This window comes from Brevundimonas sp. Root1279, assembly GCF_001425945.1.
GTDB lineage: Bacteria > Pseudomonadota > Alphaproteobacteria > Caulobacterales > Caulobacteraceae > Brevundimonas.
Map to the genome: position 1 here is coordinate 56,126 of NZ_LMEB01000008.1, position 57,671 is coordinate 113,796.

At 66.8% G+C, this 57,671-nt stretch carries 43 protein-coding genes (1 of these 43 cut by a window edge); 20 read left to right on the forward strand and 23 right to left on the reverse strand.

The annotated features are described in order from the left end of the window. Positions 1-743, reverse strand: the beginning of a protein-coding gene (locus tag ASC65_RS12415) for a TRCF domain-containing protein (protein ID WP_162245678.1). It extends 2,233 nt beyond the left edge of the window; only the first 743 of its 2,976 coding nucleotides appear in the window; the start codon lies at positions 741-743; its stop codon lies off the left edge, out of view. Between the two features lie 486 nt (positions 744-1,229). Here ASC65_RS12415 and ASC65_RS12420 point away from each other — a divergent pair, with 486 nt between their 5' ends. Further along, complete coding sequence (locus tag ASC65_RS12420; RefSeq protein ID WP_056453709.1) at positions 1,230-1,799, forward strand: DUF4142 domain-containing protein; 570 nt, start codon at positions 1,230-1,232, stop codon at positions 1,797-1,799. A 450-nt stretch (positions 1,800-2,249) separates the two neighbouring features. On the opposite strand, the gene ASC65_RS12425 is transcribed toward ASC65_RS12420, so the two are convergent. From ASC65_RS12425 to ASC65_RS12435, 3 genes are all read right to left on the reverse strand, one after another. Further along, a complete protein-coding gene (locus tag ASC65_RS12425) occupies positions 2,250-2,492 on the reverse strand; it encodes a hypothetical protein (protein ID WP_056453712.1) in 243 nt (80 codons plus the stop codon). Between the two features lie 132 nt (positions 2,493-2,624). Continuing rightward, positions 2,625-2,807, reverse strand: coding sequence for a DUF3606 domain-containing protein (locus ASC65_RS12430; protein ID WP_056453715.1), 183 nt, complete (start codon positions 2,805-2,807; stop codon positions 2,625-2,627). A 377-nt stretch (positions 2,808-3,184) separates the two neighbouring features. Then, positions 3,185-4,078: a LysR family transcriptional regulator gene (locus tag ASC65_RS12435; RefSeq protein ID WP_056453718.1), complete on the reverse strand. Its 894-nt coding sequence runs from the start codon at positions 4,076-4,078 to the stop codon at positions 3,185-3,187. Positions 4,079-4,179: 101 nt separating this feature from the next. Between ASC65_RS12435 and ASC65_RS12440 the strand changes: the two genes are divergently transcribed. The 5 genes from ASC65_RS12440 (at position 4,180) to ASC65_RS12460 (ending at position 8,260) form a co-directional block, all read left to right on the forward strand. Beyond that, positions 4,180-5,412: an MFS transporter gene (locus ASC65_RS12440; protein ID WP_056453720.1), complete on the forward strand. Its 1,233-nt coding sequence runs from the start codon at positions 4,180-4,182 to the stop codon at positions 5,410-5,412. Next, positions 5,399-6,493: an alpha/beta hydrolase gene (locus tag ASC65_RS12445; protein WP_056453723.1), complete on the forward strand. Its 1,095-nt coding sequence runs from the start codon at positions 5,399-5,401 to the stop codon at positions 6,491-6,493. Before ASC65_RS12440 ends, ASC65_RS12445 begins: the two co-directional genes overlap by 14 nt. Then, complete coding sequence (locus tag ASC65_RS12450; RefSeq protein WP_200939838.1) at positions 6,490-6,993, forward strand: (R)-mandelonitrile lyase; 504 nt, start codon at positions 6,490-6,492, stop codon at positions 6,991-6,993. Before ASC65_RS12445 ends, ASC65_RS12450 begins: the two co-directional genes overlap by 4 nt. Before the next feature lie 124 nt (positions 6,994-7,117). Then, positions 7,118-7,474: a cyclophilin-like fold protein gene (locus ASC65_RS12455; protein WP_056453726.1), complete on the forward strand. Its 357-nt coding sequence runs from the start codon at positions 7,118-7,120 to the stop codon at positions 7,472-7,474. Between the two features lie 39 nt (positions 7,475-7,513). After that, positions 7,514-8,260, forward strand: coding sequence for an SDR family oxidoreductase (locus ASC65_RS12460; protein ID WP_056453729.1), 747 nt, complete (start codon positions 7,514-7,516; stop codon positions 8,258-8,260). Positions 8,261-8,515: 255 nt separating this feature from the next. Here the strand turns inward: ASC65_RS12460 and ASC65_RS12465 are convergent, their stop codons facing one another. From ASC65_RS12465 to ASC65_RS17730, 6 genes are all read right to left on the reverse strand, one after another. Continuing rightward, positions 8,516-9,214 carry a TMEM175 family protein gene (locus ASC65_RS12465; RefSeq protein WP_056453731.1) on the reverse strand — a complete coding sequence of 233 codons (699 nt, stop codon included), beginning with the start codon at positions 9,212-9,214 and terminating at the stop codon, positions 8,516-8,518. Further along, positions 9,211-11,781 (reverse strand): excinuclease ABC subunit UvrA, encoded by a 2,571-nt coding sequence (locus ASC65_RS12470; protein ID WP_056453734.1) that lies wholly within the window; start codon positions 11,779-11,781, stop codon positions 9,211-9,213. The genes ASC65_RS12465 and ASC65_RS12470 overlap by 4 nt, the downstream gene beginning before the upstream one ends. A gap of 223 nt (positions 11,782-12,004) precedes the next feature. Continuing rightward, complete coding sequence (locus ASC65_RS17195) at positions 12,005-12,529, reverse strand: hypothetical protein (protein WP_156459656.1); 525 nt, start codon at positions 12,527-12,529, stop codon at positions 12,005-12,007. Between the two features lie 498 nt (positions 12,530-13,027). Further along, positions 13,028-13,408: a hypothetical protein gene (locus ASC65_RS17200; RefSeq protein WP_156459657.1), complete on the reverse strand. Its 381-nt coding sequence runs from the start codon at positions 13,406-13,408 to the stop codon at positions 13,028-13,030. A 126-nt stretch (positions 13,409-13,534) separates the two neighbouring features. Beyond that, on the reverse strand, positions 13,535-14,161 hold the full coding sequence (locus ASC65_RS12475) for a tyrosine-type recombinase/integrase (RefSeq protein ID WP_056453737.1): 627 nt from the start codon (positions 14,159-14,161) through the stop codon (positions 13,535-13,537). Positions 14,162-14,312: 151 nt separating this feature from the next. Continuing rightward, on the reverse strand, positions 14,313-26,516 hold the full coding sequence (locus ASC65_RS17730; RefSeq protein ID WP_056453740.1) for a calcium-binding protein: 12,204 nt from the start codon (positions 26,514-26,516) through the stop codon (positions 14,313-14,315). A gap of 574 nt (positions 26,517-27,090) precedes the next feature. Between ASC65_RS17730 and ASC65_RS12485 the strand changes: the two genes are divergently transcribed. Further along, a complete protein-coding gene (locus tag ASC65_RS12485) occupies positions 27,091-30,066 on the forward strand; it encodes a TrlF family AAA-like ATPase (protein ID WP_056453743.1) in 2,976 nt (991 codons plus the stop codon). Between the two features lie 185 nt (positions 30,067-30,251). Here ASC65_RS12485 and ASC65_RS12490 read toward each other — a convergent pair whose 3' ends face one another. Continuing rightward, positions 30,252-30,980 (reverse strand): Crp/Fnr family transcriptional regulator, encoded by a 729-nt coding sequence (locus tag ASC65_RS12490; RefSeq protein WP_056453746.1) that lies wholly within the window; start codon positions 30,978-30,980, stop codon positions 30,252-30,254. A gap of 872 nt (positions 30,981-31,852) precedes the next feature. Here ASC65_RS12490 and ASC65_RS17835 point away from each other — a divergent pair. Continuing rightward, positions 31,853-32,149, forward strand: coding sequence for a DUF6980 family protein (locus tag ASC65_RS17835; RefSeq protein WP_442854127.1), 297 nt, complete (start codon positions 31,853-31,855; stop codon positions 32,147-32,149). Here the strand turns inward: ASC65_RS17835 and ASC65_RS17205 are convergent. Beyond that, entirely contained in the window at positions 32,118-32,624 is a 507-nt protein-coding gene (locus ASC65_RS17205) for a hypothetical protein (protein WP_156459658.1), read from the reverse strand. The two genes, ASC65_RS17835 and ASC65_RS17205, sit on opposite strands and share 32 nt — an antisense overlap. Before the next feature lie 341 nt (positions 32,625-32,965). Here ASC65_RS17205 and ASC65_RS12495 point away from each other — a divergent pair, with 341 nt between their 5' ends. Continuing rightward, positions 32,966-33,721, forward strand: coding sequence for a hypothetical protein (locus ASC65_RS12495; protein ID WP_056453749.1), 756 nt, complete (start codon positions 32,966-32,968; stop codon positions 33,719-33,721). A 312-nt stretch (positions 33,722-34,033) separates the two neighbouring features. Here ASC65_RS12495 and ASC65_RS12500 read toward each other — a convergent pair whose 3' ends face one another. The 5 genes from ASC65_RS12500 to ASC65_RS12520 form a co-directional block, all read right to left on the reverse strand. Then, positions 34,034-35,140: a tyrosine-type recombinase/integrase gene (locus ASC65_RS12500; protein ID WP_056453752.1), complete on the reverse strand. Its 1,107-nt coding sequence runs from the start codon at positions 35,138-35,140 to the stop codon at positions 34,034-34,036. Further along, positions 35,137-37,167: a tyrosine-type recombinase/integrase gene (locus ASC65_RS12505; protein ID WP_162245679.1), complete on the reverse strand. Its 2,031-nt coding sequence runs from the start codon at positions 37,165-37,167 to the stop codon at positions 35,137-35,139. Before ASC65_RS12505 ends, ASC65_RS12500 begins: the two co-directional genes overlap by 4 nt. 269 nt (positions 37,168-37,436) lie before the next feature. Continuing rightward, positions 37,437-37,631 carry a helix-turn-helix domain-containing protein gene (locus ASC65_RS12510; RefSeq protein WP_056453757.1) on the reverse strand — a complete coding sequence of 65 codons (195 nt, stop codon included), beginning with the start codon at positions 37,629-37,631 and terminating at the stop codon, positions 37,437-37,439. Further along, on the reverse strand, positions 37,628-37,870 hold the full coding sequence (locus tag ASC65_RS12515) for a helix-turn-helix transcriptional regulator (protein ID WP_056453760.1): 243 nt from the start codon (positions 37,868-37,870) through the stop codon (positions 37,628-37,630). Before ASC65_RS12515 ends, ASC65_RS12510 begins: the two co-directional genes overlap by 4 nt. A 246-nt stretch (positions 37,871-38,116) precedes the next feature. Further along, positions 38,117-39,364 (reverse strand): tyrosine-type recombinase/integrase, encoded by a 1,248-nt coding sequence (locus ASC65_RS12520; RefSeq protein WP_056453762.1) that lies wholly within the window; start codon positions 39,362-39,364, stop codon positions 38,117-38,119. A gap of 538 nt (positions 39,365-39,902) precedes the next feature. On the opposite strand from ASC65_RS12520, the gene ASC65_RS12525 reads away from it, so the two are divergent. Continuing rightward, positions 39,903-40,712, forward strand: a complete 810-nt coding sequence (locus ASC65_RS12525; protein ID WP_056453765.1) for a hypothetical protein — start codon at positions 39,903-39,905, stop codon at positions 40,710-40,712. 39 nt (positions 40,713-40,751) lie between these two features. Continuing rightward, entirely contained in the window at positions 40,752-42,617 is a 1,866-nt protein-coding gene (locus tag ASC65_RS12530; RefSeq protein WP_056453768.1) for a caspase family protein, read from the forward strand. A gap of 68 nt (positions 42,618-42,685) precedes the next feature. On the opposite strand, the gene ASC65_RS12535 is transcribed toward ASC65_RS12530, so the two are convergent. From ASC65_RS12535 to ASC65_RS12550, 4 genes are all read right to left on the reverse strand, one after another. Continuing rightward, positions 42,686-43,951 carry a hypothetical protein gene (locus ASC65_RS12535; RefSeq protein WP_056453771.1) on the reverse strand — a complete coding sequence of 422 codons (1,266 nt, stop codon included), beginning with the start codon at positions 43,949-43,951 and terminating at the stop codon, positions 42,686-42,688. 72 nt (positions 43,952-44,023) lie between these two features. Beyond that, positions 44,024-44,764, reverse strand: a complete 741-nt coding sequence (locus ASC65_RS12540) for a Crp/Fnr family transcriptional regulator (RefSeq protein WP_056453774.1) — start codon at positions 44,762-44,764, stop codon at positions 44,024-44,026. After that, positions 44,764-45,372, reverse strand: coding sequence for an HWE histidine kinase domain-containing protein (locus ASC65_RS12545; RefSeq protein ID WP_056453777.1), 609 nt, complete (start codon positions 45,370-45,372; stop codon positions 44,764-44,766). Before ASC65_RS12545 ends, ASC65_RS12540 begins: the two co-directional genes overlap by 1 nt. Positions 45,373-45,384: 12 nt before the next feature. After that, entirely contained in the window at positions 45,385-46,128 is a 744-nt protein-coding gene (locus tag ASC65_RS12550; RefSeq protein ID WP_056453780.1) for a Crp/Fnr family transcriptional regulator, read from the reverse strand. Positions 46,129-46,341: 213 nt separating this feature from the next. Between ASC65_RS12550 and ASC65_RS12555 the strand changes: the two genes are divergently transcribed. Next, the gene (locus tag ASC65_RS12555; RefSeq protein WP_082526043.1) at positions 46,342-48,378 is read left to right on the forward strand and encodes a PAS domain S-box protein; all 2,037 of its coding nucleotides are present in this window, start codon (positions 46,342-46,344) and stop codon (positions 48,376-48,378) included. A 313-nt stretch (positions 48,379-48,691) separates the two neighbouring features. Here ASC65_RS12555 and ASC65_RS12560 read toward each other — a convergent pair whose 3' ends face one another. After that, positions 48,692-49,036 (reverse strand): L-rhamnose mutarotase, encoded by a 345-nt coding sequence (locus ASC65_RS12560; protein ID WP_056453787.1) that lies wholly within the window; start codon positions 49,034-49,036, stop codon positions 48,692-48,694. A gap of 1 nt (position 49,037) precedes the next feature. Further along, positions 49,038-50,189 (reverse strand): L-lactate dehydrogenase, encoded by a 1,152-nt coding sequence (locus tag ASC65_RS12565; RefSeq protein WP_056453790.1) that lies wholly within the window; start codon positions 50,187-50,189, stop codon positions 49,038-49,040. 99 nt (positions 50,190-50,288) lie between these two features. Between ASC65_RS12565 and fucP the strand changes: the two genes are divergently transcribed. Genes fucP through ASC65_RS12605 form a run of 8 tightly spaced genes read left to right on the forward strand, consistent with a single transcriptional unit; the run spans position 50,289 to position 57,473 of the window. Beyond that, positions 50,289-51,557 carry an L-fucose:H+ symporter permease gene (gene fucP / locus ASC65_RS12570; RefSeq protein WP_056453793.1) on the forward strand — a complete coding sequence of 423 codons (1,269 nt, stop codon included), beginning with the start codon at positions 50,289-50,291 and terminating at the stop codon, positions 51,555-51,557. A 2-nt stretch (positions 51,558-51,559) separates the two neighbouring features. Then, complete coding sequence (locus tag ASC65_RS12575; RefSeq protein WP_056453796.1) at positions 51,560-52,375, forward strand: amidohydrolase family protein; 816 nt, start codon at positions 51,560-51,562, stop codon at positions 52,373-52,375. A gap of 46 nt (positions 52,376-52,421) precedes the next feature. After that, the gene (locus ASC65_RS12580; RefSeq protein ID WP_056453800.1) at positions 52,422-53,471 is read left to right on the forward strand and encodes an aldo/keto reductase; all 1,050 of its coding nucleotides are present in this window, start codon (positions 52,422-52,424) and stop codon (positions 53,469-53,471) included. After that, complete coding sequence (locus tag ASC65_RS12585; RefSeq protein WP_056453803.1) at positions 53,468-53,773, forward strand: UxaA family hydrolase; 306 nt, start codon at positions 53,468-53,470, stop codon at positions 53,771-53,773. Before ASC65_RS12580 ends, ASC65_RS12585 begins: the two co-directional genes overlap by 4 nt. After that, positions 53,770-54,966, forward strand: a complete 1,197-nt coding sequence (locus tag ASC65_RS12590; RefSeq protein ID WP_056453806.1) for a UxaA family hydrolase — start codon at positions 53,770-53,772, stop codon at positions 54,964-54,966. The genes ASC65_RS12585 and ASC65_RS12590 overlap by 4 nt, the downstream gene beginning before the upstream one ends. Further along, positions 54,966-55,697, forward strand: coding sequence for an SDR family oxidoreductase (locus tag ASC65_RS12595; protein WP_056453808.1), 732 nt, complete (start codon positions 54,966-54,968; stop codon positions 55,695-55,697). The genes ASC65_RS12590 and ASC65_RS12595 overlap by 1 nt, the downstream gene beginning before the upstream one ends. Before the next feature lie 3 nt (positions 55,698-55,700). Further along, complete coding sequence (locus tag ASC65_RS12600) at positions 55,701-56,549, forward strand: fumarylacetoacetate hydrolase family protein (protein ID WP_056453810.1); 849 nt, start codon at positions 55,701-55,703, stop codon at positions 56,547-56,549. 24 nt (positions 56,550-56,573) lie between these two features. Beyond that, positions 56,574-57,473: a hypothetical protein gene (locus tag ASC65_RS12605; RefSeq protein WP_056453813.1), complete on the forward strand. Its 900-nt coding sequence runs from the start codon at positions 56,574-56,576 to the stop codon at positions 57,471-57,473. The last annotated feature ends 198 nt before the right edge of the window (positions 57,474-57,671 follow it).

Here is a 57,671-nt window from a genome sequence, read left to right on the forward strand (position 1 = left end):
CCCGATGTCCGCTTCGTCTCGATGAAGTCGGCGACGGCCGCTCCGCGACGCGGGGTCAAGTTGAAGGATGGAACGGCGCCCGCGGTCTCCGTCGCCAGGGTCCCGGCTTCATCCGAGAGGGCGGCCGGGATAGCTTCAACGTCGAGGTAGACCTCTTTGGGGGGTCGCGGGCGCGGGCCATCGCCGAACTCGCAGGCCGCCGACCAGGCGTCGCGCGCCTGTTCGGCGAAGCGCTCGCACGCCTCAAGGGCGCCGGCTTCGTGCACCCACCGACCGGGCCCCGTCAGGGTCTCGATCGACACCCCGGCCGGCGCGGGCTGCTGATCGCCTTCGTCAGCCTCCTCTCCCGGAATACATCCCGGCTCCGCGACTCCGTACAGGCGAATGTCCTGCAACTCGCCCTCGGACCTTTGCGTCGTGGGATCGAAGGGCCGCAGCCCGGCCACGAGATCGTCCGCACCGACGTCGATGCGGACCGGAGCGCAAGCTGTGGCGGGGTAGACGTCGATCACCTCGCCCCGAAAGGCGATCTCCCCCGGCTCATCAATACGGTCGTCCTCCACATATCCGGCGCGTCGGGCGAAGGCCGCCAAGGCCTCCCGATCCAGAGGCTCGCCGGCGCGGATTTCGAACTGGTCGCCAAGTTCGGATGGCGCGGGGGCTTTCTGAAGTAGGGCCGCGGGCGACAGGATAAGCACACGCTCCGCCACCGCCGGCGCCCGGAGCGTGGCCAGGACGGCCATGCGGCGCCCCATGCAATCGCGGGACGGTCCTGCCCGATCATAGGGGAGGCTGTCCCACGGCGGGAGGACCAGGATCTCGACAGGCCGAGATCCCAACAGACCGCGGAGGGCCCGCGCCGTCTCGTCCGCTCGCCGCTCGCTCGCCGCCAGAAAGAGGGTCAGCCCGCCGCCCTGAAGCTGCTCCGCCAGGCGAACCGCGGCGGCCGCGACAGGAGGACGGCGGGGTGCCTCGTCCGTTGGAGGGGGCGCGGGACCGCTGACCAGAGACTGTTCGCCGAGGACTTGGGGAGGATTCGCCATGTGCACCGTTTCACGCCAGAAGCGCTCAACCCCGCGAACGCAGGATGGCTCCGCTCAATCCGGTTCTGGACACGAGATAGCGGGACCGGCCGCCGAACGAAGGAGGAAGCGAGGGGCACCAACTCACGGACATTCGGAACATCTTGAAAGGGCGTGTGTTCAACCGGCCCCATCAGGAGAACCGCGATGTTCAAACCTCTTCTGGCCGGCGCCGCCTGCGCTGTCCTCCTCGCAGCCTGCAGCCAGGAACGCAGTCCCGAGCCCGTCGACGCGGCCCAGGACGCGGCCGCGGGTCCCGTCGGCCAGATGTCCGCCTCCACCGTCGGCGCCAACACGGTCGCGGGCTATGTGACAGGCGCCGCGACTGGAGACATGTACGAAATTCAGGCCGCCGATATCGCACTTGAGCGCTCGCAGAACAGCCGCCTGAAGACGCTGGCCGGCATGATCAAGACCGACCACACCGCCTCCACCGCGGCGCTCAAGGCCCTCCTGCCCACGGCCGCACCGGAAGCGCCCGTTCCGACCGCCCTGGACGAGCGGCGTCAGGGTCTCATCGACAACCTGCGCTCCGCATCGGCCGCTGACTTCGACCGGGTCTGGACCGATCAGCAGATCGCCTCGCACAACGAGGCCCTGACCCTCAAACGCGGCTTCTCCGATCAGGACTCGCCGCTGGCGGCTCACGCCCGCGACACCCTGCCCAAGGTAGAGGCTCACCTGCGCGAAGCCGAAGCCATCAAGGCCGCCATGTAAGACGATAGACGGCCGGGACCGCAGGTCCTGGCCGTTTCGTCCTTCGTGAAGCACGTCCGCTGTCCAGCTTCGCGATCCTCTGCAGCGTCGCTCGTGCCCGATGCAAAACATATTTTGCCTTCGGCCATCGAGCGCGGCCGCGGTCCCTGAAGCGATGTCGGCCATGCCCCCTCTCATGCGGTAACGACGCTGAGGCTGCGCGCTAGCTGCTTTCCGCCTAGCCGGACTCGGGAGGGGCTTGCGTCGTTTATGTCCGCCATGCGCCAGCAGCGGACATTGGCTCGTTGGCGGACAGCGGACATTCGGAGCGCGCTTCACCGACCCTCCGCATTCGCCCGTTAGCGACTTAGGCAACGTCCACTCCTGGGGCGTGGGTTCAACTACCGTCGGCCGTCCGCGGCTTACTGCAGCAGGCTACACAGCTGGCCCGACACGGCGCGTATATCCGAGCTACATTCGCTCGCCCGGCCCGCCGGACAATGTTGGCGACAAATCTGAGTTGCGCGCCGATCGACAGATGTCGCGCAGTTGGCGAGACAATGTCGTGCCGAACAGCTGGCGGCGCTCGTCGACCGTGTAGCCCTCTTTCGCCAGGGCATTGGCGATCTCCCCCATCGTTCCATAGCGCCCTGTGCACGCGAGTTCGAAGGCCCGCTCGAGGGGTGTCAGCCGCGTCTGAAGTTGATCAGTCATTCGGCAGATCTCGCGACCGATGTGACCCGGGCCGTACGCGTGGCGGCCGGCTTATCCGGCAGACCACCCAAGCACCGCCGCCGGCGAGCCCGAGCAAAACGGCAGCCAATAACCAGGTCGGATCGAGCGCCATCAGCGACGGCCTCCCAGCTCCCTTTGCACATCGGCGGCCATGTTGCCGACGCGAGCGACAGCGTCGCGAAGCGCCTGCTCGCTGACGCCGAATTTTTGACTCCAGTCGCGGACCTCGTAGTCTTCTTCGAGGCTGATCCGCTGGCGGTCGGCGCCGCCGGCGTTCGTCTTGTCATCCGTCATTGGAACTGCTCCGTACACATAGATGCCCGCGAGCGCGTAAACAGCTGTGTCAGAAGGTGTAGTCGGGACGCTCACGGCCTTTCTCCGCCGCAAAAAATGCTGTTCGGGGCGTCAGGTTCCTGTGTCGGAAAACGGACCTTTTCCCGCTATCCCGCAATCGTCTGGAGGCCACTGGGCAGCTCAGACCGCGCGCGTATTGGCTTGGCCGGTTAGGTCGCCCCGAAGCCGCTCCACGTGCCTTTCGCGGCGGCGCTTCCGAAGGTCGCATGCTAGCGGCGGTGCCAAGGTCCGCTTTCCGACCCTTCGCTGCGGCGTCGGGACAGCGCCGGAAGCGGACCTTCGGCTGATCGCCGGAACGAGACGTTGGAGCCAGTTCTTCAGCGAACTCGATGGCGCAAGGCGTCGACGATGATCTGGAAGGCCAAGAGGTTCTGGCGGCGGCTCGGGTAGTAGAGGAAATAGCCGTCGAAGGTGGGGGACCAGTCGTCGAGCACCTTTTCCAAAGCGCCGGACGCCAGGTGGTCCACGACCATGCTGTCGGGGATGTAGGCTATGCCGAAGCCGCCGAGGGCCGCATCGACTTGAGCGTATGAGTTGTTGAACGCCACCTGGCCGTCGACCCGTACCCGAAGTTCCTGCCCGTCCTTTTCAAACTCCCAGGCGTAGAGTCCGCCGGAGCTTTGGTGACGGGTGTTGATGCAAAGGTGTCGGACCAGATCGCGGGGGTGTTCGGGCCGACCGCGTTCCGCAAGGTAGGAGGGCGACGCCACCGCCACGAGGCGCCAGTCGGGACCGATCCGCACCGCGATCATGTCCTTTTCCACGCTCTCGCCCAGCCGGACTCCGGCGTCGTAGCCGTCCTCCACGATGTTGCGGAACGTGCTGTCCAGAACCAGCTCCACCTTGATGTCGGGATAGGTTTCGAGCACCGGCTTGAGCTTCGGCCAGACCACAGTCTCCAGAGCATGATCCGATAAGGTCAGTCTGATTGAACCGGACGGCGTGTCGCGAAACGCCCTCAGGGCGGCGATCTCATCCTCGATCTCACCGAGTCTCGGCGTGATCGTCTGCAGCAGCTTCTGGCCAGCTGCCGTCAGGGCGACATTGCGTGTCGTCCGCGTCAGGAGACGAATGTCCAGACGCGCTTCCAGCTGCTTGATGGTGTGGCTCAGGGTCGACTGGGCGACCCCCAACCGTGCGGCGGCCTTGGTGAAGCTTCGCTCTTCCGCTACCGCCTGAAACCAGGTGAGCTGGTTGAAATCGGTCGACAACGCCTTGGCCTCCGGTCGGGATTAATCGATCCAGTCGATTAGAGCATGCCGATCAAGCTGGCTAATCGGAAAGGTGCTGCGGGACTAGCTTCTGTCGCACCATGACCGACACCCCCGCATACCCGATTGAAGATCCCGCCACCCAGACGGCCTCCAGCGACTGGGGGGCCGTACTGTCGATGTCGCTCTGCGTCGCCCTGCTGATCGCATCGGAATTCATGCCGGTCAGCCTGCTGACGCCGATGGCCGCGGGACTCGACGCGACCGTGGGTCAGACCGGGCAAGCGATCTCGATCAGCGGCCTGTTCGCGATCGTGGCCAGCCTGCTTGTGACTACGGTCGCCGGGCGCCTGAACCGAAAGGGTGTGCTGGTCGGCATGACGGCGCTGATGCTGGTCTCGCTGGCGATGGTCGCCGCGGCCCCGAACTTCTCGGTGCTGATGATCGGGCGCGCCCTGCTCGGCGTCTGCATCGGCGGCTTCTGGGCCCTCGCGACGCCCGTGATCATGCGCCTCGTCCCGGCTTCGGACGTGCCCAAGGCTCTGGCCATCATGTATGGCGGCCAGGCCATCGCCGCCGCCTTCGCAGCGCCGATCGGCAGCTACGTCGGGGGACTGCTCGGCTGGCGGGAGGTTTTCTGGGCGCTGACGCCGCTGGTCGCGATCAATCTGGTCTGGCACCTCGTTGCCCTGCCGTCGTTGCCGGCGCGCGGTCGTCAGGACGTCCGGTCGATGCTCGCCCTGCTGCGTCGCCCTTACTTCGCCCTAGGCCTGGCCGCCTCGATGCTCTCCTGGGGCTCGGCCTTCACCATGTTCACCTATCTGCGGCCGTTCCTGGAGCGCGTGACCGGCGCGGACGTGACCCTCCTTTCCCTGCTTCTTCTGGCGCTTGGAGTGGCCGGCTTCGTCGGCACCTGGGCGGCGGGCCGCTTCATCAAGGACGACATCGCCTCTCTTCTGAAGCTGCCGGCCTTGATCATGGGCGCGGCGACCCTCGGACTGCTGCTGTTCGGCGGTTCGTGGATCGTGGTGGGCGCACTGCTCATCGTATGGGGCGTCATGAACACCGCCATGTCGGTGATCTGGATGACCTGGATGTCGCGCAATGCCGCCGATGCGCCGGAGGCTGCCGGCGCTCTGATGGTCGCGGCGGTGCAGGCCTCCATCCTGCTCGGCGCCGTCGTCGGTGGATGGTTGCTCGACGGCATATCCATCCACGCGACCTTCATCGGCAGCGTCGCACTGGCGCTCCTCGCTCTCGTCCTGATCCGTGACGGGACCCGCCTGCTGAACCCTGCTCATTCAAACCAGAGGGAAACCCATGATGATCTCTGAAACCCTTCCGCATGAGACGACCATGCGCCGCTTCGGCCGTCGCGATCTCCTGAAATTCAGCGGCGCGGGCGCCACCGCGCTCGGCGTCGGCATCCTCGCCCGCCCCAACCCCGTGAAGGCACAGACCATGACCAGCAAATGGGACAAGGTGTTCCCCAAGAGCGCCGCCGTCGACCACGAGAAGGTGACCTTCGAGAATCGGTACGGCATCCGCCTCACCGCCGACCTCTATCTTCCGAAGAACCGCTCGGGCGGGCGTCTGGCCGGGCTTGTGGTCGGCGGCCCCTTCGGCGCCGTGAAGGAACAGTCCTCGGGCCTCTACGCCCAGACGATGGCCGAGCGGGGCTTTGCGGCCTTGGCCTTCGACCCCTCGTTCACGGGTGAGAGCGGAGGTGAGCCTCGCAACGTGGCCTCGCCCGACATCAACACCGAAGACTTCATGGCGGCGGTCGACTTCCTCGGCCTGAATCCCTCAGTCGATCAGGAACGGATCGGCGTCATCGGCATCTGCGGCTGGGGCGGCATGGCGCTGAACGCGGTCGCGACGGACAAGCGGGTCAAAGCCGTTGCGACCAGCACCATGTATGACATGAGCCGCGTCATGTCGCGCGGCTACAACGACAGCGTCACGCCCGAGCAACGCGCGCAATCGCTGGAGCAGGTGAGCCGCCAGCGCTGGGTCGATGCCCGCAACGGCGGCCCCACCTACGGCCCCGCCTCCAACGAACTGAAGGGCGGCGAACCCCAGTTCCTGGTCGACTACCACGCCTACTACATGACGCCGCGCGGCTATCACGCACGGGCCGTGAACTCTGGCAACGCCTGGTCGGTCACGACCCCGCTGTCGTTTATGACCTTCCCGCTCATGACCTACATCGCGGAAATCTCGCCCCGACCGATCCTGCTGATCCACGGCGAGAACGCCCACTCGCGCTACTTCAGCGAGACCGCCTTCGCGGCGGCGGCCGAGCCGAAGGAACTGGTGATTGTCCCCGGCGCAAGCCACGTCGATCTCTACGACCGCGTCGATCTGATCCCGTTCGATCGACTGACCCGCTTCTTTGAGGAGCACCTGTCGTGATCGCCTCGATCCTCTCAGCCACGCCCGCCCTGTTCGGCGGCGAAACCCCCATGCAAACACGAGACGGCGCTCCCGTCATGGAAATCGGCCGCAAGGCCGACCAGACCACCATCGAGGGGCCAGCCGAAACGTTCACGGGCCGCGTCACCATCAGCGGCCAGTTCCAGCGCGAGGCCCCATCGCGCGTCGGCGGCGCCATCGTCCGCTTCGAGCCCGGCGCTCGCACCGCCTGGCACGTCCACCCGCTGGGCCAGACCCTGATCGTCACCGAAGGCGTCGGCTGGACTCAGATCGAGGGCGGTCCCAGGCTGGAGTTCCATGCCGGCGACATCCTGTGGTGCCCGCCCGGTCACAAGCACTGGCACGGCGCCACGCCGCACGAGGCCATGACCCACATCGCCATCCAGGAAAGCCAGAACGGTTCGCCGGTCACCTGGATGGAGCACGTCACTGACGAGCAATATCTCGGTGGCACTCCCGCGGCTGAAGCCGAGCGTTAGGCCGATGCGCCGGATGTTGGCGGTGCTAGCCGCAGTCGCCATCAGCGGCGCCTGCAGCAGTCCCGCGACGACAGCCGACGCCGCGAACGGACGGGATCAGGCACGCGCTGTAGCGTAGCAAACCATGCGGATCAGGATAACCACGACCGATCAAGTCTTCACCGCTGTTCTGGAAGACAGCGAGACGGCGCGCGACTTCGCTTCCCTGCTGCCGATCGAGGTCACGCTCGACGACTACAATAGCACTGAGAAAGTCGCCGACCTGCCCCGGCGGCTATCGACAGCCGGCGCGCCGGACGGCGCCGATCCCGTCGTCGGCGACATCGCCTACTTCGCCCCATGGGGCAATCTCGCGATCTACTACCGGGACTTCGCCTGGTCTCGCGGCCTCGTCCGCCTCGGCCGCCTCGAGGGCGACGCCTCATCGCTGGCGGCTGTGGAGGCCGGCAGGGCGCGGATCGAGATCATCCCGGAAGACTGACCACCCACTCCCTCCATTTTGAGATCAAGGCAAATCGCAATGACCGACAACATCACAGGCAAGACCGTCGTCATCACCGGCGCATCCAGCGGCATGGGCGCCGCCGCCGCCCGTCACTTGGCCGGAAAGGGCGCCGCGGTTGTCCTAGGCGCCCGGCGAACCGACCGCATCGACGCCCTGGTGAGCGAGATCACTGAGGCCGGCGGCAAGGCCATCGCCGTGCAGACCGACGTGACGAAGCGGGAAGACCTTCAGCGACTGATCGACGCCGCCATCGAGACCTACGGCCGCATCGACGTGCTGATCAACAACGCCGGGGTCATGCCCCTGTCCCCGCTGGAGCGGGTGAAGGTCGACGAGTGGGACCAGATGATCGACGTCAATCTGAAGGGTGTGCTCTACGGCGTGGCCGCTGCGCTTCCCCACATGGTCGCTCAGAAGTCAGGCCACATCATCAACGTCTCATCAGTGGCGGGTCACAAATTGTTCGGCGGCTCGGCCGTCTATTCCGCGACCAAGTTCGCGGTCCGCGCGCTCTCGGAAGGGCTGCGGCAGGAGATGGCGTCCCACCATATTCGCAGCACGATCATCTCGCCTGGGGCGGTGAAGACCGAGCTCCTCGACCACATCAGCGAAAAGGACGTGCAGCAGGCAAACCAGGACTATGTCGGCCAGGTCGGCGTGCCCGCCGAGACCCTCGCCCGGCTGGTCGCCTTCGCGATCAATGAACCGGAGGATGTCGGCATCAATGAAATCCTGTTCCGGCCGACCGCTCAGGAACTCTGACGTCCACCGACGTACATTCGCCGGGCGGTCCCACCGCCGCCCGGCCCTGCCGAAGAACTGCGGCGATCCGGAAGCAATGACCGAGATGCGCCAGAAGCAGACTCTGATCACTGGCCCCAGAGCGGACCTTCATCCCTTTGCCCCGTCCGCCTGTTACGCTCAGAAGGCTAGCGCGCCTGGAAAGAAACCGACCTTTGCTGGCGAGACCGGGAGCTGCTTCCGAACCCTGGTGACATCCACTGTGGCCAACTTGGGTCAAGGTAACTGCTGCGCGTTTGGTTCTTTCTCCCCGCCCGGGTACTCCCCCGGATTGTAGCGGGGTTTCGGCTGAGGCAGCAGGAAGAAGCCGACACAGAGCAGCGCGACCGCCACGCCAAGCCGGGGCGCGAACACCGAGAGCGGCACCGCAGCGATCTGGATCAACGCCGCAAAGCCGTAACGGCGCGTCATCTGGCGGAGAAAGTCGGCCGCAAGCCGCTCGTCCATCACGCGCCGGCCTGACAGGCCGTAGAACCACTTGGCCATCCAGACGCACGCGATGAGGGCGAGACCAGTCGCAAAAATCACCGACGCGACGGGTTCAAACCCGGAGCCAAGATGGAAACACCAGATACGGATCGGGTATGGAACGATGACGATGGCTAGCAGGAACAGAAGGTTGATCGCGCCGAACCAGTGGTCGCTTCTGCTATATATCCGCCCGGAATAATGGTGCTGCAGCCAATAGGCGCCGATCACGACGTAGCAGAGCAACAGGGCCAGGTGCTCGCGCCACTGATCCGCCATGGCCTGCAGCAGACCTGTGTAGCCCTGGGGTCCCTGCGGAGAACCAGGGACCTTGATCTCGACGATGAGCAGGGTCAGCGCGATTGCGAAAACCGCGTCGCTAAATCCCTCGAAGCGATCAAGACCGCGTTCTGCGCCATGGGTCTTCGCATGGGGCCGGGACATCATCCCTCCGAAACAAGCGCCGCGGACGGAGGTCTCTGTGCTGATCCTACGCCGAGCGCGCGAGCAAGATAGGGCGCCGTTCGGCTCGCCCGGCTAGCAGCCACCTTCGGGGGCGGGCCGCTCGCGACGATACGCCCGCCCTCGTCGCCGGCGCCGGGCCCGATGTCGATCACCCAGTCGCTGGCCGCGGCCACCTTCATGTCGTGATCGACCAGTATGACGCTATTGCCGGCGTCGACCAAGGCATTGAGCTGGCTCAGCAGGCGTTCGACGTCGGTCGGGTGAAGGCCGGTGGTTGGCTCGTCGAGCACATAGAGCGCGCCGCCGCGCTGGGCGCGCTGCAACTCGGTGGCGAGCTTTACCCTTTGCGCTTCGCCGCCCGAAAACTCGGTGGCAGGCTGTCCGAGGCGGAGATAGTTGAGCCCGACCTCGCGAAGCACCTTGAGCGACCGGCAAACATTGGGCGCGTCGCTGAAGAAGTCCCAGGCGTCCTCGACAGTGAGCGCGAGCACCTCGGCGATCGTTTTGCCGCGGTAGAGAATCTCGAGTGTCTTGGGATTGTAGCGGGCGCCGTGACACGCGGGACAGGGGGCATAGACGCTCGGCAGGAAGAGCAGTTCGACCATGACGAAGCCCTCCCCCTCGCAGCGGGGGCAACGGCCCTTGGCGACATTGAACGAGAAGCGGCCGGCGTCGTAGCGGCGTTTCCTGGCTTCGGGGGTCGCCGCGAACAGGGCTCTGACATGGTCGAACAGGCCGGTATAGGTGGCGAGGTTGGAGCGCGGGGTGCGGCCGATGGGCTTCTGGTCGACCTCGATCAGCCGACGAACTCCTTCGAGACCGCCGAGGATTCGACCCTCGGTCGCGCCGGTGGGGTCCTCCTCGAGCGCGGCTTCGGCGTCCGCCTCGGGTTCGCCCGCGAGCGGGGCGCCGAGCGCGCCGGCCACCAGCTCCACCAACGCCTGGCTAACAAGGCTTGATTTCCCCGAGCCGGAGATCCCGGTGACGGTGGTCATCACGCCGAGCGGGATCGCGCAGTCGACCTGCGTCAGGTTATTGCGCGAGACCGCCTCCAGTCGCAGCCAGCCGGCAGGCTCGCGCTGTCGGCTTGGCATCCCGGCGTCTTCGTCGAACAAATGGCGCCGGGTTTCCGACGCGGCGACCTTGCGCAGGCCCTCGATCGGGCCCGCGTAGAGAATCTCACCGCCGTGCTCGCCGGCGGCGGGGCCGACATCGACGATCCAGTCGGCGCGGCGAACGACATCCATCTCGTGCTCGACGACGAACAGGGAATTGCCGACAGCTTTCAGACCGTCCAGCGCCCGGAGCAGCGCCACGGTATCGGCGGGATGGAGTCCGGCGGACGGCTCGTCCATCACATAGACGACCCCGAACAGGTTGGAGACAACCTGGGTTGCGAGCCGCAGCCGCTGGAGCTCGCCGGGCGACAAGGTCGGGGTGCTGCGTTCCAGCGTGAGGTAGCCGAGGCCCAGATCGAGCAGCACCGAGAGCCGGCGGCACAGATCGCCGGCGATGTGTTCGACCACCAAGGCCTTCTCAGGGTGAGTCTTGCGCAACGCCATGAGCTTGCCGGCTTTCGCTTCGGCGTAAGGCGCGAAGATCTGCGAGAAGCGGGCCATGGGCAGGCGGCTCATCTCGGCGAGATCGAGGCCCTCGAATAGGACAGACAGCGATTCCCGGCGCAGCCTCTTGCCGTCACATACTGGGCAAGGCCGACCGATCATGAAGCGCGCGGCGCGCTTCTTCATCATGGCGCTCTGTGTGGTCGCATAGCTGTGGGTCACGTGGCGCTTCGCGCTCGAGAAGGTGCCCATGTAGGCAGGCTCGATCTCGCCGCGGACCGCGCGCTGTATCTCCTCGTGGGTCCATCCGGGATAGACCGGTACCTGGGGCTGCTCCTCGGTGAACAAGATCCAGTTGCGCACCTTCTTCGGGAGGTCGCGCCACGGCGTGTCGACGTCGATGCCGAGGCTGATCAGGATGTCGCGTAGGTTCTGGCCGCCCCAGGCCATCGGCCAGGCGGCGATGGCCCGCTCCCGGATGGTCTTCGAAGGATCGGGCACCATCGAGGCTTCCGTGACCTCGTGGATCCGGCCGAGGCCGTGACACCGCGGACAGGCACCTTCGGGCGTGTTGGGGGAGAAGGATTCCGCTTCGAGATGCGGCTGTCCCGGCGGATAGTCGCCAGCGCGCGAATAGAGCATTCGCAGCAGATTGGAGAGGGTGGTGACGCTGCCCACCGACGATCGGGTGGTGGGCGATCCTCGCTGCTGCTGCAGCGCCACCGCCGGCGGCAGGCCTTCTATGGCGTCGACCTCGGGCACCTCCATCTGGTGAAACAGGCGGCGCGCATAGGGCGAGACGGATTCCAGATAGCGGCGCTGGGCTTCGGCATAGAGGGTGGAGAAAGCGAGCGACGACTTGCCGGACCCTGACACGCCGGTGAACACGACCAAGGCATCGCGCGGTATGTCGACATCGACATTCTTGAGATTGTGCTCGCGCGCGCCGCGAACGCGGACGAAACCGGAGACCTCGGTATCTCGCATGCGAACCTCCTGCACCGGATACTCCCGGGCGTTCGGTTCGGTTGCATGGTTTGGGGGGGGCTCGTGGAATTCGCAGATGCTGTTGGGTGTCAAAAGGGACGGGGCGTTTCGGTCCGAGAAGCGCCAACAACGGACATTGGCTGCACTCCCGAAAGCGGACATTTGAGGTGCCCTGGCCGGAGGGTCCGCTTCCGGCCCCATAGCTGACGTTAGCCTAAACCAATCAGCGGGTCTTTGGCGCGTGGCGGTCGCAATCGAATGAATCATCCTGCAGCCAGTAACCGGCGCTTTTCCGCCTACCAGGATCGGGACTTTCCGAATTGATGACCGTCATTAGGGCGCGTGCCCGCGGGCAATCCCTACGACTCTGGGCGAGCACAACCGCCAAGTTGAACTCGGCCACTTCGTGGCCTTGCCGGGCACCGAGCTCTAACCATCGCAGTTGCTGAACAGCATCATCGCCATTTACGAGATCAGCGTCGGTCTGGCCATCCACGCCTGCCGCCAGACCGTAAAACTGCGACAGGCGAAATGACGCCTCACCGTCGCCCAACTTGGCACGTCGCTCAAGGGCTTGGCGTTCGGCGGGAGCCAAATCGAAGACGGTCCCCGAGCTTGCATATTCGACTTTGGATTCCGCTGAATGCGCTTCCCTCAGTTCGCTTGGTTCGGAATCCGAGCAGCCCACGAGAAGGGTGCCAAGCAATCCGAAGGCGATCGCGAATGATGCACGCATAACGTCGACCATACCGGAATGTCCTCCGCCCGCCATCCCTCTGGGGAGGTCGGCTCCCGACCCTTTGTGGACTCAGCCCGGCGACTGCTCATAATCACGAGAGGAAGCTGCGGCTGGAGAGTACGCATTGGCTTACGATGAATCGCTTCCGCCCACCCTATTGTTCGCGCTTTTGCTTGGGCTCGTTCTTAATCGCATGATTGCGGGATTTTGGCGGCCCCACTTTCGCTTAGAGCTTGCGATTGCCACCGCCGTACCAGCCCTCGGCTATCTCCTAACTGAGCGACAGGTGTACGACCTTGGGACGGTATCGACAGCGCTAGGGATCGCATTATTTGCCGCCGCGGCCCGCTTTCTACATTGGAAGTTCGGCGCCGGTTCGAAGGCCTCACCATAACGGTCCGCTTTCCACCCGTTATGGACCTTCGCAAGGTCCGCTCTTGGACGGTTCGGTCGAACGTCCGCTTTGATGCCGACTACGAATAACCGCTCCCGACCCGTTGCTGACGTTCAGACAACGACAAATCTGGCGGCGGTCATCCAAAATGATACCGCTGCCACCGCCGCTGCTGCTGATAGCATCGGGTGAAATGCGGGAGGTTTGGCTTTCCCAATCCATCTCTGAAGAAGCACTCCCAAGAGCAGGACGCCTAGAGCGAGCGCAACCGTTCCGCCGTTGAGGAACCAGCTTTGCCACGGCTCGACATAGATCCAGTCTCCGCGAGAGGCCAGACGGAGCGTTCGGTCAGTCGCAGGATCGGCGACGGATGAGCCAGAATTCCAAACACGGCCACTAAACCAGAACGCGCCAACTGCAATCAGCCAGACCTGCACGAAGGCATAGGACAGCAATATGTCGAATGCAGAGCTTGGCTTGTCTTTTGAACCCATAGCTGATGGTCATCGCGCCTTTGATCGTCTGCAAGCAAGTCTACGCGGCTTGAGGCAACCCGCAAATGTCCTCTAACCACCCTTAGCGGACGGACGCCGGGTCCGCTGAGCGAACCCGGCGAGGTGTCAGAGATCGATTTGCTCAGAGAGTTCCAAGGCGTCGTCCACCTCGATCCCGAGATAACGAACCGTGCTTTCGAGCTTCCGATGGCCTAGTAGCAACTGGCAGGCCCGCAGATTGCCGGTCTTCTTGTAGACGAGTGAAACCTTCGTCCGCCTGAGGCTGTGGGTGCCGTAAGCCGCCGGCTCGAGATCGATCAGCCGAATCCATTCATCGACAAGCCGCGCGTACTGCCGGGTTCCGATATGAGCCCCGGCATGACTTCGGCTGGGGAATAACCAGTCGTCGTCGCGATGGCCTCGCACCTCGAGCCACGCCGCGATGGCATCCCTGGCTGGCTCCGTGATCTCGAAGGGGACCGGTCTGCCCGTCTTCTGCTGGATGACGATAGACCGTTGTCGAAGGGTGCCGCCTGGCGCGACATCGCTGACGCGGAGCCTGACGAGATCGCAAGCTCTGAGCTTCGCATCCAAGGCGCAGTTGAACATCGCCAGATCGCGCACTCTCTTTGCGACCTTCAGCTGCTGGCGGATTGCCCAGATGTGCTTGGGCTTGAGAGGCGCCTTCGGACCGATGAGACGGCCGGCGTTCCAAGGGCGCTTCGATTGAATGAACAGGTCAGACTGGCGCATAGCCAACCTCCGTTGAGGTCGCCGCCCTGTCCGGATCCAATCTACTCCCGACGAGGCTCGTAAGCGCCAGCAGTGGTCATTTGATCCGGCAGCGGAAAGCGGACCTTAAAGGCCGTTGCGGCCGAGCCTCCCCAGGCTCGGCCGTCAGGGATCAGGTGGCCCAGTCGTCGCCAGCGCGTGGGATCCCGCCGTCGAGATCGACGATCAGCGTCCCCGGCTGGGGCAGATGCGCCAGCCGGTCCTCCAGACCGAGGAACAGCTTGTCGGCCGGGGCCGGCAGGACCTCATAGGCCAGGCCGTCCTTACCGTCGGCCAGGCCCGGCAGGACCTGGGCGAGGTCGTCGCCCAGCGCTGGCAGGACGAAGGCGTCCCCATCCTTGCCGAACAGCTCGTCCATCAGCAGCGGGCTCACCTCGGGGCCGGTGTCAGCGGGTTCGCCCGGGGTCGCCGAGACCGGCGGATAGCTGAGCAGGCGCACCTGATTGTTGGCCCAGCGGATCACCTCGATGGAGCTGACCAGGGTCGAGCCGTCGCGGCCGGCGACGCTGTCGGTGATGCGCCAGCCGGACCCCTCGGCGACGACCGTGTAGTCCGCCGCCAGCCCACGCATCTGCACCTCGTCCTTGCCGAGGCCGCCATTGATCACGTCGTTGCCGCCGCGGCCCCTGAGGATATCGTTGCCGTTCCCGCCGGTGATGGTGTTGTTCAGCGCGTTGCCGGTGCCGACGAAGGTGCCGGTGCCGCCGACGTACAGCAGGTTCTCGATGTTGGCGCCCATGGTGTAGCTGCCGATGCGCGCCTCGACCGTGTCGATGCCTTCGCCGGCCAACTCAACGCAGGTGTCGAAGGCGTCCAGCACATAGTAGTCGTTGCCCGTTCCGCCCTGCAGCTGGTTGTTGCCGCCGCCCGAACCGCCCCACAGGATGTCGTCGCCGCCGAAGCCGAGCAGGGTGTCGGTGCCGATGCCGCCGTGCAGGACATTGTTGCCGGCGTTGCCGATCAGCAGGTCGTTGAACACCGAGCCGGTCAGGTTCTCGACGCCGCTGAACGTATCCGTCGCGCCGTCGCCGTCATTGGTGGCGCGCATCAGGTCCAGCCGCGCGGTGACCCCGGCCGCGGCCAGGGTGTAGTCGACGGTGTCGATCCCCGCCCCGCCGTGCAGCACATCCACCCCGCCGCGGCCACGCAGGTTGTCGTCCCCCGCGCCGCCGGTGATCGTATTGGCCTGGGCGTTGCCGGTGGCGGCGAAGTTTCCGGTCCCGGTGAACACGAGGTTCTCGACGTTCAGCGCCAGCACATAGGCGTTGATCCGGGCCTCGATGGTGTCGGCGCCTTCGCCGGCGACCTCGACGACGGAGTCATTGGCCTCGAGGATGTAACGGTCGTCGCCGAGCCCGCCCTGGACCTGGTTCACCGCGCCGGTCCCGCCCCAGATGACGTCATTTCCAGCCAGGCCGAGCAGGGTGTCGGCGCCCAGGCCGCCGCGCAGGACGTTGGTGTTCGCATCGCCGATCAGGACGTCGTTGAAGGCCGAGCCGGTCAGGTTCTCGATCCCCGTGAGCGTGTCCGTGCCGCCTTCGCCGTCGTTGGACGAGGTCCCGTTGTTGAGCTGGGCGCGCATGCCGACCGTGGCGGACGAATAGTCGGACGTATCGATCCCGGCGCCGCCGTTGAGGACGTCGTTGCCGCCGCGACCGACAAGGAGATCGTCGCCCGCGCCGCCAAGCAGGGTGTCAGCCCCTGACGTGCCGGTGACGGAGAGTCCATAGGGATGCGGATAACCGCCGGTGTTGGCGGCGGTCATGGCGGAGCGATCGACGTTGTGCAGCACGAGCGCCGTGACCCCATCGACCTGAACCAGGACGTCCCCAGCGCTCTGAACGAGTGCGAGGCGGCCGGTCGCGAACGGATCGCCCACGAAGCCGAGACGACTGAAGTCGATGACGTCTCCCGACGGACCGATCTGGAAGTCGGTCACGATCCGCGTCCCGGCGCTGCTCGAGCCGAGGATGATCCGGTCAACGCCAGCTCCAAGGGTGAGGACGGCCGACACGGCGTTGAAGGCCCCGAACTCGATAACGTCGTCGCCGGCCCCGAGGTCGATCGCACCACTGTTCATCGCCCCGACCTGCACCGTGTCGGCGCCGTCGCCGCCCCTGACAGTCGAGGCGTTGAGCGTCGCGATCGCCGTGCTCAGCCAATTCAGCAGGATGACGTCATCCCCGTCGCCCCCGTCGAGCACGGCCTGACTGGTGACGTTGGCGCCGGCGTTGTGCGTCAGGGTCAGGGCGTCGCTTCCGGCTCCGCCCTCGAGCCGGTCACTGCCGACGCCCGTATCCCGCAGGATGTCGTCGCCGGCGTTCCCGACCAGGACGTCACTGCCGTTTCCTCCGGTCAGGCTGTCGCCGAGCGCGCCGCCGCTGATGAAGTCGTCGCCGATCCCCCCGGTGAGGGTCAGCCGTTCAGCGTTGCGCACCAGCACCCCGAGAACGGTCTGTTCGGCCGCGCCGGCGGTGAAGGCGACGGTGATCCCGTCAGCCCCGGCATGGGAGAACTGGACGATGTCCACGCCCGCCCCGCCTTCGACCGACAAATCGTCCGCGTCAGCGCCCAGGGTGTCATCGCCGTCGCCGCCGTCGAGCGTGTCGCGCCCGGCCCCGCCCGACAGGACATCCTCGCCGCTCCGTCCTTCCAGAATGTCGTCGCCGGCGCCCCCGGTCAGCTGGTCTACATAGCCCGCCCCGATGAACCGGTCGGCGTGGTCGGACCCGGAAGCGGACAGGCGCTCGATGGCGTACAGGGTCGAACTGCCGCCTGTGGTGTTCAGGACGGCGCCCTCGGTCAGTTCGAACGACAGGCCGGCGGTCGCGCCGAACAGGTTGATCGTGACCAGATCGATCCCGGCGCCGCCGTCGAGAATGTTGACGCCCGTCATGTCATAGAACTGGTCGTCGCCGTCGCCGCCGAACAGCTGGTCGGCCCCCGCGCCGCCGTCGAGGTAGTCGGCCCCCGCGCCGCCGATCAGGATGTCCGATCCGTTCTGGCCGAAGAGCCGGTCGTCGAAGGCGCCGCCGGTCAGCCGATCGTCTGCCGATCCGCCGGTCACCTGGACGGATTCGATCGAGACGAAGGTGTCGAGCCCCTCGGCCGTCTGAAGCGTCATGTCGCTGGCGAAGGTGAAGACCACGGCGGTGGCAAGATTGCTGAAGGTGATGTCGGCCCGATCGACGCCGGCGCCGCCGTCAATCAGATCGTTGCCGGCGCCGCCGTTAAGCTGGTCGTCGCCGTCGCCGCCCGAGAGCCGGTCGTCGTCCGCCTCGCCGTAGAGACGGTCGGCACCGACCCCGCCGTCGACCGTGTCGCGCCCTGCCCCGCCGAAGACGTTGTCGTCGCCTTCGCCGCCGCTGACGATGTCGTCGCCGGCCACGCCCTGAAGGGTGTCGTTGCCCGCACCGCCGTCGAGGACGTCATTGTTGTCGCCGCCGTTCAGGCTGTCGACGCCCAGACCGCCGCGCAGGATGTCGTCGCCAGCCTGGCCGGAGATGACGTCGTCGCCGGCGCCGCCTGTGACGGAATCGGTCCCGCCGTTCGAGCCGGTGTAGTTCAGCCGCTCGATATTGCGGATGGTCAGCGACCCGAACTGCGCATTCGGATTGTTCATATCAAGCACATTGGTCTGGGCCGTAGCCGTCAGGGTCAGCAGGTCCAGGCCCGCGCCGCCGTCCACCAGCAGGTCGGACGCATCGGCCGTCACCAGATCATCTCCCGCGCCCCCCGACAGGCTGTCGGCCCCGAGGCCTCCGTTCAGCGTATCGCCGCCGCCCGCACCGTTCAGCACGTCGTCGCCGGCATTGCCCGTCAACTGGTCGGCAAGCGCTCCGCCGGTCAAGATGTCAGCCCCGCTGCCGGCGAACATGGTGATGCGCTCGACGTTGCGGATCACGGTCCCGAAGACCGTCTGGTCGGCCGAGGGCGTGGTGAGATCCAGCGTCAGCCTCACCGTTGCGCCCGACAGGCTGAGGGTGGCGAAGTCGATCCCAGCGCCGCCGTCGAGGATGGCGTCGTCGAGGTCCCCGAACAGCGTGTCGTCGCCGTCTTCGCCGAACAGGCTGTCAATTCCCGAACCGCCCGTCAGCCGGTCCGCACCGCTGCCCCCTCTGAGGAGATCGTCGCCGTTGTTGCCGGTCAGGATGTCGTCGAGCGCGCCGCCCGTCAGGTCGTCGGCCGCAGTTCCGCCCTGGAAACTGATCCTCTCGACGTTGCGCAGGGTCGTGGCGCCGACGATCTGGTCGACAGAGGGGTTTACCAGGCTGAAGACCAGGGAGGCCTCGGCCGCGGTCATGTGGATCTCCGCGAAATCCACGCCGGCGCCGCCGTCGATCAGAGTGTCGAAACCGTCCAGCGAACTCAGGGTGTCGTCGCCGTCGCCGCCGCTGAGGCTGTCGATGCCGCCTTCGCCCGTCAAGGTGTCCGAGCCGCCGCCGCCGACCAGGACGTCGTTGCCGGATGCGCCGTTCATGGTGTCGGCAAGAGCGCCGCCGGTGATCACGTCGGCGCCCTGACCACCGATGTAGTTCGACAGCCGCTCGATTCCGACGACAGTCGTGCCGTTGGCGACCTGGCTGACGCCGGGATTGGCGAGGCTGAGCGTGATGTCGGCCAGCGCCTGCCGCCAGTCCAGGATGGCGGCATCGACGCCTGCGCCGCCATCGATCAGCGTATCCGCGCCGTCGAGTACCCCGGAGGTGATGGTGTCGTCTCCGTCGCCGCCGGACAGGGAGTCCGCCCCGTTTCCGCCGTCGAGCGTATCGGCGCCCAGACCGCCAGCGAGGGTGTCGGCCCCTTCGTCCCCAAACAGCTGGTCGATCCCGTCGCCGCCGTTCAGCGTGTCCGCGTCGGCGCCGCCGCGAAGGGTGTCATTGCCCGCGTCGCCGGACAGGGTGTCGGTTCCTTCCGCGCCCTGCAGGGTGTCATTGCCTGCGCCGCCGGTCAGGTTGTCATTTCCCAGGCCGCCCAGGAGGGTGTCCGTGCCCGCGCCGCCTGACAGGATGTCGTTGCCGGCGAAGCCCTCGATCCGGTCGTCGAGCGCGCCGCCGGTCACGGTGTCGACACCCGACCCGCCGAGCCAGTTTAGCCGCTCGACGTTGCGCAACTGGGTCCCGTCGAACGTCTGGGTCGTCGCCGGAACAGCGATCGAGACGGTCATGGCCACGGTACTGGTCTGGCGGTCGATCAGCGCGTGATCCGTACCCGATCCGCCGTCGATCAGGCTGTCGCGCAACCCGTCGTCGTAGCTGATGCTGGTCAGGACGTCGTCGCCCGCGCCCCCCGAAAGGGAGTCCGAACCCCGTCCGCCGTCGAGCGCGTCATTGTCGTCGCCGCCGTCGATCGTGTCGTTGCCTCCGCCGCCCTGGATCGAGTCCGCGCCGGCGTCGCCGAACAGTTGGTCGAGGCCCTCGCCGCCGTCGAGCGTGTCCGCTCCCGCGGCGCCCCGCAGGACGTCGTTTCCGGCCATGCCGCGCAGCACGTCGATCAGGGCTCCGCCCGTGACAGTGTCGATGCCCGTCCCGCCCGTATAGTCCAGCCGCTCGATGTTTCGCAGCGTGGTGGAGTCGAACACCTGGCTGGTCGCCGGATTGGCGATGGTCAGGGTGATGGCCGTGGCTGTCGTCGAGCGGTCGACAAGGGCCAGATCGATCCCGGCGCCGCCGTCGATCAGACTGTCGCGCGCGCCGTCGCCATGGTCACGGCTGCTCAGCACATCATCGCCGTCTCCGCCGGACAGGCTGTCGACGCCGAGGCCGCCGTCGAGGGTGTCGCCGCCCGTGCCGCCGGTGAGCAGGTCCGTGCCCGCGCCGCCGGCGAGGATGTCCGACCCTGCAGCGCCGTCCAGAACGTCGTCGCCCGCGTTGCCGCTGAGGGAATCGTCCCCCGCCGTCGCGACGATGGTGTCGACGCCCGATCCGCCCAGATATTCGACCCGTTCGATCCCCGACACGGTCGTGCCGTCCGAGGTGGTCGAGGCCGCGCCGAAGTTGAAGTTGGCCGCGGCCGAGCCGTTGCTGCGGTCGATCAGGGCGAAATCAGTCCCGCCGCCCCCGTCGATGACCGAGTCCATCGTGCCGTCGCCGGTGTTGCGGCTGTACAGGCTGTCGTCGCCGTCTCCGCCGGACAGGACGTCTACGCCCGATCCGCCTTCCACGACGTCGGCGCCCGCGCCGCCGTTCAACGTGTCGGCGCCGCCGCCCCCGGACAGGGTGTCATCGCCGTCGTCGCCGCTGAGAAGGTCGATCCCCTCCCCGCCCTGCAGGGTGTCGCCGCCGCTTCCGCCGGACAGGACGTCGTCGCCCGACCCGCCGGCCAGGGTGTCGACACCGCCCCCGCCCGCCAGGGCGTCGGCGCCGCCGTTGCCCGATATCGTGTCGGCCAGGGCGCCGCCGGTGATGATGTCCGCCCCCGCGCCGCCGCTGTAGGATATCCGCTCGACGCCGCGCAGCGTCAGACCGGCCGAAACCTGTTCGACCGCCGGATCGGCGATGCTCAGCACGGCCCCGTCCAGGTTGGTGCGGACAATGGTGGCGAAGTCGCTGCCGCCGCCGCCGTCTATCAGCGTATCCGTCGCGTCGCTGGTGATGACATCGTCGCCGTCTCCGCCCGACAGACTGTCCGCTCCCGCGTCGCCGGCGATCGTATCAGCGCCCTGTCCGCCGTCGATGACGTCGTCGCCGGCGCCCCCGCTGAGCAGGTCGGCGCCGCCGTCGCCCGCAAGGGTGTCGTCGCCGTTCTCGCCATTGACGGTGTCATTGTCGATGCCGCCGTCCAGGGTGTCGTCGCCCTCGCCGCCAAAGAGCTGGTCCACCCCCGCCCCGGCCCGCAGGGTGTCGGCGCCGCTGTAGCCGTAGAGCACGTCGTTGAAGGCGCCGCCGGTCACCTGGTCGTCGCCCGATCCGGCCCGGTAGGTCATCAGTTCGACGCCGCGGACGATCGTGCCGCCGACGTTCTGGTCTACGGCGGAATCGGCGATGCTGAAGACCACGCCCGTGGTCATGTTGCGCCGGTCGATGGTGGCCGTGTCCCGGCCTGCGCCGCCGTCGATGAGGCTATCGACGAGCGTTTCATTGTCGCTCTGCAGATTGTCGTCGCCGTCTCCGCCGGACAGGGAATCGACACCGGCGTTGCCGTACAGGAAGTCGGTGCCAGCTCCGCCTTCGACAACGTCGTCGCCCGATGCGCCCGAGACGCTGTCGTTGCCGTCTCCGCCCCGCAGGGTGTCCGCGCCGTTGCCGCCCTGGAGGTTGTCCACCCCGGTGCCGCCTTCCAACAGGTCGTCGCCGTCGTCCCCTCTCAAGGTGTCGTCGCCACCGCCGCCCAGCAGCGTGTCGGAGCCTGCGCGTCCCTGGATGTTGTCGCTGAGCGCGCCGCCGGTGACGGCGTCCGCCGCCGAGCCGCCGATGTAGGATTCGAGCTGCTCAAACCCGCTGACCGCGGTCGTGCCGAACATCGAGGTTGCAGCCGGGTTCGAGATGTCCAGCACAAGGCTGGTCGTCACCGTCGAGACATCAATCGAGGCGCGGTCCTGGCCGTCGCCGCCGGAGGCGATCAGATCCGCCGCGTCGAAGGTCAGGCGGTCGTCGCCGGTTTCACCCGTCAGCGTGTCCGCGCCGACTCCCCCGTTCAGGGTGTCGTTTCCGGCCATGCCGCGCAGCATGTCGTCGCCCGCGCCGCCGGTCAGGTTGTCGCCGGTCGCGCCGCCGATGATCTGATCCACGCCCGAGCCGCCCGTGAAGACGAGGTTTTCCATGCCCCGGATGACCGTCGCGCCCGTCGCCTGGTCGCCGGTCAGCGACAGGTCGATTGTGATGCCGGCGGTGGAGTCGCTGCGGTTCAGGCTCAGGGAATCGAGCGTGCCGAGGCCGCCGTCCAGAAGGGTGTCGAACGTATCTCCGGACAACTGGTCGTTGCCCGCGCCGCCTTCCAACCGGTCGCCGCCAAGGCCGCCGGTCAGGTCGTCGCCGCCATTGCCCCCGCGCAGGATGTCGTCCCCGGCATCGCCCCGGAGATAGTCGTCGCCGGCGTCGCCGTTCAGGGTGTCCGAGCCCTCGCCGCCATCTAGGGAATCTCCACTGTCGCCCCCCGACAGGACGTCGTTGCCCGCATTGCCGGACAGGTTGTCATAGCTTGCGCCGCCGGTGATGGTGTCGACGCCCGACCCGCCGCCGTAGATAATGCTCTCGATGCCGCGGATGGTCAGGCCGTCGGCGACCTGCTGCACATTCGGGTCGGCGATGCTGAAGGTGATCGCGACCGTGGCACTCAGCCGATCGATCCTCGCCGAGTCGAACCCTGCGCCGCCGTCGACCAATGTGTCCCGGCCGCTGTCGATCAAGGTCCCCAGGTTCGGGTCTTCATAGGACTGGGTGCTGACGAGCACGTCATTGCCGTCGCCGCCGGTTAGGGCGTCGCTGCCCAGACCGCCGTCGATCTCGTCATCGCCGGCTCCGCCGTTCAGGATATCGCTGCCAAGCCCGCCGGTCAGGGTGTCGTCCCCGCCCATGCCGTTCAGCGTGTCATTGCCCGCCGCGCCGTCGAGGATCTCGTTGTAAGCCCCGGCCGTGACGTTGTCGGCGCCCGAGCCGCCAATGTAGTCGATCCGCTCGACGTTCCGCAGGGTCAGGCCGTCGAAGACCTGCTGGACCGACGGGTCGGCGATGCTGAAGGTGATGTTTCCGGTCGCGCCGGTCCGCTCGATGCGGGCGTAGTCAATGCCGGCTCCGCCGTCGATCAGGCTGTCGCGGACAGTGTCCACGACGTCGGTGAATGTGGCCCAATCGAACAAGCTGACCAGGCTGGTGAGGGTGTCGTTCCCGTCGCCGCCGAACAGTTGGTCGATACCGAGGCCGCCGTCGAGACCGTCGTCCCCCGCGTCGCCGCGCAGGATGTCATTGCCGGCGTCGCCGCTGAGATAATCCCCATCATCGCCGCCGTTCTGGGTGTCGTCCCCGGCGCCGCCGTACATGCTGTCGCCGCCGGCGCCGCCGTGCAGCGTATCGTTGCCGATCTCTCCGGACAGGGAATCCCCCCCAAGCCCGCCGGTCAGCACGTCATTGCCGCCGCCGCCGCGCAGGTCATCGACCAGGGCGCCGCCGGTGATGGTGTCCACGCCGCTGCCGCCGGTAAAGTACAGCCGCTCGATGCCGCGCACGGTCGTCGGGCCGAACACCGCGCTCACCGACGGATCGGCGATGCTGAAGGTGTAGGCCGTCGTCAGGGCGCTGGTCAGGTTGAGATAGTCGACCCCCGCTCCGCCATCCAGAAGGGTGTCGGTGGTGTCCGCCGTCAGATAGTCGTCGCCTTCCCCGCCTGACAGAGAGTCGGCGCCCGCGTCGCCGTTGATATCGTCGGAGCCTGCGCCGCCGGCCAGAACGTCGCCCCCCGTGCCCCCCCGAAGGTAGTCGTTCAGCACTCCGCCCGTGATCGTGTCGACCCCCGACCCGCCAAAATAGGTCAGGCGCTCGATCCCTCGGATGACGATTCCGTCGGCGACCTGACTGGCGCCCGCGTCGCTCAGGTTCAGGGTCACGGCCCCGCTCCCGGAGGACATCTGCAGGGTGAGGAAGTCGAGGCCCGCTCCGCCGTCGATGAGCCGGTCGCGGGTTCCCGCGCTGTCGATGCCGCCGTTGATCGTGTCGTCGCCGTCTCCGCCCAGCAGGACGTCAGCCCCGTTCTGGCCGTTGAGGGTGTCGTTGCCGTCCAGGCCGCTGATCGAATCCGCCGCTGACGACCCGTTGAGATTATCGGCGCCGACGGTGCCGTTCACCACCCGCAGGGCGACGTCCAGCATGGCGAACGTGCCGTCCGAGAAGGTCACGGTCTCGACGCCCACCACCCGGTTGGTTCCATCCGGACTGCCCGTCCGCAGGTCGATGATGGTGACCACGCCGAGCTCGTCCGAGAACGAATAGTCAGTGCGCGCGCCGGTCAGGATCAGACGGTCATTGCCGTCTCCGCCGTCGATGTTGTCCGCGCCCGCGCCGTCGGTGATGACGTCGTCGCCCGCGCCGCCGGACAGGATGTCGTCACCCGCGCCGCCGATGAGAGCGTCATTGCCGCCGTTGCCATAGAGCTGGTCGTGATTGGTGCCCCCGGTCAGGGTGTCCGCGCCGGAACCGGACAGGAACTGGATCGTCTCGAATCCGCGCACGACAGTGCCGCCGACGGTCTGATCCGTCGCGAGGTTGACGTTGTAGGCGAGCGCCGTCGTCAGCAGCGTATTGTCCATCCGCAGCAGATCAAGCCCGGCCCCGCCGTCGATCAGGGTGTCCCGCGCCGTGTCGCCCGTCTGGATGAGGCTGTAGACGACGTCGTCGCCCGCGCCGCCGGAGAGGCTGTCGGCGCCGGCCGTGTCAGCGACGAAGTCGTCGCCGTCCCCGCCGGACAGGGTGTCATTGCCCCCCATCCCCTGGACTTCATCATTGCCGGCGCCGCCGGACAGGATGTCGTTTCCGGCGTAGCCGTACAGGACGTCGTTCAGCGCACCGCCCGTGACGGTGTCGACGCCCGAGCCTCCGTCGAATTTCACGACCTCGACGTTCCTCACGACGGTGCCGGCGGCGTTGCCCACCTCAGCCAGGGTGAAGTTCAGCGTGATGGCCACGCTGGCCAGGGTGCGGTCGATATGGGCGATGTCCAGCCCGAGGCCGCCGTCGATCAGGCTGTCGTTGACCTCGCCCGCCAGACCCGTCGAGACGATCAGGTCGTCGCCGTCGCCGCCGCTCATACTGTCGTCGCCGCCGTCCCCGAACAGCCGGTCGTCGCCCGCGCCGCCGGTTAGCACGTCGTTGTCGATGCCGCCCTGGAGCTCGTCGTTCCCGTCGCCGCCGGCGACCGTGTCCGCCCCGTCCCCGCCGAGCAGGAAGTCGCCGTCGCCGTCGCCGGACAGGTTGTCGGCGCCCGCGCCGCCGTAGAGGGTGTCAATTCCGGCTCCGCCGGTGAGGACATCTACGCCCGCCTCGCCCGACAGCATGTCGGCCCCGTCGCCGCCGGTCAGGTTGTCATCACCGTCCTCGCCGAACAGGCGGTCGTCGCCGCCATTGCCCACCAGAACGTCATTGCCGGCCCTGCCCTGAAGCTCGTCGTTCAGCGCGCCGCCGCTCAGCTGGTCCGCGCCGGAGCCGGCGGCGAACAAGGTCCGCTCGATGCTGCGGAAGACCGTGCCGTCGACGGTCTGGTCGCCCGAAAGGGTCAGGTTGAACACGAGCGCCGCGGTCGCGGCGGTCCGGTCGACGACCACATAGTCGTTGCCGGTCCCGCCATCGACAAGGGTGTCGCGCGTGCCGTCCGCGATGCCGGTATAGATGGTGTCGTCGCCGTCTCCGCCGGACAGGGAATCCACGCCGTCCTGCCCGACGACCATGTCGTTGCCCAGCCCCCCCACGAGGACGTCGTTCCCCAGGCCGCCATACAGGGTGTCGTCGCCGTCCCCGCCGTCGAGGCTATCGTTGCCGATGCCGCCGTCCAGCGTGTCCTTGCCGTCTGCGCCGGAAAGGACGTCATTGGCGCCGTAGCCGCTGATGACGTCGTCCAGGGCCCCGCCCGTGACCGTGTCGGCAAAGGCGCCGCCGTCGTAGGTGATCTGCTCGATTCCCCGGACCACAGTGCCGTTGATGACTTGGTCGATCGACGGATTGGCGATGCTGAAGGTGATCGCCCCGGTGGCGAAGGCCATGTTGATCCGGGCGTAGTCCGTCCCCGCGCCACCGTCGATCAGCAGGTCATGCTCGCCCGACAGGCCGGTATAGGCGTCGCTGTAGATGCGGTCGTCGCCGTCGCCGCCGGACATGGAGTCGTTGCCCGTCCAGCCCTCCAGCCAGTCGTTCCCCGCGCCTCCGACCAGGACGTCATTGCCGACATCGCCGTCGATGTAGTCGTCCAGCGCCCCGCCCGTGATCGTGTCGACGCCGGAGCCGCCGATGAAGCGGATCTCCTCGATGCTGCGCAGGATCGTGCCATGGTAATTCTGGTCGACCGCCGGGTTCGAGAAATCCAGCGTGACGTTGGCCGTCGTCTGGCGACGGCTGATGTAGAGGTAGTCGTTGCCTTCACCGCCATCGATGAGGAAGTCGAGGCCGTCGGCGTCATCGCCTTGGTTGACGTAGAAACGATCGTCCCCTGTCCCGCCGTAGAGGTTATCCCGTCCCAGACCGCCCGTGATGCCGTCGTCGCCATCCCCGCCTTCGATCACGTCGTCGCCGCCGTAGCCGAACAGGCTGTCGTCGCCCCCCATGCCGGAGATCAGGTCGGCCTCGTCGCCCCCTTCCAGATAGTCGTAGAAAGACGACCCGACGCGCTCGACCATGACGTTCCCCCGATGCGAGAACGCAAACGCCCGCGCAATCGTTAACACTGCAAGGATTTAGCGCCGCAGGCAACGGACCTACGGAGGGCGGAGGCTTTCGGATCCTGATGTTGACCCCGCAGCCACATCAGCGTCGACGCTCTGACAAGGAGACCAAGACGGCGCATCAAGCCAAAGCTCCGGAAGTATTGTCCGATAATCTAGGCGTGTTCCGACAGCTGCGCGGACGCCCGGGCAACGCGCGGACGTTTCAAATGTCAGCGACGAGTCAGAAGCGGACCTTCGGCCCAGGCCGGATTTGATACATCCGCAACTGACTCATCGCGGTCATTGGCGACGTCCGCTTTCGGCGCTTCGGAGGTTACTAGGATTACGTTCGACAGTCGGCGGTGGGGGCTTTGATCATTAGCAGGATACAACATCTCAATCGCAATCTAGCCGCTGTGCATAGGCAACTCACAATCTCTAGTGATTAACGTGGCAGCGCTGTTGTGTGCCTGCCGGACTCGCCAAATGGTTGCGACGAGCTTCGCCGGGGCGTTAGTCTACGGAAACTTTAGCGAGCGGAGCCGCAATGACTAATCGTGGGGCCGAATGGCGCCGTTGGGAGCCGCATATCCATGCTCCGGGGACGGTCCTCAACAACCAGTTCGGCGGGGGCGATCCATGGGAGGCTTACCTCGCGAAACTGGAGGCCTCCGCCCCAACGATCGAGGCTATCGCAGTCACCGACTACTATGTGACCGAGAGCTACACGGCCGTCCGGGGCTGGCACGCCGCAGGTCGTCTGCCGAATGTGAAGCTCCTCTTCCCGAACATCGAGCTTCGGCTCGATGTGGCGGCGAAGACCGGCTTCGTGAATATTCACCTGCTCGTCAGCCCAGAGGATGCAGACCATCTGGAGCAGGTCGGTAGGCTTCTCTCCCGTCTGCAGTTCAACGCGTTCGGCGATAGATTTGACTGCACGCGCGCAGACCTCATCCGCCTGGGCAAAAGGGCAAACCCTGCGATCTCCGACGATCGTGCGGCACTTGTTCATGGTGCAACCCAATTCAAGGTGAACTTCTCTCAGCTGCGCGAAGTGATGGGCGAGAGTGACTGGGCGAAGTCCAACGTCATCGTGGCCGTCGCCGGGGGGGAGGGCGACGGGACCTCGGGCGTCAGGCAAGCGGCCGATGCGGTGGTCCGTCAGGAGATCGAGAAATTCGCTGACGTCATCTTTTCCAGCAACGTCGGGCAGCGCGAATTCTGGCTAGGCGAGAAGGCCCTGTCAGTAGCCCAGATCCGTGAGCGATACGATACGTGCAAGCCCTGCCTCCACGGTAGCGACGCCCACGATATTGCCGGCGTTGGCGAACCGACGGGCGACCGGTTCTCATGGATCAAGGGCGCGCCAACGTTCGATGCTCTCCGACAGGCCTGCATCGATCCAGGTGGACGCGCCTTTGTCGGCGTGGCACCGCCGAACTCGGCAATGCCCTCGCAAGTGATCTCGGCGGTTACGATCGCTGAAGCCGACTGGGCCTCCACCCCGGATGTCAGTCTCAATCCTGGGCTGGTGGCCATCATCGGCGCGCGCGGCTCGGGCAAGACGGCGCTTGCCGACATGATCGCCGCCGCTTGCGACGCCATCACACCACAAGCCTGGGCTGCTGATGAGAATGCAAGCCCGTCGTTCCTGGTGCGCGCGCGTCCTCTGGTTGGAAACGCGAAGGCGACATTGAAGTGGGGCGGCGGAGCAAGCGTGACCCGGCGTCTCGACGGTCGGGACGCGAACCTGCCCACGGCGTTCCCCAGGGCGCGATACCTCTCGCAGCAGTTCGTCGAAGAGCTGTGCTCCGCGAAGGGCGCATCGGAGGGGCTGATCCGAGAAATCGAACGTGTGATCTTTGACGCCCATCCGCTTGATGACCGGGATGGAGCAGTCGACTTCGCAGACCTTCGCCAGCGCCGGACGAGCAGATTCGAACAGGCGCGCCGCCGCGAAACCGAGTCTCTTGCATCCCTGTCCGAGCGGATCGCAGACGAACTCGAAAAGGAGAATATGGTTGGCGTGCTGGAACAGCAGGTCAGGCAAAAGACTGACCTGATCGCAGGCTACACTGCGGACCTCGCCAAACTGGTCGTGACGGGATCCGAAGCCCAGGCCGCACGACACGCGCAGCTCAACCACGCCAAACAGGCTCTGAGCACCAGGATCCAAAACCTCGGGGCCCAGCGCCGCACCTATGTGTCGATGCAGGACGAGGTCGTGAACATGCGATCCGCCAAAGCCCCCGAGATGCTTCGCGAAGCCCAGGCCCGATACGCAAATGCCGGATTGGACACGGCGGGCTGGGAGCAGTTTCTCCTCATCTACAAGGGAAACGTCGACGATAGTCTCGTTGCCTACGTGAAGTGGGCTGACGAAGAGATCGCCAAGCTGCAAGGCGTCCGGCCGCCGGAAGGAGATGCGAACACGCCGCTTATCCCGGAGAGCGCGGATCTCTCGACCGTGCAACTCGGCCTAATCGTCGCCGAGATGGCCCGGCTGGAAAAACATATCAACGCTGACGCCTTGGTGCGAAACCAGTACGCGGCCTTGGCGGCCCGCATCGCGGGTGAAAACGGCGCACTCACGACGCTCAAAACTCAGCTTGAAGACACCCACGGTGCGCTCGACCGCCGGCGTATCCTTCAAGCCGAACGCGAGGCGTCCTATGGTCGGTTGTTCCAGGCCGTCATCGATCAGCAGCAAACCCTGCAGGACCTCTACGCACCACTCATGACGCGTCTGCAGGCGTCCTCGGGCACGCTTCAAAAGCTCAGCTTCTCGGTCGCTCGTATTGTGGACGCGGAACAGTGGGCTGAGACCGGAGAGAGAGATCTGATCGACTGCCGTCGAGGCGGACCATTCTTCGGAAAGGGATCGCTGGTGAAGGTTGTTGATCAAGCGCTACGGCCTGTATGGCAGCAGGGTGATGCGATGAACGTGCAAGCCGCGATGACCGCCTTCCTTGGGTCCTACACCAAGGATTTGCTGGCGCATGCTCCGTTCGCACCGGATCAACGGGCGGAGTTCCGAGCTTGGTCGAACCGGTTCACGCAGTGGCTGTTTGACACGAGCCATATCCGGGTGAGTTACGAGATCCGCTACGACGGTGTCGATATCCGCAAACTCTCACCAGGCACCCGCGGCATCGTGCTGTTGCTGCTCTATCTGGCGCTCGACGAGGCGGACGATCGACCGTTGATCATCGATCAGCCCGAGGAAAACCTCGATCCGAAGTCGATTTACGATGAACTGGTCAGCCTGTTTGTCCAGGCCAAGCGCAAGCGGCAGGTCATCATGGTGACGCACAACGCCAACCTCGTCATCAACACAGACGCTGATCAAATCATCATTGCGCAATCAGGATCACACGCCTTGGGCGGCCTTCCGGAAATCAGCTACATATCGGGGGGACTGGAGGAAGCGGATATCCGACGCCGTGTCTGCGAGATTCTCGAAGGCGGGGAGGCCGCTTTCCTCGATCGTGCACGCCGCCTACGCGTCAGGCTGCCAAGGTGACCGACAGTACTTTGCAACGCCTGCACTCTTCGATCGCACGCCTGATCGGCATGCTCCGGTGGCCGAACGTCGGGAAACCGGCTCGCTGTCCAAGTCCGCTCATGGCGCTGTGCCGACACCGGCAACTGGGTCCGGCTATCTCAGCTAGGGTGGGAAGCGGACGCGCATCGGCCCGGGGCTCACGACTATGTCGAGGCCGGAGGGACATGGTTTTCAACCCTATGGCGCAACCTAGCGGCGGCCCGTGCGGACCCGCTAGCCAGTCCGTGGACGGGGGTCGCGCTCAGGGCGGCGTAACACTCGCAGGCTTCGCGCTCGAGCATTTGCCGGTCCGCTACCTCGATGGCGCCGCGCGTATAATGGACCGCGCCCAGAGACTTCAGGTGTCTGGCTGCATCGACGACGGTTGTGCGCTGGATGCCCAGCATATCGGCGAGATCCTGCTGCGTGACATGCAGGCACCGCGTCGTCAGGCGGTCGGTGGCTCTTAGGAGAAGGCTAGCCACGCGTCCCCGCGAGTGGTGATGCGCCGCACAGCCGACGCCATACGCCGCCTGCAGCTGATAGTCGTAATAGAGCTTCTGAAGCTGACTGCGAAGGATTGGGCTCCGTTCCATCTGTCGCTCGAGGGCGGCCGCGGGCAGCCGGTAGGCTTCCCCCGCCGCTCTGACCGCGACTGTCCAGCCTGACGGCTCATCGGCAAGGAAGGGGCCCAGGCCGGCGACGCCCTCGGCGCCGATGACATGGATGAGGCTGGAGCCGCCGGTCGGGAACACCAGGGTGTTCGCCAGAAATGCAGTCGTCGGGAAAATAAGGTGCTCTACGACCTCGCCCTGTTTGATCACCACGACGCCTCGTTCAAAAGCAATCGGCGCCAGGGCCGGCGTGAGGGCCTCCAGGTCCGCTCCGTCCATGGCAGCAAGCGTATGATTTCTTAGCACTGCGGCCTCCAGACTAAGCGCAGGACGCGCCATCCAAAACGCGCGGCCTCGGTCATCAGCGCATCTCCCCGCGCCGGAGTCCACGTGCGGCGCGGACTGACTGCAATGGGTCGGGAGCAGACGTCACCAGCCGACCAAACTGAGGGTCCACTTTCGGAGCCGGGGCCAATGACCGCTTCTGGCGCCGAGGCGACTCGCAAGCCGGAAGCTGGAGGCCCCTTACAAGTCAGTACGATTTAAGCAGATGATCGGCTCTTCCGCGACTGTGGTGCCTAGGTTGTAGCGGGCTAGCCAGCAACCATCGGCCCACTGCTTCTGTGGAATCTCGACTACAGCAGTAAAGGCCAAAGCCCGTCCGTCGCTCGACAGCTGCCGGTTTGGCTTGGCTTCAATCAGATCGAACCCATTTGAAACGTAGACTGGGGGACTATCGTTCGCGATCGCGGCGACATCCCTGCCGGTGATGCTCCACCTCAAGCTGACGACCGCGTTCGCCGCGTCACCGGGGAGCACCCGCGCATCAATTCCAGAGAAGGTAATCTCAGTCTCTCGCGCGACCGATAGGTCATCGGGCAACGGTCTTGTGTCACAGGCAGAACTGACCAATCCGATAGCGAGTGCTAATGTTCTGCGTCCCATAAGCTTAACGGTCGCATCTCAGTCGGATGTTCGCAACGGGTCCGAAGCGGATCCAGAGCCAGCTCGCGAGGGAGGTCCGCTTTGCGGCCTGGTGTCGATGTCAGCTTCTGGCGCGGTGCTGACCGTTGGCCTACCCCCCGGCTAACGACCGCTATGGATGGGAAGGGGACATTGCTGAGCAAACGCTCACCGGGCAGAAGTGACGCATGACAACTTGCTGCGACCGCATGGCCTATGACCTCAGTCGGACGTGTGATCTCCACGCGGCCCGTGCCGCGTGTCCGGATGCAATGATCGCCCGGGTAAAAGGTGGCTTTGGCCTCTACATTCGTGACGGTGAAAACGGCTTCGCCACCAGTACAATCGAGATCGCCTACTGCCCCTGGTGCGGAACCAAGCTCCCGCCCACCGAAGATTTCGACGAGCCTCTACCCGCTGAAGACATCGCTAAGGATCGGGAGCCGACTTCGTCTAGTGCACCATCGGGCCAGGCTCTACCCTAGCTGAGCGACCGTCCCCTAATCCGTAGGCTTCCATAAAGTAGAAGTAGGTTGGGTAGGTGATCAGACTGGCGGTTCCGCAGACCGCTTCGAACTGACGCTCCCGCAGAACGTCACCTTCAATAGGCTTGAACGGTCCGTCGTTGTTTACGGGCGACACGAGAGGATCCGCGTTGGCTCTGAAAAGGCGCGTTCCACCTACGCGAAAGGTGCGCTCGTCACAGCGGAAATCGATCCGATCGATATTGTATGCTGGCGTGGTCCAGTTCGTCTCCCGGGTGCCGCGCCGGAACACTGTATAGGTCGACACGCCAAGACTTCCGTCCGGAAGCCGCGTGCTCCAGCCAACAGCGGATGCGACTTGGGCATCCGCATAGGCGACCATGACCCTGTTGTCGTTCGCGCCGGATGGCCGCAGCGTGCTTTGTTCTTGTGAGGCACCCATTGCGGCGATGAACGCGAGTAGCGGTTGCAACATGGATTCCTCGCTGACGAACAAGCCATTCTGAGCCGACAGCGCTAATGTCCGCAATGGGTCGGAAGCGGACGGTCAGCCCGGCGCGTCTCGGATGTCCGCTTTCCGGCGGCGTCCCAATGACCGCTGCTGGCGCAACCAGGACGTCGAGCTTCAGGCGGCAGCCTCCTCACCAAGTACGCGTGGTCTAGCTTAACGGGCTGACCGATGCTCGGCCGATTTTGCAGCGCCTTTGATAAGGCTGGCGGAAGCGACCAGAGGGGACCGCGAACAAGTCCAGATTGGGCACGCCGTTCGCTACGGTACGCCTTCCACTTCCAGCGATGGCGCCAGGAAGTGCGCCGTTGCGCGGCACCGCACTCCGCGGCTACGCCAGCCCTATCGTCCCGCTCCGTCCCACGACCGGATCGGCACAGACTGCCCTCGCCGGGGTCGCCGCGCTGGAGGCGGACGTGCGCGCCCGCGAGGCCGCCGTTACCGCCGTCGACCGCCAGCTGCGGGCCGCCCGAATTGTGGCGGCTCAACCCGACGCCAAGCCCGAGGCCCAGGCTAGGGTCATCGAGCTCGTCGACCAGCAGAGCGACGCCCGGACCGCTCGCGACGCCGCGGTGACCGCGCTTTCGATCCGTAGAGCCTTGCTCGTGGACGATACTTTCGGCACCACCAATGTGCAGAGCAGGTTTGTCGTTGTGCGGGAAGCCAACGCCTTCGGCGCCGCGATCGCGGCCTCGCTGCAGAAACATGGTGCTACGCTGGGAGCGGCCGTGACCCGCGAACTCCAGCCGGACGATCCGTTTGCCTGGGACGCCGAGACCAGGGCCTATGCGACGGCGTTGGTCAGCGTCCGGTCCCGTCAGGCCGACTACGACGCCGCGGTCCTCGCCGGCGGAGTAGAGGCCCTCGCCAAGCAGAATCTGCTCTGGGAGGCCAAGGTCGCCGCTAACGCCGCCGCCGTGGCCGCCGGCGAGGACGCGCCCTATCCGAATGTCTTGCGGAGATTCAACAGGGTCTGCGCCGCTGATCCGGGCCTGACAGCCCTCCGCATCCGCCATTCGAAGGGGAGTGCGACCGCCGCCTTACCTCGCGCACTGCTGTCCTGATGTCGCTTTCGGGGGGACGGACGTCCGCTTCTGGCGTGGAGCCGTTGGAGCGGCTTGAGCGCGCTCAGGGGCGACCTCACTGGGTTGGCCAATTTTTGGTTGGATCAGCCTTCATCGAGCTCAATAGCAGCGGCTGCGTTGGTAGGGCGACAGGCATCCCTGGAATGGGCGTGGGGCGAGGCCACCATCCAGTTCAGGAAGATAATCATGCCACGACGCTTCTCCCACGCCGATTGAAGCCTCGATCAACATCCCTAGCGCCTTCGCTGCCCGCTGATACATCCGAAGGCAGCGCAGCGCTATTCCTTGGCACTAATCCGACTTTTCGCTGTCCGAGCTTCCTCCGCGATCATCGGCGCGGGCTCGGTGAGCCTCCAGACTTTGGTGATAGCGCTCCCCAGCCGCCATCATCCCGGCCCGGTTGTAGAACCGCTCCGAGGTCCGCATCGATCCATGGCTGAGGACATCCATAATTGCCGTGGACTCCGCCGGCGAGCTCTCCGCGATCATCGTGGCGGCGATACTGCGGAAGGTGTGCGGGTTGATCGCCTTGCCGAACTCCACCTTCGTCCGCGCCTTGATCTGGCAATAGATCGCGTCGTCGCCCATCGCCCTGCCCTGTTTGGAGATCCACAACGCTTGAGTGTCGACCCGGATTTTTTGCCCGCGAAACAGTGTCTCGCGGTGAACCTTGAGGTACTGTTCGAGCGCCTCCACCAAGCCGGACGGCCAATCGCAAGAGATCGGGGCGCCGTTCTTGGTGTCCTCGTCCTCAATGCGGATCTGCCAGACGTCCTTCAGTTCCAGATTCTGACCCAGCGTTAGGCCAGCGAGGTTCGACCGCCGGAAAGGCCGCTGAACCAGGAAGGCGAGGAGCAGACCATCGCGGAACAGCACAGCGCGATCCGTGTCGGTCCGGAATCGATCGTGCTCCGCCGCCTCCATCAGATCCAGCCCCAGTTGCAGGATCTCTTCTGGCGGCTGCATGATCTCGCGACGGTCGCGTTTGGGTTGGGCCGCGCAATGCAGATGGTCCGCGGCGCGTACGATCCAGACCCAGTTTCCGGCCGGCTCGATCATCTGAAGCATGCGACCAAGCTGCTTGATTCTTCCGGCGATCGAATACTCGGCCAGATTTTCAGCGCGCAGGCTCTCGAGATACGCTTGCAGCCGCGCCTGGGTGGCCCGTTCGTCGGGCGACTGGGACGCACTCAGGTCGTCACGCTGAGCCAGCCAGTTCAGCCACCGGCCGTAGCCGGCCGCCATGACCTCTTGCGTGGTGCTGGCCCAGCCCGAGGCCAGGCCCACACTCGCATCAAAGGCGTCGTAGGGCTGGAGCGCGAGCGCCCACGCATTCTGATCCTGCTCCGGCCATTCAGAGACCGGCAGGCAACGGCTTTTGAGAGATCGGTGAGTCATTTGCCGGCTCCCTTGCGGCGGACCTTAAGGGGTTGAGCCGCGGCAGCCGAAACGCGGCGCTGCTCAATCATGTCGGTGTAGCGCTGCATGTGCCGGGTGGTGCGCGCTTCAACGTAGTAGCGATGGGTCGTCTCTGAGCGTTCATGACCCAACAGACGGCGCACCGTCTCCGTATCCTCCGGGTGTTCCTCCAGGTGAAGCTTTCCGGCCAGCGAGCGGAACAGGTGGGCGTTCATAATCAGGCCGGTCTCCTGCTTCACGAAGTTGGAAACCGCGCGAGAGAAGGCGGTCGTGGAGCGTCGCCCGCCCTTGGGCGACACGAACAACTGGGCGGCGCCTTGAGGCGCAAGCACCGGGTGGTACCGCTCCATGAACCGGTTGATCCGCTCGACGACGCTGTGTGGCACGCGCATTTCGAACGTTTTGCCCGTCTTGAACTCCGCGGCGGGGATCACGACCAGCATCTCCTGACGCTTTCCCCGGCCCAGCACGATGATGTGGCGATCGAACTCGAGCCCGGTCAGGTTGTTGATGCGCAGCGGCATGACAGTCAGCAGATCTACGGCCAGCGCAAATGCCACACGCCGCGCGATCTTGGGCGTGACGATCGCCGCGCCCTCAGCCTCGGCAAAAGCGCGCGCCGGCAGGTTGAGCAGGGCGTCCACGTTGGTTGATACCCCGAACTGGCGCAGGCGCGAGGTGTTGCGCTCGGTCATCTCCCGGGACGCGGTATTCAGGCGCGCGGCAAGGTTGCCGAGGGCCTCCGCCGAAACCGGATCCTTGGTCCAGCTCCGGGCGATCGTCTTGAGCAGCCAGGCGTGCTCCGCAAGCGAGCGCGGAACCACGCCATCCTTGCGTACTTCTTGCTGTTGAAGGGCCGCCCGCGCATTGTCGAGCTTGGTCAGCACCGCCAGGCTGGTGACCTCTTCAATCGCAAGCCCGCTGAGCACGAGGAGCGAGGCGAGTTGGCGAAGCTGCCTTCGCCGCAGCTCAATGGTCTTGGGGCGGCTGGCCTTCTTCGAGTGCTCCGACCAGATGTCCGTCACGGCGCACTGAGCCAGGTACGCTTCAACATCCTTGCCGAAGCTCTCCGGAAACGCATCCCACGCAAACGAATAGAAGCGCGAATGTCGTTCGAGCGGGATCACCTTCTGCGGCCACTCCGAAACGGTGGCGACCGCCCGGTTCCAGCTGTTGATGGCCCCGCGCGAGATCGCGCTCGGCGTTTGATGCAGGCTACGGGTCTGCAGCGCCTCGGCGAAGTCCGAGAACACCTGCTCAGTCACAGCGTCTGGCGAAATCCCTTCACGGCTGCAGAAGCTCATGAACCGCGACAGGGCGATGAAGCTCGCACGGTCGGGCGCGAGGGACGCCAGCGCCTTCCAGACCGGCGAATGGCCCGCGACATCACGGGCCGGCTGCAGGTCAATGCCGTAGCGACGCAGACCAAAAGCCAGCAGGCTCTTCAGACGCGACCACCGGGCCGATGTGATCTCAAGCGACGCTGGCGTCGCCGCTTTGATCAACGGACGCAGCAGCACGGGCTCGGTCGGAATGTTCTGGAGCGGCTTACGCAGAAGGAGGCCGATCTGGTTGATCGCCCGGCGCGTCTCGACGACCTTGCGATCCTTCCCGGGCTCGTTTTCGAGTCTATCGAGCAGCTCCCGCAGATTCTGCGGGACCGGCCCCGATGTGGCCAATCCCAGCTGAGCAGGCGGCTTGGCCTGCCCTCCTCCGCGGTCCGCTGTATCGGAACTCACCAAGGCCACTGAACCAATGGCCGGTTCAGTCGCCACGCTCGAGGACTTAGGCAAGTCGATGCCGCTGGTGGGTTCGTGCTTACACTTGGGCGTTCCAACTCCGGGGTGCGCCTGCGTCGCGAGCCCCGCCGGGGCTGGCGTGAGGGCGGCGGATCGTCCGCCCTCCTGTGAGCTTTGGGCGACACGGACTTCGCGATCGCTCGCGCCCCGCGGCCGCGCCACCGCCGAAGGCCGCTTTCCAACGCGGCGCGCCGGGGAAATGGACATGATGGTCGCTTCCTCAAAAAGTTGGAGTTGACGCGATCGACAGATCGCTTCGGCAGTTGTCGTGGACATAGAGATGTGCGCGTTTGAAAGTTGAGTCATTATCGTTCTGTCTTCATTGTACAGATATGTCCACCCGAGAGCGGACAATGCGGAAAGTGCAAGCTACTTATTGTGTGTAGCGGCTGACTATTCTCACCGTATGTTACGTACGATGAACTTTGTACTTGGAAATATTGGACAATACGGCCCGACCGTCACCACTCCGGACATCAGATGCGGCACCGGGCGACGTAGGCCGCGAAGTCGTCGTCAGAGATCCGGTACTGGCCTCCGACGAGGTGAGCGCGTAGCTCCCCGGACTTGATCAGGCGCTTGACCGTCTTGGCGTGGACGTCGAGGCGGCGGCCGATCTCAGAAGGCGAATGGAACTGACCAGCGGTTTGAGAGGTGCGTTGCATGGTCATGCGCCCTCCCCCGCCGGCGCGAAGGAGGCCAAACCATCGGCAGGCTCTCCTTGTTGGGAAGCGACGAGCTGTTCGATCCAGGTGTCGATCTGGCCGGCATACCAGCCGGAGCAGGACCCGATCTTGACCGGCTTGGGGAAGCGCCCCGCGGCTATCTCTTTATAGATCCACGAGCGGCTCATGCCGATGCGGTCCATGACGATGGGCAACCGCTCGAAGCGGCCATTGGGGTTGATCATAATGACTCCTACGGTGCCGGACGGGGTGCCCGGGACATGGGAATCAGGGTGCCGTCACGACGCGAATCAGGGTGAGCGGGATCTGCTGATCGACGCTTTGCGGACGTTCGATCAACCACGGAAGTCAGCTAAAAAGTCTGCCCGTGCGCTAGCCGGAAAAACCGCTTTCGCAGGTGGCGACCGGGTGCCGAATCAGCCCGTCACCACCGGCGCCGTCGCCTAATGAATTCTCGGTGGCCGACGCTCTTAGGCGGCGGCCTGCGCTTCTGGCTCGTCTTCGACCGACGTCACGATCGCGTCGTCGTCAAGGCTATCGGACCCGGGGATGCAGAAGATGGACCATTCGCGCATCATGACCCGCCGCTTGGCCAGCGCATCGCCCCGCCGGTAGGCGCGCTCGGTCATATCTCCCACGGCGTGCGCCAGGGCGAGCTCGGCGAGGTCGCGCGGATAGTTGGTAGTCTCGCCACACCAATCTCGGAAGCTTGAGCGGAATCCGTGGGCGGTGACGGCTCCATCGCGGCCCATCCGTCGAAGCAAGGCGCTGAAGGCGGCGTCGGACAGCCCAACAGTCGGCCCCTTCGGTCCGGGGAAGATGAAGTTGGTCGGGAGGTCGCCGGTCAGAGGGAGCAGACTTTCAAGCAGCGCAACCATTGCCGGCGTCAGCGGCACGCGGTGCTCCTTGCCGGCCTTCATCCGGCTCGCCGGAATGGTCCAGACAGCGGCCTCAAAATCGACCTCGGACCACGTCGCGCCGCGCACTTCCCCCGAACGGGTCGCTGTCAGGATGATGAACTCCAGCGCCAGGGCGGCGGTTGCCTCCTTGCCCCGCAGATCCTGAACAAACGCTGGAACCTCGGCGAACGGCAACGCCGCATGATGCTTCTTGGTGCGCTGGGAGCGCTTGGGCAGGAGTTGGTCGAGGTGGCCTTTCCAGCGAGCGGGATTTTCGCCGGTTCGGTAACCTTGCGCCTTGGCCGCATCCAAGACCCATTGGATCCGACTCTGCACGCGCCCGGCCGTTTCCGCCTTCGTGGTCCAGATTGGACGCAACGCCTGCAGTACGTGTGCGGTCTCAATCTGATCGAGAGGCATCGACCGGATCTTCGCCGCGTACCGCACCAGCGTCGACTGCACCTGGGCGGCGTGCTTTTCGTTCTTCCACTGATCCTTGACGGAAATAACCAGTTCATCAGCGAAGACGCCGAACAGCGGGATGGACCGCTTGGCTCGTTTTTCCTCCAGCGGATTGATGCCCTCAGACAGTTGAAGTCGCGCTGCGGCCGCGCGCTCACGAGCCCTCGCCAGCGTGACCACGGAAGCGGAGCCGAGGCCCATGTCGGACAGGCGCTTCTTCCAGCGAAAGCGGAACACCCACTTGCGGCTGCCGCTTGGCGAGACGACGAGGTACAAGCCGCCGCCATCGCCGTAGCGACCGGGCTCTGAGGATGTCAGCACGGCGCGCGGCGACAGCTTATGCAGTGGTCGAGGCATCGAAGTTCCTGCGCATCGGGGTGCATCCGGCACCAACTTTGGTCCCACCAATCCTCTTTGAAAGAGGGAGACGGAGACAGACCAGCGTGGACAAATTGTACGTTAACTAGCGGTGAACATTGAGAATATTAGACGCCCGTGGACGACGAGAAGCACTGGTCCCGCGCACACCCTCTCCGCCACCGCTGAACCCGCAGGGGTTCGAAGGCGTCCGTCCGCATCTGGCGTTAAACACGCGGTCAGCTTCGTCACCAAGCCAACTGGCGGAGCTATGGCGGCGAGACGAGCCTGTCCCTGACGCACCTGATCCAGACAGAGCCGGCGGTGGGTTATCCACTGGACGGATGATGTGGCCGGGCAGCCTTCCGCAAAGAACAATGTTCGGCCGGAATCGTCACCTACCGCTCTGAGCGATCGGTCTGCGGAAAGGGCATCGGCGTGCTATTTCGACGCGAGACATACGGGGCTCGACCGCGGTTCTGGCGTGCGCCCCTTCCAGTGGAGCTGAGCCCCAGTCACGATCCGCAGGAGCCGCACGATGCCCCTTTCCGTTGAAGCGCGGGGGAGCGGGGACGAAACCGACGTTGCGCTGGTGCAGATCCAGCTAGCCGGCCTGCCCGAGCCGCTTCAGGCGATCCTTCACGCCCAAGGCCTGCGCGTGCTGGCGTGCCGAAATTCGATCACCGACGCCCGGCAGGACCTGATCGGCGTCCGCCCGCGGGGATGGCCCGAGGGGCAGACCTGGGACCTCGTGCCGGGGGCTTACCTGCCCGACGAGAAAGCCGTGGTCGTCGCGACCGTGCCGGATCCCGATAATCCCGGGCGGCGCCGGGTGCCGCCGCAGGGATGGATGCACAACGCCTTCAATCTCCTCATTCACGAGACGCTCCACGCCGACGACTACCTCCAGGACCGCCTGCGTTGTCACAACCCCGCGTTCGTGTCGGCCCGTGAGGCGGACTTCGCCGCCCTCCACGCCTACGAGCAGCAGGATGGCGATGCGGGGCTGGAAGAGACCTACGCCGAAAGCGCCTCGCGCTTCTTCGGGAACGACCCGGCGCTCGAGACCGAATGGCCCAATCTGGCTGCGTTCTGGAAAGGGCGAGACCTGCCCGTGGAGCCGGGGCGGCGGTCACGGGATTTTCACGGGCCCACAGCGCTCGGCCTCGCTCGTCTCACGGCCGACGGCGCGTACGAGCTCGATCTGAGGGCCGAAGATGACGACGGCGCCATCGGTCACGCCCTGATCCAGCTCGAAGCCGGCACGCCCGCCTATGACGAACTGGAACGCCGGCGACGGCGCGAAAGAGCGCTCGTCGGCGAATGGATGATCATCAAGCCGTTCTAGGAGCCGCGGTCGGGCTCATTTCGCGTGAAAGGACCTGCGATGACGACGGACACGTTTCGGATTCTGGCGATTCACGGCCTCGGCGACCATCGCGGGAAGCCTTGGGCGGAGCCCTGGAAGGCCGCCATCGAGCGGGTCGTCGGCGACGTTCCGGACAAGGCCTTCCACTTCGCGACCTATGACCCGATCTTCGAACAGACGGACCTCTCGCTCGTCCAGACGGCGTCAGCTCTGGGGAAGCTCGCGCTCAGCGGCCTGTCCAGCGCCTTCCGGCGTGAGAGAGGCGTCCTGTCCTCGGTCAACGACAAGGTGCGCTGGACGGCCGGCTACGTCGTCGCCTGGGTCGAGAACGACAAGTTCCAGACTGCGACCCGGGCGTGGGCCCTGGACCTGATCCACGAGTTCAAGCCGAACATCATTCTCGCGCACAGCCTGGGGTCCCTGATCACCTACAACGCCCTGGGTCACCCGGACGCGCTCACCCACGCCGGGGGCGAGACCGCTGCGATCCTGCGCGCCGCCAACTACGTCACCCTGGGCTCGCAGATCGGCAATCCGTTCGTGGTCGGCAACCTGACCCATGGGCGGGTCGAACCCCTGCCCGTTCGGCACTGGCATCACCTGTACAACGAGCATGACGACGTCTTCACGGCGAAGATCCGGATGCCGGGCGTGGCCAACTTCACCCAGTTGCTCACGCCCTTCGACATGGAAGGCTCCGGCGATCACGCGGCCGACGGCTACCTCGGCCATGCCGTCACGGCCGGTTCGTTCTGGCGGCCGCTCGCCGCTGAGCTGGACGGCGCCAGGGGCTTCGGGGCCGTCAACGATCCCTGGAAAGCAGGGGATGGAAAAGCGAAGCCGAAGACCTCGAAAGCCAAGCCGGAAACGACGCATCGGAAGCGAGCCCTGCTCGTCGGCATCAACGAGTACCCGAACCCGGCGGACCGCCTAGAGGGCTGCGTCAACGACGTCTTCACGATGAGTGCGGTCCTGCAGGAATGCGGCTTCGCACCGGAGGACATTCGAATCTGCCTCGACGAGCGGGCGACGCAGGCCGGCATCCTGGAGCGGCTCGAATGGCTGATGGACGACGCTCGCGGCGGGGATCAGCGCGTCTTCTACTACAGCGGACACGGCGCGCGCATGCCGCAATACGGGGAGGATCTCGAACCCGACCGCCGAACGGAGACCCTCGTGCCGTGGGACTTCGACTGGACCTCCGGAACGGCCATCACGGACGACCACATCTACGGCCTGTACAGCCAGCTCCCCTATGACCTGCAGCTGGCGCTCATTTTCGACTGCTGCCATTCCGGAGGCGTGCACCGCCAGGGCGGCGCCAGGGCCCGGGGCATCTCGCCGCCGGATGATATCCGCCACCGCGAGCTGAAGTGGGACTTCAAGACGCAGATGTGGGTCGAGCGCGACTTCGCGCGGCTAAACGCGAAATTCAGCACCAAGACCAAGGCCAACGAAGACTTCTTCGGCGGCGACGGCGCCAGTGTCCGTCTCGGGCGCGCGTCGATGCTGCGACGGGACAGCGATACCAAATACCGAGCGGCCCGAAAGAAGGACGACAAGACCATCATCGGCCCCTACCTGCCGCTCATCGTCGAGGCGTGCGCGGAGCACGAGAAATCCTATGAGTACCGGCACGGCGTCACCAGCTATGGCGCCTTCACCTTCTGCCTCGCCAGCCTGCTGCGCGAGCTGAAAACGGTGAGCTTCGAGGACCTGACGACGGCCGCGCGGGATCGGCTCAAGGATCTCGGCTACGCGCAAACGCCCCAGTCTCTCGGGCCGACCAAGGTCGTGAAGGCCGACGTCCCCTGGATGACCGGCCGGACCCACACCGGCCCGGGAACGACCCCGGGCATAGGAACGCCACGGCTGTCCGGCTGAGCCTCGCCCCTCCGCCCCCGCCGGTGAAGTTCAGCGCCGCCGGCGCCCGGGGCCCGGACCGTCCGCGATCAGGCGCCGATCGCCGCCGAGCGCGCCGCGCCCTCCGTCCAGGCCGCGAGGCCGGCCCCGCCGACGGTTCGGACGGCCGCGAGGAACGCCGCCTCGGACCCGCGCCCGCCGGCCTGCTCGACATAGGCTCGCCAGACGGTGAACAGGCCATCGGAGTCCGGCTTGGCCGCACGCACCCGGGCGTCGACCTCGACCAGGATCAGGAAGCCGCAGACATAGCTCGCATCGAAATCCCCGGCCGTGACGGCCTGGCGCACCGAGCCCGCCGCCGCCAGACTGGCCCCACACCGCGTCCGCGCATCCGCCAAATGGGCCTCGGCCAGCGCCGGATCCGTGTCGCGCAGGGCCAGCCAGGCCATGGCCTCAGCCCCGCCCTCATGGATCCAGGCGTTCTCCGGCTCCGGCGCAAACAGCTGACGCTGGTAGAGATGGGCCGCCTCGTGGGCGAAATGCCAGCGCAGGCCGTCGGCTGCGTCGCCCTCGGCGAGACGCCGCTCCCACTCGGCGCCGTACAGATGGATGAAGACCTGCCCCGGCAGGGTCCCCCCCTGGTTGCCGAAACGGCCCGGCTCGTCATGTTGCGTGTCGTAGGAGACGAACAGCATCGGCCTGTAGTCGAGCGTCCCCAGCTTGCCGGCGTAGAGGGTCATGAAGGCCGGCAGCTCGCGCTCAAGCTGCTCGCGGATCGCCGTCGGTAGAGCCCCGTCGATGACCGCTGAGCCGAACTCCGTCTCGGCCGGGCGCGTGTCGCCGACATAGACGCTGCGGCCGTCGTCGCGATCGGTCCAAATCACCTCCCCCTCGTCACTGCGTCCATCCACCAGAACCGGATGATCCGAGGTCAGGACAAAGCGATAGGTCTGGCCGTCGGCGCATTCCTCGGCGCAGGCGAACAGCCGCCCTGTGTGAAACAGCATGCCCCCGTCGCCATAGGGCGAGAACGGCGCATAGGATTTGGGCAGTTCGCGATAGACCGGATCCATGACCACGGTCGCCTCTGAAAAGGCCGCCCCGTCGACACGGCGCAGCGCCTCGCCGTCGGGACCGGAGACCACCTCGAACCCGGCCTCGGGCCGCCACCCCCGCGCCCGGCTGTCGTCCGGCGACTGGGGGAAGACCAGCTTGGAGACCGGCTGCTCGGTTTCATAGCGCACGGTCCACGGCTTGCGTCCGTCCGGCTGGATACGGACTTCGACCGGCCCGGCGCTCGGCGGGGCCGCCCCCGCGCAGACGAGGGTCAGTCCGAGGCAGAGGGCGGTCAGCATGCGGTCGGCTCCGGTCGGTTCCCGCCGAGCTTACCTCACCGGACCGCGTTCGCCATACGGCGTCAAAACGACCTAGGACGCGGCCGCCACGCCGCCGCCCCAGCGCGTCACCTCCGGAGCCTTGTAGTCGGCGATCGTCTCCAGCAGGGGCCGCCGCAACAGACGCACCCGCCCCTGCCCAAGTTCGATCAGCCCTTCGCGGCGCAACTGCTGCAAGGTGCGGTTCACGTGCACGGCGCTCAGCCCGAGGGCGTCGGCCAGCTGCTCCTGGGTCAAGGGCAACGGCATCTCGTCGTCCTGCGCCAGATCGACCAGCGCCAGGCGAAAGCGCAGTTCCAGCAGCAGATGCGCCATGCGTTCGATCGCGGTCTGTCGGCCCAGGCGGACGATGTGGTCGATCAGGTGAGCCTCGTCCATCGCCGCCGACATGGCCAGGGCGACGGACAGGTCCCGCGCCTGGGGTCCGTCGGGGCCGAACACCTGCCGGGCGACCGTCGAGGCGTCGACCAGTTCGACCGGGGTCACCGCCGTCATGGCGCACAGGGCCAGGGGCTGAGGCCGCTCGCAGATCCCCACGCCGTCCCCCGGCAGCACCAGGCCGATGACCTGTCGCCGGCCGTCCGCCAGCCAGCGCACCCGCGCCGCCCAGCCGGAGACGAGGAAGCGGGGCCTGAGCGGCTCCATCTCCTCGACCACCGCCCCGCCGGCCGGCAGCCGGTGGCTTTCGCGCAGACCGCACAGGGCCGCGGTCGCCTCCGGTCCGAGCGGGGCGAGACGGCTGAGACGCAGGGCGACGATGGAGGCGGAAGGCATCACCCAGCCTCCCCTAGCGGGATGTTCAGTCGCAGCCTCAGGCCGTCCGGCTCCGCCGCCTCTTCGGCTCGCCCCTGACACTGCCGGGGCAGCGCGGTGTCGAGCAGTTCGCGGGCCAGGCGAGACCCGATCACGGTCCGCCTCTCCGCCCTGCCGGTCTCCCGCCAATCGAGACGCAGGTGCGGCCGGTCGCCGGGCTCGACGCCCCACTCCACCTCGAGCCGCCCGCCGGGCTCCGACAAGCCTTCGTCCGCCAACCCGCCGCCGAGGAGCGCTTCGACGGCCAACTCATGGAACAGCAGGGCCAGGATGTCGCCCAGCGACCCCGGAAGCTGAACCTCTGGCCCCGCGACCGACCAGTTGCCCGCGCCCGGCGCATGCTCCTGAAGGGTGTCTCGGAGGATCTCCTCCAGGTCGGGCCCCGCGGCCTCGTTCCGCGACCGGGCGATATGGGCGCGGACCAGGGCGCCGACCCGGCCGTCGAACCGGGTCTGGAATTCCTCAAGATTGTCGCTGGTCGCCACCGAGCGCCGCGCCAGGCAGCGGATGACGGCGGCCATGTTCTTCATCCGGTGCTGGAGTTCCCTTTGGCCTTCGTCCTCCATCATCCGACTCCTTGCTCAGCGGCGCTCTGGTGCGGGCCGCTCAGGCGCGTGATTTTCCGGAGGACAGCAGGCCAGCGCCGCCAGGCGGCCTGGGTCGAGAAGGCTGATCCTGCCACGGCTGTAGCGGACGATCCCCTGCTCCTGCAGCGGATGGGCTGCGGCGTTCACGCTCGTGCGCTGGGCGCCCAGCAACTGCGCCAGCCGTTCCTGGCTCATGATCACCGGATGGCCGGGGTTCAGGGCGTAAAGGCGCAGAAGCCATCGCGCCAGGCGCGGTCCGATGCCATAGGTGGCCAGGCAGGTCAGTTCGGTCTCTGTCTCGGCCAGCCGTTTCGTCGCCGAGAGGCCCAGCATGCGCTCAGCCTCCCTCCGTCCCACGGCCCCGATGAGGGCGCGTGCGGTCAGCTCGAACACCTCGGCGTCAGCGACGACCTGCAGCACCCGGCCGCGGCTCTCCCCGCCCACCGCCTCCAGGCCCGCAACGGCGCCGGGGCCGAAGTAGGTCAGGCAAAGAAAGTCGACGGCGGCGAAGGTCCCGAGGGCGCCCTTCAGCACGAACCGCACCATGGCCTCTTCATCGGACAGGACCGCCCCCGGCGCGTAGCGGCGAAACCGGCCGCGGGCCAGCACCGAGGCGCGGACTTCGTCCGCAAGTTCGGTCAACAGAACATGATCCTCGAGCGCCTGCGCGGCCGCGCCACGATCGCGCATGGCGGGCGGGTTCATCGACAGATCGGTAGGAAGGATGGTCTCGCTCATATCCCTGGTGTGTCAGGTCTGGGCGGCCCGACACTTACATGCGTTAGTTTCATCAGCGCTCGAACGCGGGTGTTCGGAGCCAGACCGGAACCCGGTGATCCGCAAAAGGGTTGCTTCACCATGGCGGGTTCACATCACAGCGGTTGGGAGAATCCGGCGACCCTCGTAGCGGGCGCTCCGCTGTGATCGGCGTCCCCTAAGCAAGCCCGAAGAATGACCCCACACGCCGCCCCGTCAGACCATGCCTTGTCCAGCCTGGATCCGGTCGCCGAACAGTTGCGGCTAAACGCCCTGCACGACCTCGCCATCCTCGATACGCCGCCCGAACCGCGCTTCGACCGGGTCACTCGACTCGCGGCTGGCCTGTTCAACGTGCCGACAGCGCTGGTCACCCTGATCGACGGCGACCGCCAGTGGTTCAAGTCCACCCACGGCATGGATCTGACCGAGACCCGGCGTGAGGACGCTATCTGCAGTCACGCGATTCAACTACCGCCGGCCAGCGTCATGGTCGTCCCTGACGCTTCCCGGGATCCCCGCTTCGCAGACAATCCCCACGTTGTCGGGGCCGGCGGGGTTCGCTTCTACGCCGGCGCGGTCCTGACTACCGCCGCCGGCCACAACCTCGGCACCCTCTGCCTGATCGACACCAGCCCGCGCTACGACTTCAACGAGGGCGACCAGGCGCGGCTGCGCGAACTGGCGGACCTGGTGGCCGAGCAGCTTGAGCTCAGCGGCGAACGCCGCGCGGCCGAGGAGGAACACCGCCTGCTCGCCCTGGCCGAGACCGTCTCCCACGTGGGGCACTGGCGCTGGCGGCTGGACACCGGCGCCGTGATCTGGTCGGACGAGGTCTATCGCATCTATGGCCTCGACCCCGCCACGCCGCTGAAGCGCGAGTCCTGGCTCGGCGTCGCGGCCGACGAGGACCGGGCCGAGCGCGAGGCCTTCATCGAGCGGGTGTTCAAGGACGGCAGCTCCGAGGAGTTCGAGACCACCATCCAGCGCCCCGACGGGACCCGTCGCCGCGTCCTCGTCAGCGGCCTGAGGCAGGTCGACAAGCACGGTCGCGCGGCGGCCATCTTCGGGGTCGTCCAGGACGTCACCGAACGCCACCAGGCCCTCGAACACCTGCGCCGCAGCGAGGCCCGCTATCGGCTGGTCGCCAACCACATGGGTGATGTGGTCACCCGGCTGAAGCTGGACGGCCGCAGCAGCTACATCTCGCCGGCCGTAACGGGTCTGCTCGGCTTCACGCCCGAGGAGATGGCCGGACGACCGGCCCAGGCATTCCTGCACCCGGACGACCAGGGCGAGTTGCTCAATACGTTCGCCCGCCTGGCCGGCGGCGAACGCCGGGCCATCCTGCAGCATCGCGCCATGCACAAGGATGGCCACGAGGTCTGGGTCGAGACGACCTTCCAGACCGTGCTCGACCCGGACGGCCGGCCGGTGGAGGTGATCGCCGTCATCCGCGACGTCTCCGAGCGACGGCGGCTGGAGCAGGACCTGCGCGAGGCCCGCGACCGCGCCGAACTGGCTTCGGAAGCCAAATCGCACTTCCTCGCAAATATGAGTCATGAGCTCCGCACGCCCCTGACCAGCGTCATCGGCTTCTCGACCCTGCTGCAGGCCCGCGAAGGGCTGGGGCCGGTCGAGCGGCGATGCGCCGACCGCATCAACATCGCCGGCAAGGCCCTGCTGTCGGTGATCAACGACATCCTGGACTTCTCGAGGCTTGAGGCCGGGGGCATGGCCTTGGACATCCAGCCGTTCGAGCCCCGAAAGCTGTTCGGCGAGGCGATCGAGATCATCCTCGGCCAGATCGAAGACAAGGAGCTGTGGCTCTCCCAGGACATCTCGCCTGACCTGCCGGAGGTGCTGCTCGGTGACGGCCCGCGAGTCCGTCAGGTTCTGCTCAATCTCATGGGCAACGCCATCAAATTCACCGACCAGGGCGGCGTCACCCTCGGCGTCACAGCCAAGCCGCGATCGGGCGGCGAGCCGGGCGTGCTCCTGCGCGTCACGGTGACCGATACCGGGGTCGGCATCGCTCCCGAACTGGCCGAGCGCCTGTTCGAACGCTTCATTCAGGCCGACCAGACCACCACCCGCCGGCACGGCGGCTCCGGCCTCGGCTTGGCCATCTCGCGCCAGCTGATCGAGATGATGGACGGCCGCATCGGCGTCAGCAGCGTGCCCGGCCAGGGCTCGACCTTCTGGTTCGAGGTCCCGCTGCCGCCGGGGTGAAGCGCCACGTTCCCGCCACAACACGAGCAGCCCGTTTATGGCGCCACTCCCGTTGCCGGAGGCGTGGCGCCGCCGCCTGTGTCGCGCAAACCCACCTGAGTTTGTGGGCATGATAGACTCGGGCCTCCGAGGGTCGATTGCCCTCGCAGGTCTTTGAAATCTCTGGTGTCCAGTCTCACCGCCGCGGGCGTGGTCCCCCTCAAGGTCTGCAGGATGATCTGGCGTTCTCGCGCTCCCGAGCCGCCGAATGTGTCGACTTGGTAGTCCTCGATTTATTCGAACGACACTACCATCCGATGCAGGCGGGCGCCGATCAGTGCCCCGCCAGATCGAAGATGCGTTCGGCTGGAGTCCACTTCTCCCCGGCCCGCGCGAACGGCGTCGGCGTCTGGAACTGGTCCATCAGCCGCTCCCAGGCCTGGACGTCCGGATCCGAAGCGTCCGCCTTCGCCTTGGTCTCGGCCGAGAAGGCCGGGCCGGTCTCCATGATCATCACCAGCCGGTCGCCCAGTTGGTAGATCTCCATTGCGGTGATGTCGGCGGCGCGGATCGAGCGGATCACCGCCTCGGGCGTCCGCCCCGGCTCATGCCAGGCGCGGTACCGGACCATGCTCTCGGGATCGTCGACCAGGTCCAGCAGCAGGCAGTGGCGGGCCATCTCAGCGTTCTCCTTCGACCAGCAACTCGGAGCCGATCGCGTCGATCGAGCTGACACCGGTCATGACCATGGCTGCGCGCATCTCGGCGGCGAACAGGTCGAGCACCTCCTCGACGCCCTTCTGACCACGGGCCCCCAGAGCCCACGCCCAGGCCCGGCCGATCAGCACGCCGTCGGCGCCGAGCGCCAGAGCCCGCAACACGTCGAGGCCCGAGCGCACGCCCCCGTCCATGAGCACCGTCATCCGCTCGCCCACAGCCTCGGCGATCGGCCGCACGGCCGTGATCGAAGGCCGCGTGCCGTCCAGCTGTCGTCCGCCATGGTTGGAGACCACGACCCCGTCCGCCCCGGCGTCGGCGGCCCGCCGCGCGTCCTCCACCTCAAGCACGCCCTTGATGACCAGCCTGCCGGTCCAGTTCGTCCGGATCGCCTCGACATCCTTCCAGTCCACCGAGGCGTCGAAATTCCTGGCCATCCAGGCCCAGTATTCGTCGATGCCCGCGGCCTCGCCGAGCGCCGATGAGACGTGGCCGATGGTGTGCGGGCGTCCGTTGACTCCGACGTCCCAGGCCCAGCCCGGCCGGGCCGCGGCCTGCAGGAACCGGCTGACCTGCCGCTGCGTCGGCGTCCCCGCCGCCAGCCCCGAGCGCCGATCGCGATAGCGCGGCCCCGGCGCCGGCATGTCGACGGTCAGGAACAGGGTGTCGCTGCCCGCCGCCCGCGCCCGGTCGAGCATGGTCTGCATGAAGCCGCGGTCTCGAATGACATAGAGCTGGAACCACGGCGCGGTCTGGACCGCCTCGCCGACCTCCTCGATCGAACAGGCCGCCACCGTCGACAGGCAGAACGGCACGCCCTTGGCCTCCGCCGCCCGCGCCGCCTGCACCTCGCCTCGCCGCGCGTTCAGCCCCGCCATGCCGACGGGCGCCAAGGCCACGGGCATCGATACGTCGCGTTCCAGCAGAGTTGTCGCAAGCGACACCTGATCCGCCCCGGTCAGCACGCGCTGTTTCAGAAGAACCCGGGCGAACGCATCGACATTGGCCCGCAGGGTCGTCTCGGCGAAGGCTCCGCCGTCAATGTAGTCGAACAGGAAGCGCGGCAGCCGCCGCCGCGCCGCCTCCCGATAGTCGCCCACGTCAGCCAGGATCACGACCGCCCTCGCGTTTCATATTTGACGCTCACGTTCATATCTGATCTCGTGACGCGTCGTGAGCCCCCGGTCAACGGGGGCCCGGAGGAAGCCTAGCCGATGTCGTCCAAGCCCGCACCGGGCCGCCTCATGGCGGCCGCGCCGATCATTCTCGTCGTCAGCCTGTTCTTCCTCTGGGGCATGGCCAACAACCTGAACGACGTGCTGATCGCCCAGTTCAGGAAGGCCTTCACGCTCGGCGACCTGCAGTCCGGCCTGGTCCAGTCGGCCTTCTATTTCGGCTATTTCGTCCTCGCCGTTCCGGCCGCCCTGTTCATGAAGCGGTTCGGCTACAAGCGCGGCGTGGTGTTGGGCCTGATCCTGTTCGGCATCGGCGCGCTGATGTTCTGGCCGGCCGCCGAGGTGCGCCGCTACGAGATGTTCCTGCTGGCCCTATTCGTCATCGCCAGCGGCCTGGCCTTCCTCGAGACCTCCGCCAATCCGCTGGTCACCGTGCTCGGCCCGCCGGAGACCGCCGAGCGCCGTCTGAACCTGGCCCAGGCCTTCAATCCGCTCGGCTCGATCGTCGGCCTGGTGATCGGCCGCCAGTTCATCCTGTCGGGAGTCGAGCATACGCCCGAACAGCTGGCCGCCCTGCCGCCCGATCAACTGGCCCAGTTCTACGCCACCGAGGCCACGGCGGTGCAAGCGCCCTATCTGGTCATCGGCCTGTTCGTGCTGGCCTGGGCCGGGCTGGTCCTGCTGACCCCCTTCCCCCGCGTCGCCGGGGTCGAGGCCGCTCGCGAGGAGGGTCCCGGCTCGGCCCGCGACTTCGGCGCCCTGCTGCGCAACCGCCGCTACCTGCTCGGCGTCGTGGCCCAGTTCTTCTACGTCGGCGCCCAGGTCGGGGTTTGGAGCTTCATGATCCGATACGCCCAGGAAGGCCTCGCCGTCGGCGAACGCACCGCCGCCGACTACCTGACCTGGTCGATCGTCGCCTTCATGGTCGGCCGCTTCGCCGGTACGGCCCTGATGACGCGGGTGAAGCCCGCCCTGCTGCTGACCGTCTTCGGCCTGATCAACGTTGCGCTCTGCATCGTCGCCGTCGCCGCGCCGGGACCGGTCGGGATGATCGCCCTCGCCTCGACCAGCTTCTTCATGTCGATCATGTTCCCGACCATCTTCGCCTCGTCGCTGAAGGGACTGGGCGGGCTGACCAAGGCGGGGTCCTCCCTGCTGGTCATGGCCATCATCGGGGGGGCGGTGCTGACCGCGCTGATGGGCCTGGTCTCGGACGCCAGCAGCATCCACATCGCCATGGTCGTGCCGGCCGCCTGCTTCGCGGTCGTCGCCCTGTTCGGCTGGCGCGCCCGCCGCGAGGCCGCCTGAAGGTGATCGACGCCCACCAGCATTTCTGGACGCTCGGCCGGCCCCGCCCGGCCTGGCCGACGCCGGACCTCAAGCCGATCTACCGAGACGTTCTGCCCGACGAGTTCGAACTGCTCGCCCGCCAGTTGGGCGTGACCGGTTCGATCGCGGTTCAGTCCCAGCCGACTGACGCCGACACCCGCTTTCTGCTCGGCCTGGCCAAGGACAACCCATTCATCCTCGGCGTCGTCGGCTGGGTCGATCTGGAGGCGCCGACCGCCCCGGCCCGGCTCAAGGCGCTGGCCGCGCAGCCGAAGCTCTGCGGCGTCCGCCCGATGCTGCAGGGCCTCGAGCAAGACGATTGGATCGAGACCGCCCCAATCGAGGCTGCCGTGCGCGCCCTGATCGAGCACGACCTGGTCTTCGACGCCCTGGTGCACCCGCGGCACCTGGCGCCCCTGCTCGCCTTCGCCGAGCGCTGGCCGGCGCTGGCCATCGTCATCGACCACGGGGCCAAGCCGCCGATCGGCCACGACCTGCGCGCCTGGGACCGCGGCATGGCGGCCCTCGCCGCCCTGGGCAACGTGAGCTGCAAGCTGTCCGGCCTGATGACCGAGGTGCAGCCCGGCCATGGGCAAGACGCCGTCCCGCCCGTGATCGACCGCCTGTCCGCGCTGTTCGGGCCAGAGCGCCTGATCTGGGGCAGCGACTGGCCGGTGCTCAATCTGGCGACGCGCTACGAGCCCTGGCTGGAGCTGTGCCGCGTCCGCATTCCGAGCCGCGACCGTGAGGCCGTCTTCGGCGGGAACGCCCGGCGCGTCTACGGCCTCGCCGGTTGACTTGACCGATCCTTGCTCGCATTCGTCTACGAAGATGACTTCACCAATGAAAATAGAGTCGGGTGACAACGGGGGCGTCCCGGGACGGCGCGCCGTCGCCGGCCTGACCCCGCTCGGCTTCGGCGGCGCAGCCATCGGCAACCTCTATCGACCGGTGACAGACGTCGAAGCGCTGGAGGCGGTCACCGCCGCCTGGGACGTCGGCGTCCGCTATTTCGACACGGCGCCCCACTACGGTTTCGGCCTCGGCGAAGAGCGGATGGGCGCGGCGCTGAAGGCGCTGGACCCGCGCGGCGAGGCCGTCGTCTCGACCAAGGTCGGCCGCCTCCTTCAGCCGGTCGCCGACGCCGCCCGCGAGCGCCACGGCTTCGTCGAAGCCGCCGCCTTCGAGCCGGTCTTCGACTACTCCCACGACGGCGTCCTGCGCAGCTTCGAGGCCAGCCTGAAGCGGTTGCAGCGCGACCGCATCGACATCCTCTTCGCCCACGACCTCGGCGCGGCGACCCATGGCGCGGCGCACCCGGAGCGCTGGGCCGAGTTCATCGGCGGCGGCTACCGGGCCATGCGACGCCTGCGCGACGAGGGCGTGGTCGGCGCCATCGGCCTGGGCGCCAACGAGTGGCAGGTCTGCGAGCAGGCGCTGGCCGAGGGCGAGTTTGACGCCTTCCTGCTGGCCGGCCGCTACACCCTGCTGGAGCAGACCTCGCTGGACAGCTTCCTGCCGCTCTGCGCCGAACGCGGGGCCTCGGTGATCGTCGGCGGGCCGTTCAACTCGGGCGTCCTGGCCTGCGCCGTCCCCTCGGACGACGCCCACTACGACTACGCCGCCCCGCCGGCCTGGGTGGTCGACAAGGTCGACGCCTTGCGCGCCGCCTGCGCCGCCTGGAGCCTCGAACTGCCGGCCGCGGCCCTGCAGTTCCCCCTGGCCCATCCGCAGGTCGTCTCGGTCATCCCCGGCGTCGCGGACGCAGACGAGGCCCGTGCCGCCGCCGCCCGTATCGCCGCGCCCATCCCTCCCGGCTTCTGGCAGGACCTGATGCGCCGCGGCCTGATCCACCCCGCCTCGCCCCTGCCCCAGGCGGAGGCCGCCGCATGAGCCTGTCTCCCGTGATCCAGTTGCACCCCGACGATAACGTCCTGGTCTGCCGCGCGCCCGTGAAGGCGGGCGATCGCATCGATCTGGGCCAGACGGTGCTGATCGCCGACGCCGATGTCGCCGTCGGTCACAAGATCGCCCGCGCCCCGCTCGCCGTCGGCGACAAGGTGCTGAAGTACGGAGCCCCGATCGGCTCCATGACGGCGGCTGTAGCCGCCGGGGGCCACGTGCACCTGCACAATATGAAGAGCGACTACATCGCCAGCCACGGCCGCGACGCGGCCTCGGAGCGACGGGCATGATCGAGGCGCGCCTGAGATCGGACGGCCGCAAGGGCATCCGTAACGTCGTCATCGTCGCCTATCTGGTCGAGTGCGCCCACCATGTGGCGCGTCGGATCGTGACGGCGACGGACGACCTCGACGTCCACCTGATCGGCTTCCCGGGCTGTTATCCGAACAGCTACGCCGACCGGATGATGAAGGCTCTCGCCACCCATCCGAACGTCGGCGGGGTGCTGCTGGTGTCGCTGGGCTGCGAGAGCTTCAACCGGCGGGCCTTGCGCGAGACCGTGCTGGCCAGCGGCCGGCCGTGCGAGCTGCTGGTCATCCAGGAGACCGGCGGCACCGCCTCGACCATCCGCGCCGGCGTCGAGGCCGTGGCCCGCATCCGCGAGCAGGCCGAGCAGGCGCCGCGCGTGCCGATGCGACTGGACGAACTGGTCGTCGGCACCATCTGCGGCGGCTCGGACGGGACCAGCGGCATCACCGCCAATCCGGCCGTCGGCCGCGCCTTCGACCAGCTGGTCGCGGCCGGCGCCGCCTGCATCTTCGAGGAGACCGGCGAACTGGTCGGCTGCGAGACCATCATGGCCGACCGCGCCGTGACGCCGGCCCTGGGCCGCGAGCTCGAGGCGGCGGTCGAGAAAGCGGAGCGCTACTACACCGTCATGGGCTTCGGCAGCTTCGCGCCGGGCAATGCCGACGGCGGGCTGACGACCCAGGAAGAGAAGTCGATGGGGGCCTATTCCAAGTCCGGCTCCTCGCCGATCTCGGGCCTGATCAAGCCGGGCGACCTGCCGCCGACGGGGGGGCTCTACCTGCTCGACGTGGTGCCCGACGGCGAGGTCCGGTTCGGCTTCCCCAACGTCAGCGACAACGCCGAGATCGTCGAGCTGATGGCCTGCGGCGCGCACCTGACCCTGTTCACGACGGGCCGGGGCTCGGTGGTCGGCTCGGCCATCTCGCCGGTGATCAAGGTCTGCGCGAATCCCGAGACCTACCGCCGCATGAGCGAGGACATGGACGTGGACGCCGGCCGCATCCTTGAGGGCCGGGCCTCGCTGGACGAGGTCGGGGCCGAGATCGTGGATCTGGTCGAGGCGGTGGCCGCCGGCCAGCGCACCTGTTCCGAGGCCATGGGCCACCAGGAGTTCATCCTTACCTACAAGAGCTTCGAACCGATCGGGCCGGCCTGCCTGCCGGGGCGCGCCTGATGGGCGGGCGGCTGCAAGGCAAGGTCGCGCTGATCACCGGCGCCGGCCAGGGCATCGGGCGGGCGGCGGCGGAGCTGTTCGTCGCCGAGGGCGCGACCGTCTGGGCCACGGACGTCGATCCCGGGCACATCACGACGATCGAGGGCGCTCGGGCGCGGACGCTGGACGTCACCGATCCGGCGGCGATCGAGACGACGGCGGCGGAGATCGGGCGGCTCGACGTGCTGTTCAACTGCGCCGGCTATGTCCACGCGGGGACTATCCTGGACTGCGGCGAGGCCGACTGGGCCCGGTCGCTGGAGCTCAACGTCACGGCCATGTACCGGACCGTGCGCGCCTTCCTGCCGGCGATGATCGCGGGCGGCGGCGGGTCGATCGTCAACATGGCCTCGGTGGCCAGTTCGATAAAAGGCGTGCCCAACCGCTTCGCCTATGGGGCCACCAAGGCGGCGGTGATCGGCCTGACCAAGGCCATAGCGGCGGACTATGTCGCCGACGGCGTCCGCTGCAACGCCATCTGCCCCGGCACCATCGAGACCCCGTCGCTGAAGCAGCGGCTGGCGGCGACCGGAGACTATGAGGGCGCGCTGCAGGCCTTCAAGGCGCGGCAGCCGATGGGGCGGCTGGGCCGGGCCGAGGAGATCGCGCAGCTGGCCCTCTATCTGGCCTCGGACGAGTCGTCGTTCACCACAGGGGCCGAACACATCATCGACGGCGGCTGGATCGGATAGGCCATGAAGCTACTCAGACACGGCCCCTCCGGCGCCGAAAAGCCGGGCCTGCTTGACGCCGAGGGCCGCATCCGCGACCTCAGCGGCGTGGTCGCCGACATCGCGGGGGACGTTCTGTCTCCCGACAGCCTGTCCGCTCTGGCCGCGATCGACCCTGCGAGCTTGCCGCTCGTGGCCGAGGGGACCCGCATCGGGCCCTGCGTCGGGCGGGTGGGCAAATTCCTGTGCATCGGCCTGAACTATGCGGACCATGCGGCCGAGACCGGCGCCACCGTGCCGGACGAGCCCATCCTGTTCATGAAGGCGACCAGCGCCATCACCGGGCCGGACGACGTGATCATCCAGCCCCGCGATTCGACCAAGCTGGACTGGGAGGTCGAGCTGGGCGTGGTGATCGGCTCGACCGCCCGCTACGTCTCCGAGGCCGAGGCGCTGGACCATGTGGCCGGCTATTGCGTCATCAACGACGTCTCCGAGCGCGCCTTCCAGTTGGAGCGCGGCGGCACCTGGGACAAGGGCAAGGGCTGCGACAGCTTCGGCCCGATCGGCCCATGGCTGGTCACGAAGGACGAGGCCGGGGCCGTCGACGACCTGGGCATGTGGCTGGAGGTCAACGGCCGCCGGTTCCAGGACGGCTCGTCGAAGACGATGGTGTTCAAGCCCGCCGAGCTGGTCAGCTACGTCAGCCGCTTCATGAGCCTGCAGCCCGGGGACGTAATCTCCACCGGCACGCCGCCCGGCGTCGGCATGGGCCAGAAGCCGCCCGTCTATCTGCAGCCCGGCGACGTGATCGAACTGGGCATCGAGGGCCTGGGGCGACAGCGCCAGACGGTGGTCGCCGAGGGCGGCTGAACACGTCCTGGGGAGGGACTGAGGATGAAGAGTCGCGTAGTCGCCGCCGTCGGCCTGACGGTGCTGATGTCCGCCTCTGTCGCGACGGCCCAAGCCGTGGGCCAGGCCCCGCCGCCGACCACTTCGCCGGGCGGCTCGGCCTTCACCCGCACCGACCAGGCCCGCGAGGAGGAGCGGATCGCTCGCCTCCACGGCGATGCTGTCCTGACGCCGGCGGAAATTCGGGCCGCAGCGACCGCATCGCTGGCGGCGGCCGGCGTGGCCTGCCAGGTCCAGGACGCCACCAATCCCGGCCGCTCCGGCGCCGATCGGATCATCGAGGTCTCCTGCCTCGACGCGCCGGGCCTCTTGGTCGTCACCTCGTCGCCGCCGCAGGTGCTCAACTGTCTGTCGCTGGACGTCAGCGCGGCCAGCGGCGTGACGCCGTCGGTGCTGTGCGCCCTGCCCGCCAACAAGGACCCGGTCGCCGCCGTGCGCGGCTACGCCCGGACGCTGGGCCTGAACTGCACCGTCGACGCGGCGGCCTGGACCGGCCGGATCGGCGCCGACTCCGACCGCTATGAGATCGGCTGCGCCCGGGCCGAGGGCTATTGGGTCGAGGTCGACAGCCGCGGGACGCCGACCCGAAAGCTGGAGTGCCTGGAGGTCGCCCGCGCCGGCGCCAGCTGCCGCTTCACCACGGCCGAGGAGCAGGCGGCGACGCTGAAGGCCCGTTTCGAGGGCACGGCGGCCGCGCCCTGTGACGTAACCCGGGCGCGCTTCGTCGGGGCCAACGCCGACTACCGCTTTTACGAGGCGGCCTGCCGGGGCGACGAGGGGCTGATCGCGCGCTTCAAGCCGGATGGGGCCTTCGACGAGGGCTACCCCTGCGCCGACGCCGCCAACATCGCGGGCGGCTGCACCCTGGGGCGGCCGGAGGACTGAACGAGGCTCGCCACGTATCGACTTGGTAGCATCCGAGCCGAAAAATTGCGGGCTACCAACCCTACCATGACGCTCACTTCAGTTCGTCGCCTTGGCTGGCGAGTATGCTGCGAAGTAAGCACAGCGCAGGTGCGCCAACGCCCGTTCACGGACGTCGATTCATGCAAGATTTCAAAGACCTGTGACCACGGCTTGAGG

Excerpts from the sequence above, each read along its gene's own strand:
- ASC65_RS12420 (WP_056453709.1), top strand. The coding sequence starts at position 1,230 with ATGTTCAAACCTCTTCTGGCCGGCGCCGCCTGCGCTGTCCTCCTCGCA.
- ASC65_RS12425 (WP_056453712.1), bottom strand. The coding sequence starts at position 2,492 with ATGACTGATCAACTTCAGACGCGGCTGACACCCCTCGAGCGGGCCTTC.
- ASC65_RS12430 (WP_056453715.1), bottom strand. The coding sequence starts at position 2,807 with ATGACGGATGACAAGACGAACGCCGGCGGCGCCGACCGCCAGCGGATC.
- ASC65_RS12440 (WP_056453720.1), top strand. The coding sequence starts at position 4,180 with ATGACCGACACCCCCGCATACCCGATTGAAGATCCCGCCACCCAGACG.
- ASC65_RS12445 (WP_056453723.1), top strand. The coding sequence starts at position 5,399 with ATGATGATCTCTGAAACCCTTCCGCATGAGACGACCATGCGCCGCTTC.
- ASC65_RS12455 (WP_056453726.1), top strand. The coding sequence starts at position 7,118 with ATGCGGATCAGGATAACCACGACCGATCAAGTCTTCACCGCTGTTCTG.
- ASC65_RS12460 (WP_056453729.1), top strand. The coding sequence starts at position 7,514 with ATGACCGACAACATCACAGGCAAGACCGTCGTCATCACCGGCGCATCC.
- ASC65_RS12465 (WP_056453731.1), bottom strand. The coding sequence starts at position 9,214 with ATGATGTCCCGGCCCCATGCGAAGACCCATGGCGCAGAACGCGGTCTT.
- ASC65_RS12470 (WP_056453734.1), bottom strand. The coding sequence starts at position 11,781 with ATGCGAGATACCGAGGTCTCCGGTTTCGTCCGCGTTCGCGGCGCGCGC.
- ASC65_RS17195 (WP_156459656.1), bottom strand. The coding sequence starts at position 12,529 with ATGGTCGACGTTATGCGTGCATCATTCGCGATCGCCTTCGGATTGCTT.
- ASC65_RS17200 (WP_156459657.1), bottom strand. The coding sequence starts at position 13,408 with ATGGGTTCAAAAGACAAGCCAAGCTCTGCATTCGACATATTGCTGTCC.
- ASC65_RS12475 (WP_056453737.1), bottom strand. The coding sequence starts at position 14,161 with ATGCGCCAGTCTGACCTGTTCATTCAATCGAAGCGCCCTTGGAACGCC.
- ASC65_RS17730 (WP_056453740.1), bottom strand. The coding sequence starts at position 26,516 with ATGGTCGAGCGCGTCGGGTCGTCTTTCTACGACTATCTGGAAGGGGGC.
- ASC65_RS12485 (WP_056453743.1), top strand. The coding sequence starts at position 27,091 with ATGACTAATCGTGGGGCCGAATGGCGCCGTTGGGAGCCGCATATCCAT.
- ASC65_RS12490 (WP_056453746.1), bottom strand. The coding sequence starts at position 30,980 with ATGGACGGAGCGGACCTGGAGGCCCTCACGCCGGCCCTGGCGCCGATT.
- ASC65_RS17835 (WP_442854127.1), top strand. The coding sequence starts at position 31,853 with ATGACAACTTGCTGCGACCGCATGGCCTATGACCTCAGTCGGACGTGT.
- ASC65_RS17205 (WP_156459658.1), bottom strand. The coding sequence starts at position 32,624 with ATGTTGCAACCGCTACTCGCGTTCATCGCCGCAATGGGTGCCTCACAA.
- ASC65_RS12500 (WP_056453752.1), bottom strand. The coding sequence starts at position 35,140 with ATGACTCACCGATCTCTCAAAAGCCGTTGCCTGCCGGTCTCTGAATGG.
- ASC65_RS12505 (WP_162245679.1), bottom strand. The coding sequence starts at position 37,167 with ATGTCCATTTCCCCGGCGCGCCGCGTTGGAAAGCGGCCTTCGGCGGTG.
- ASC65_RS12510 (WP_056453757.1), bottom strand. The coding sequence starts at position 37,631 with ATGACCATGCAACGCACCTCTCAAACCGCTGGTCAGTTCCATTCGCCT.
- ASC65_RS12515 (WP_056453760.1), bottom strand. The coding sequence starts at position 37,870 with ATGATCAACCCCAATGGCCGCTTCGAGCGGTTGCCCATCGTCATGGAC.
- ASC65_RS12520 (WP_056453762.1), bottom strand. The coding sequence starts at position 39,364 with ATGCCTCGACCACTGCATAAGCTGTCGCCGCGCGCCGTGCTGACATCC.
- ASC65_RS12525 (WP_056453765.1), top strand. The coding sequence starts at position 39,903 with ATGCCCCTTTCCGTTGAAGCGCGGGGGAGCGGGGACGAAACCGACGTT.
- ASC65_RS12530 (WP_056453768.1), top strand. The coding sequence starts at position 40,752 with ATGACGACGGACACGTTTCGGATTCTGGCGATTCACGGCCTCGGCGAC.
- ASC65_RS12535 (WP_056453771.1), bottom strand. The coding sequence starts at position 43,951 with ATGCTGACCGCCCTCTGCCTCGGACTGACCCTCGTCTGCGCGGGGGCG.
- ASC65_RS12540 (WP_056453774.1), bottom strand. The coding sequence starts at position 44,764 with ATGCCTTCCGCCTCCATCGTCGCCCTGCGTCTCAGCCGTCTCGCCCCG.
- ASC65_RS12545 (WP_056453777.1), bottom strand. The coding sequence starts at position 45,372 with ATGATGGAGGACGAAGGCCAAAGGGAACTCCAGCACCGGATGAAGAAC.
- ASC65_RS12550 (WP_056453780.1), bottom strand. The coding sequence starts at position 46,128 with ATGAGCGAGACCATCCTTCCTACCGATCTGTCGATGAACCCGCCCGCC.
- ASC65_RS12555 (WP_082526043.1), top strand. The coding sequence starts at position 46,342 with ATGACCCCACACGCCGCCCCGTCAGACCATGCCTTGTCCAGCCTGGAT.
- ASC65_RS12560 (WP_056453787.1), bottom strand. The coding sequence starts at position 49,036 with ATGGCCCGCCACTGCCTGCTGCTGGACCTGGTCGACGATCCCGAGAGC.
- fucP (WP_056453793.1), top strand. The coding sequence starts at position 50,289 with ATGTCGTCCAAGCCCGCACCGGGCCGCCTCATGGCGGCCGCGCCGATC.
- ASC65_RS12580 (WP_056453800.1), top strand. The coding sequence starts at position 52,422 with ATGAAAATAGAGTCGGGTGACAACGGGGGCGTCCCGGGACGGCGCGCC.
- ASC65_RS12585 (WP_056453803.1), top strand. The coding sequence starts at position 53,468 with ATGAGCCTGTCTCCCGTGATCCAGTTGCACCCCGACGATAACGTCCTG.
- ASC65_RS12590 (WP_056453806.1), top strand. The coding sequence starts at position 53,770 with ATGATCGAGGCGCGCCTGAGATCGGACGGCCGCAAGGGCATCCGTAAC.
- ASC65_RS12595 (WP_056453808.1), top strand. The coding sequence starts at position 54,966 with ATGGGCGGGCGGCTGCAAGGCAAGGTCGCGCTGATCACCGGCGCCGGC.
- ASC65_RS12600 (WP_056453810.1), top strand. The coding sequence starts at position 55,701 with ATGAAGCTACTCAGACACGGCCCCTCCGGCGCCGAAAAGCCGGGCCTG.
- ASC65_RS12605 (WP_056453813.1), top strand. The coding sequence starts at position 56,574 with ATGAAGAGTCGCGTAGTCGCCGCCGTCGGCCTGACGGTGCTGATGTCC.